The organism is Streptomyces camelliae (assembly GCF_027625935.1).
Classification (GTDB): Bacteria; Actinomycetota; Actinomycetes; order Streptomycetales; family Streptomycetaceae; genus Streptomyces; species Streptomyces camelliae.
In genome coordinates this window covers 2,405,557-2,462,402 of sequence record NZ_CP115300.1, presented here as the reverse complement: position 1 = coordinate 2,462,402, position 56,846 = coordinate 2,405,557, and the positions used below count along the sequence as shown (strand labels likewise).

Genomic DNA, 56,846 nt, shown 5'->3' with positions numbered 1-56,846 from the left:
TGGAGGCCGCGTTGACGGGGGTGCCGTCAGCCTTGGCGATCGTCACCGGGACGCCTGCGGCCGTGGCGGCTCGGACGAAGATGGAGGCGGGGCGGGCGTGGAGGCCCTCGGCCCAGCCGACGTTGACGCGGCGCTCAGCCATGTGTTGCTGCCCTTCGGTGTTCAGGGTTGTCTAGACCAGTTTCCCATATCGTGAAGCATGCCCGGAGCGGACGTCCGTCCGCCCCTGGCGTGTCGTCGGACCGCGGCCTCGGTCCGGGTTTTCGTCCTCCACAGACTGCCTCGCGCCGTTGTCGGACGCGAGCCGTACTCTGGGGCCCATGCAGACCTCGGCGGGCCGGCAGGACCGGCACGAGTACCCCGCCCACTGGGAGGCGGACGTGGTGCTGCGCGACGGGGGTACCGCGCGCATCCGGCCCATCACCGTTGATGACGCCGACCGCCTGGTCAGCTTCTACGAGCAGGTCTCGGACGAGTCGAAGTACTACCGCTTCTTCGCGCCGTACCCACGACTGTCCGCCAAGGACGTCCACCGCTTCACGCACCACGACTTTGTGGACCGGGTGGGACTCGCGGCCACCATCGGCGGCGAGTTCATCGCCACCGTACGCTATGACCGCATCGGCGCCGACGGTCTGCCCGCCTCCGCGCCGGCCGACGAGGCCGAGGTCGCCTTCCTGGTGCAGGACGCGCACCAGGGCCGCGGGGTCGCCTCCGCCCTGCTGGAGCACGTCGCGGCCGTCGCGCGTGAGCGCGGCATCCGCCGCTTCGCCGCCGAGGTGCTGCCCGCCAACACCAAGATGATCAAGGTGTTCACGGACGCCGGGTACACCCAGAAGCGCAGCTTCGAGGACGGCGTCGTCCGCCTGGAGTTCGACCTCGAACCCACCGACCGCTCGCTCGCCGTGCAGCGCGCGCGGGAGCAGCGCGCCGAGGCCCGCTCGGTACGGCGGCTGCTCGCGCCCGGTTCGGTGGCGGTCATCGGCGTCGGCCGAGCTCCCGGAGGAGTCGGCCGCAGCGTCCTCGACAACATCCGGGACGGCGGCTACAGCGGCCGGCTGCACGCCGTGAACCGGGCCTTCCCCGAGGACCTCAAGGAGGTCGACGGGGTGCCCGCGCACCGCTCGGTGCGGGAGATCGACGGCCCGGTCGACCTCGCCGTGATCGCCGTACCGGCCGATCACGTGCCCGCCGTGGTCGCCGAGTGCGGTGAGCACGGTGTGCAGGGGCTCGTCGTCCTGTCCGCCGGATATGCCGAGAGCGGGCCCGAAGGGCGGGAGCGGCAGCGGGCCCTCGTGCGGCACGCGCGCGCGTACGGCATGCGGCTCATCGGCCCCAACGCCTTCGGCATCATCAACACCGCCCCCGGCGTCCGGCTGAACGCCTCGCTCGCCCCCGAGATGCCCCGCCCCGGCCGCATCGGGTTGTTCGCCCAGTCCGGCGCCATCGGCATCGCCCTGCTGTCCCGGCTGCACCGGCGCGGGGGAGGGGTCACCGGGGTCACGGGCGTCTCCACGTTCGTCTCCGCCGGCAACCGCGCGGACGTCTCCGGCAACGACGTCCTGCAGTACTGGTACGACGACCCCGAGACCGACGTCGCCCTCATGTACCTGGAATCCATCGGCAACCCGCGCAAGTTCACCCGCCTCGCGCGGCGGACGGCGGCGGCGAAGCCGCTCGTCGTGGTGCAGGGGGTCGGCTCCGCGCCGCAGGGGCACGCGGTGCGCGCGACCCGGCTGCCGCACGCCACCGTCTCCGCGCTGCTGCGGCAGGCCGGGGTGCTCCGGGTCGACACGATCACGGAACTGGTCGACACCGGCCTGCTGCTCGCCCGCCAGCCGCTGCCGGCCGGGCCGAGGGTGGCGATCCTCGGCAACTCCGAGTCGCTGGGGGCGCTGGCGTACGACCGCTGCCTCGCGGAGGGCCTGCGGCCGGCCCGGCCGGTGGACCTGACGACCGGGGCGACGGCGGAGGACTTCCACCGGGCGCTGTCCGCCGCGCTGGCCGACGACACGGTCGACTCCGTCGTGGTGACGGCGATCCCGGCGATCGGGGAGGGCTCGCCGGGGGACGCGGAGCTGGCGGAGGCGCTCAGGTCCGCGGCGGCGGCCGTTCCGGGCAAGCCGGTGCTGGTGGTGCACGTGGAGCTCGGGGGGCTCGCACAGGCGTTGTCGGCTGCGGCCAGTACCGCACCCGCGGCCGCTGACAAGGCACCCGGAACGGCAGGCGGTGCCCACCGTTTCGAGCGGGGGGACCCCCATCGCCCTGCGGACCTGCCCACCGCGAGGGCGGGCGCCGGGGCGGTACCGCCGCCCCCCTGGGCGGCGCCCACGGCCCGTGCGAGCGGCAGTGAGCCCCACGCCATGGCGGACGCGGTCGGCAGGGAGCCCGCCGTCCGAGGCGATGCGACGGTGCCACCCCCCGACGGCACCCGCCTCATCCCCGCCTACCCCGCCGCCGAACGCGCGGTCCGGGCCCTCGCCGAAGCCGTGAAGTACGGGCAGTGGCGGCGGGAGGCGGCCGATCCCGGGAAGGTTCCGGAGTACGACGACATCGACGAGAAGGGGGCCGCCCGGCTGATCGGGGAGTTGCTCGCGCGCGGGGAAGGGCTCACGATCCCCGCCGCCGAGACCTGCGAGCTGCTCGGGAAGTACGGCATCCGTGTCCGCCGGGCCCTGCCCGCCCCCACCCCCGACGCCGCCGCCGAAGCCGCCCGCGCCCTCGGCTATCCGGTCGCCCTCAAGGCCACCGCCCCGCATCTGCGGCACCGCGCGGACCTGGGCGGCGTACGCCTCGATCTCGCGGACGAGGAGCAACTGCGCCGGGCGTATGCCGAGTTGACCGAGCTGTTCGGGACGCCGGAGGATCTGCGGCCGGTGGTCCAGGGCATGGCGCCCCGGGGTGTCGACACGGTCGTACGCGCGGTGATCGATCCCGCCGCGGGCGCCGTGCTGTCCTTCGGGCTCGCCGGGGCCGCCTCCCAGCTGCTCGGTGACATGGCGCACCGGCTGGTCCCGGTCACCGACCGCGAGGCGACGTCGCTCGTGCGGTCGATCCGCACGGCCCCGCTGCTGTTCGGCTGGCGCGGCTCCACGCCTGTCGACACCCCGGCGCTGGAGGAGCTGCTGCTGCGGGTGTCCCGGCTGGTCGACGATCACCCGGAGGTGGTCGCGGTCACCCTGGAGCCGGTCGTCGTCGCCCCGCACGGCGTCAGCGTGCTCGGCGCCACGGTCCGGCTCGCGCCGCCGCCCGCCCGCGACGACCTGGGTCCGCGCACGATGCCCGCCTACTGAAGCAGGAGCCCATGGAGATCGCCGGCCGGCACCTGCCCGAGGGCAGCTGGTGGGACTGGGAAGTGATCGTCTGGGACGGCGGGCACCTGCGGCTGGCCGCCGGCCACGACCTCACGTACCACCACGGCCTGGAGGTCGTCTTCACCGCCCCGGGCTTCGTCGCGTGCCCCTCCGCCTTCCAGGACCCCGTCTTCCGCGAGCCCACCGCCGAGGAGACGGCCCGGCTGCGGCGAGCGCTCGGCGAGACGCCGCCCGTCGTGGTGGCCTTCGAGGCGGACGCCGGCGGGCCCGCACCGGTCTCGTGCCTGGTGGCCGCGGAGGGGCTGGACATCCTGCCGGGGCTTGTCCACAGGCACCCACGCGCGCGTGAACGGCCCGCCCCCGGTCCTGCCGACTGGCCCGGAGCGCCCCTGCCCACGGATTAGGATGGACGCCATGGCCAAGACCAGTACGACGACCCAGGGGCTGCGCGCGGCGATCGAGCGCAGCGGCTACTACCCGGCCCTCGTGGCCGAGGCGGTGGAGGCCGCCGTGGGCGGCGAGCCGATCCGGTCGTACCTGGTCCACCAGGAGACCACGTTCGACCAGAACGAGGTGCGCCGGCATGTGACCGTCCTGGTCCTCACCGGCAACCGCTTCATCGTCAGCCACACCGACGAGCAGGCCGCCGACAGCACCTCCCCGACGCCGTACGCGACCACCTCCACCGAGTCCGTGAAGCTCGGCCGGATCTCCTCGGTCGTGGTCAGCCGGGTCGTGGCGAACCCCGAGCAGTACGCGCCGGGCACCCTGCCCCGCGAGGTCGTGCTGACCATCGGCTGGGGCGCGGTCAGCCGCATCGACCTGGAGCCCGCCGCCTGCGGCGACCCCAACTGCGACGCCGACCACGGCTACACGGGCAGCTCCACGGCGGACGACCTCAGCCTGCGCGTCAGCGAGGCCGGGGACGGCCCGGAGACGGTGCGCCAGGCGCTCGCCTTCGCGCAGTCCATCTCGGAGGCGACCGCGGACATCACGCGCTGATGACCCAACTCTCCTCCGCCTGGGACCACCCGGAGCCCCTCGCCCTCGGCACCGCCCCGCTGCCCGAGTACGGCACCGGCTCCCTCGCCGACCTGCTGCCCACCCTGGCCGCAGGGATGGGCGTACCCGGCCTGACCGCCACGATTCCGGAACTGACCGCGGCCGACCGGGTCTGTGTCTTCCTGGTCGACGGGCTCGGCTGGGAGCAGCTGAGGGCCCACCCCGACGAGGCCCCCTTCCTGACCTCGCTGCTCGGCAGCTCGCGCGGCGGCACCGGCCGTCCGCTCACCGCCGGCTACCCGGCGACCACAGCAACCTCCCTCGCCTCCGTCGGCACCGGCCTGCCGCCCGGCGCCCACGGCCTGCCCGGCTACACCGTGCGCAACCCGGACACCGGCGCGCTGATGAACCAGCTCCGCTTCCAGCCGTACACCGACCCGCGCCCCTGGCAGCCGTACCCCACCGTCTTCCAGCTGGCCCACGAGGCCGGGGTGCACTCCGCCCAGGTGTCCTCGCCGGCCTTCCAGCACACCCCGCTCACCAAGATCGCGCTCAGCGGCGGCACCTTCCACGGCCGGCTGACCGGCGAGGAGCGCATGGACGTCGCCGCCGAGCAACTGGCCGCCGGGGACCGCTCGCTGGTCTACACGTACTACTCCGAGCTGGACGGCTCCGGGCACCGCTACGGCGTCGCCTCCGACACCTGGCGCGGCCAGCTGATGTACGTCGACCGGCTCGCGCAGCGCCTCGCCGAGCAACTGCCCCCGCGCAGCGCGCTCTACGTCACCGCCGACCACGGCATGGTCGACGTGCCGTTCGACGACGAGCACCGCATCGACTTCGACACGGACTGGGAGCTGCGGGCCGGGGTCGCCCTGCTCGGCGGCGAGGGCCGTGCGCGGCACGTGTACGCGGTGCCGGGCGCCGAGAACGACGTACTGACCTGCTGGCGCGAGGTGCTCGGCGAGCAGTTCTGGGTGGCCTCGCGGGACGAGGCGATCGCGGCGGGCTGGTTCGGGCCGCACGTCGACGAGCGGGTGTACGCCAGGCTCGGGGACGTGATCGCGGCCGCGCACGACGACGTCCTGATCATCGCCACCGAGCGGGAGCCCAAGGAGTCGGCGCTCGTCGGCAACCACGGCTCGATGACTCCCGCCGAGCAGCTTGTCCCGCTGCTCGAAGTACGCTCCTGAAGCCCGCTGTCCCGACTCTTCGCCGAAAGGTGCTCAACTCCTCATGCCCGAGCTGGTGTTCTTCTCCGGAACGATGGACTGCGGGAAGTCGACGCTGGCTCTGCAGATCGAGCACAACCGCTCCGCGCGGGGCCTCGTCGGGATGATCTTCACCCGGAACGACCGCGCGGGCGAGGGCAAGCTGTCCTCGCGGCTCGGCCTGGTCACCGACGCCGTGGAGGTCGCGGACGACCAGGATCTGTACGCCTCCCTCGTGGAGCACCTCTCCCAGGGTCGCCGGGCCGACTATGTGATCGCGGACGAGGCGCAGTTCCTCGCGCCCGAGCAGATCGACCAGCTCGCGCGCGTGGTGGACGATCTCGGCCTGGACGTGTACGCCTTCGGGATCACCACGGACTTCCGCTCCAAGCTCTTCCCCGGCTCCCAGCGGCTGGTCGAGCTGGCCGACCGCATCGAGGTGCTCCAGGTGGAGGCGCTGTGCTGGTGCGGCGCCCGCGCCACGCACAACGCCCGCACGGTCGGCGGCGAGATGGTGGTCGAGGGCGCCCAGGTCGTCGTCGGCGACGTCGACCAGTCCACCGGAGAGGTCGGCTACGAGGTGCTGTGCCGCCGCCACCACCGGCGCCGGATGACCGCCGCGTCGGCCCGCGCGGCGGCCCTGTCCCCGGACGTCCTGCCGGTCTCGGCCGGCTGAAGCCCCAGAGTCGGCTGAAGCCCCGGAGCCGGCCGAATTTCCACGGCCAACTGAATCCCAGCGCTCAGTGCGGGTCCTGGAGCACCGAGAACTCCGCGCCCTCCGGGTCCGCCACCGTCGCCACGCGCCCGTGCGGGCTGTCGTGCGCCTGCCGGACGACCCGGCCGCCCAGCTCCGTCACCTGGCGCAGCGTCAGCTCGGCGTCGGCGACCTCGAAGTACGTCTGCCAGTGCGGCCCCCGGTCCCGGGGCAGGCCGTGGCCCACGCCGTGCAGCCCGGCGACCGGACGGCCGTCGAGGTGCAGGGTCACGTAGTCGAAGTCGGCGGACACCACCGGCTCCGCCTCGTAGCCGAACACGGTCGTGTAGAACTTGGCGACGCTCTCCGTCTCGAACGTCACCAGCTCGTTCCAGGCCGGCGTCCCGGGCACACCGGTGATCGCGGTGCCGAGGCGCGCCGAGCCCTGCCAGATCCCGAACACCGCCCCGGAGGGGTCGGCGGCGATGGCCATCCGCCCGGCCTCGGCGGCGTCCAGCGGGCCGACCGCCACCGTGCCGCCGCACTCCCGCACCGTGTCCGCCGTACCGTCCACATCGTCCGAGGCGAAGTACGGCGTCCAGGCGATCGGCAGCCGGCGGTCCGGCGGCAGCTGGCCCATACCGGCCACCTCGTGCCCGTCGAGCAGTGCCCGCACATACGGGCCGAGCTGCTGTGGGCCCGGCCGGAACTCCCAGCCGAACAGCTCGCCGTAGAACTCCTCGGTGGCGGTCAGCCCGTGCGCCATCAGACTCACCCAGCAGGGCGTGCCGGGCGCGCGCCGCGCGCGCGGACCGGCCGACTCCCGTGCCTCCGTCATCGATCACTCTCTCCCCGGCCCCCTCACGGTGGCCGTGTCGCTTCCGCTCCCCCGCCGGGGAGGGGTGTCCACGCCGGCGCGGCGGGTACGCCCGTGCCGGTGCCCGCATCCTCCACGCCACGGCGGGCCATACCGCGCCGCCGCTCGGCGACACCTCCGGGAGGATGCCCGTTCTGCCGACTTTCGGCGCTGCCTTGCGGTGGCCGGTGGGTGTCCGTCGGCGGTACAGCACGTGCTCGATCCCCTACGCTTGGTGATCGAGCGTGTCCGGCCGAGCAGAGTAGCCGGACCTGGACGCCGTGGCCACCCCTGGCGTATGCATGGACGCCATGAACGCCATCATCACCGCAACCGATCTCGCACACGAACTGACCGGCGACCGCCCGCCGGTGCTGCTGGACGTGCGCTGGCAGCTGAGCCTGGCGAAGGCGGCCGGCGCGCCGGCCTTCGACGGGCGGGCCGAGTACGCCGCCGGGCACATCCCCGGCGCGGTCTTCGTCGACCTGGACCGGGAGCTCGCCTCGGAGCCCGGGGAGAGCGGCCGTCATCCGCTGCCGGACATCGAGGAGTTCGGCGCCGCGATGCGCCGTGCGGGTGTGTCGGCGGGGCGGCCGGTCGTCGTGTACGACGGTGGCCAGGGCTGGGCCGCCGCGCGCGCGTGGTGGCTGCTGCGCTGGACGGGTCACCCGGACGTGCGGGTCCTCGACGGCGGGTTGCCGTCCTGGGAGGGCGAACTGTCCACGCAGACCCCGGATCCGGCGGAGGGCGACTTCCGGCCGGAGCCGGCCGCAGGCGGACTGCTGGACGCGGACGCGGCCGCCGTCCTGGCTCGTACGGGCGTGCTGCTGGACGCGCGCGCGGGGGAGCGGTACCGGGGCGAGGTGGAGCCGATCGACCGGGTCGGCGGGCACATTCCGGGCGCGGTGTCGGCGCCGACGACGGAGAACGTGGGCCCCGACGGCCGCTTCCTGCCCGCGGCCGAACTGCGTGACCGGTTCAAGGCCCTGGGTGTCGCGGCGGACGCCGAGGTGGGCGTGTACTGCGGCTCGGGCGTCTCCGCCGCCCACGAGGTCCTCGCGCTGGCCGTGGCGGGCATCCCGGCGGCCCTGTACGTCGGCTCCTGGTCCGAGTGGTCCGCCGACCCGGACCGCCCGGTGGCGGTGGGGGCGGACCCGCAGTAACGACAGCCGGAAGCGGGGGCACGCACGCGTGCCCCCGCTGTCCATTTCCGGACGGCTGGTTACTCCTGTTTCTTGCGGCGCGTGCCGAACACGATCTCGTCCCAGCTCGGGACGGCGGCGCGGCGGCCGGGACGGACGCCGTCGGCCTCGGCCTGGCGGTCGGTGGCACCGATGAGCCGGTCGCGGTGGCTGCCGACGGAACGGGGCATGAGGACGTCCGCGTAGGCCGAACCGGCCGAGGCGGCGGGTGCCGGCGGCTCCTCGGCCGCCGGTTCGTCGACGGGCTCTTCCACGGCCTCCGCCGGGCGCTCCGGGACCACCAGGTCGCCGCGGAAGCTCGGCACGGCCTCCAGGAGGCTGGTGAGCGAGTCGCGTTCGCTCGTCGTCTCCTCGGGCGGCTCGGACGGCTGTGCGGGCAGGCTCGGCCGCTCGCGCTCACCGCGGTCGAGGGCGCGGTCCATCGAACGCTCGCGCGGCAGCCGGGCGATGCGTGGGACGAACGGGAAGCTCGGCTCGGGCACGGCGAGATCGTCGGACTCGCCGATCAGCGAGCGTGCCTCGGCGTCCACGGCCTGCACGAGCCGCCGGGGCGGGTCGTACGTCCAGCTCGCCGAGTGCGGTTCGCCCGCGACCCGGTAGACGAGAAGCACCTCCCAGGTGCCGTCGTCGCGGCGCCAGGAGTCCCACTGCACGGTGTCCTTCTCGGCGCCGCGCAGCAACAGCCGCTCCTGGACGGCCTCGCCGAGCAGCGGGCCGGAGTTCTCGCCGGGGCGGCGGACCGGGGTCTTGCGGGCGCGCTCGGCCATGAAGGCGCGCTCGGCCAGCACGGGACCCTCGAAGCGGCGGACCCGGTCGACGGGGATGCCGGCGAGCTGCGCGACCTCTTCCGCAGTGGCACCCGCGCGTATCCGCGCCTGGATGTCACGCGGGCGCAGATGGCTCTCGACCTCGATCTCGATCTGGCCGAGGCGGGGCCGGTCGCCGCGCACGGCGGCGCGGAGCCGTTCGTCGATCGGAAGGGTGTACTCCGTCGCGTCGGCAGCTTTGAGCACCAGCCGTGTGCCGTCATTCGAGACGGCCACGACACGCAGTTCGGGCATGGGGACCTCCCGGGTGGTGCCTGCCGACGTCACGTGCGTCGCTGCTTCCGCTAGTCGAGTGTGGCCTGCCCGGGTGCAGCCTGCCACAACCTTGCCGAGTTGCCCGGCGTGTCGGGCACGGGCCCTGGGCCGCCGTTATGGCACGGTTACCTGTTCGCAACGCTAAGTGACCAACTCCGTCACCCTGTGCAACTAGCCCCCTCCCGGCGGTCCTGCAAGGCCCCGGACACCCTGGTAGGAGACCGGGCCCAGGGCTCGCAACAGTACTCCATTTGGACCATGTGCGTGGATGGGCGCGCCGCCCAACTTCTGGCAAGGGCCGCGACTTGGGGCCCGGCAAGCGGTTCTGCTGATCATGAACGTGGCGAACTTCACGCAATCCCCAGAAACGGAACTAATGGTTTCTGTTGTACGTCCCTTCTCGTGTGGTCGGCTGGTCAATGTCGATCAAGTACGGGAAAGGCAGGCAAGTTCCGGGTATGCGTGAGACGCCCGATGCAGGTCGCAAGCGGATCGACCTGAGCGTGCCCCAGGTCGCGGGCAGTGCCCTGGCGGCGGTCGTGGCGGCCAAACTGGCGTCGTACTTCGGGGTGTACGGCACGATCCTCGGCGCGGGAATCGTCAGCGTCGTCGCCACCTGTGGCGGTTCGCTGTTCCAGCACTTCTTCAAGCGGACCGGGGAGCAGTTGCGGGAGGCGACGGTCGCGGCCCGTCCCAGGGAGCAAGTGGCACCGGCTCCGGGGGAGTTCACCGCGGGGACCGTCTACCGCGCGCGTGTGAAAAAGAGTTGGCGGCGGCCGGTCGTCGCGGCCGCGCTGGTCTTCGGCGTCACGATGGCCGGCATCACGACGTACGAACTGGTCTCCGGCAGCAGCTTCAGCGGCGGTGCGGGTACGACGGTCAGCGACGCCGTTTCCGGACGGGGCGCGTCCTCCTCGACGTCCGGCACGCCTTCCCGGACCGACGAGGCACCGGCCCCCTCGGACACGCCGTCCCACGAGCACACACCGGGTTCCGGCGGTGCCGCGACGCACAGCACGGCGCCGGTGCCCGGCGACTCCCCGAGCGGGCGGCCGAGCCAGTCCCCGGCCACCCCGACCCCGACGCCCAGCGGGTCCGCCGCGACGCCTACGCCCCCAGAACCCTCCGCACGTAGTCGTTCTGGAACAGCCGATCCGGGTCAAGCCGGTCCCTCAGCGCAGTGAACTCGCCGAAACGCGGGTACACGCGCGCGAAGTACTCGGCGTCCCGGGTGTGCACCTTGCCCCAGTGCGGCCGGCCCTCGTGCGCGGTGAAGATGCGCTCGGCGGCGGTGAAGTACGCCTGGTACGGCGTGCCCCGGAACATGTGGACGGCGATGTAGGCGCTGTCCCGGCCGGAGGCGGTGGACAGGGCGATGTCGTCCGCCGGGGCCGTACGCACCTCGACGGGGAAGCTGACGCGCAGGCCCGAGCGGTCGACCATGGTCTTCAGCTCGCGCAACGTCTCCCCCAGGGCCGCGCGTGGCACGGCGTACTCCATCTCCACGAAGCGCACCCGGCGCGGTGAGGTGAAGACTTTGTAGGGGATGTCGGTGTACGTCCGCGCGGACAGGGCCTTGCTGGAGATCCGCGCGATCGTGGGAATGGTGGCGGGGGCGGCGCGGCCGACCCACTGGGCCACCTGGAACACGCCGTTGGAGAGGAACTCGTCCTCGAACCAGCCGGCCAGCTGTCCCACCGGCTGCTCCGGGCCCGCGCTGCGGTTGTTGCGCTTGGTGTTGGTGTTGCCGGTGTGCGGGAACCAGTAGAACTCGAAGTGCTCGTTCTCGGCCCACAGTTGATCGAACTCGGCGAGGACCCGCTCGAACGGCATCGGCTCCTCGCGCGCGGTGAGCAGGAAGAGGGGCTCCACGGCGAACGTGATCGCGGTGACGATGCCGAGGGCGCCGAGGCCTATTCGGGCGGCGGCGAAGACATCGGGGTTCTCCTTCTCGGAGCAGGCGAGCACCGAGCCGTCGGCCGTGACGAGTTCGAGCCCCGTGATCTGGGCGGCGATCGAGCCGGACTCGCGGCCCGTGCCGTGCGTGCCGGTGCTGGTGGCCCCGGAGACGGTCTGCTCCATGATGTCGCCCATGTTGGTGAGCGACAGGCCCTCGCGCGCGAGAGCGGCATTGAGCCTCTTGAGCGGGGTGCCCGCCTCGACCGTGACGGTCATGGCTTCCCGGTCAATGTTGCGGATACCGGTCAACAGTTGAGGGCGGATCAACACACCGTCGGTGGCCGCGATCGACGTGAACGAGTGGCCCGTACCGACCGCCTTGACCTTCAGGCCGTCCTCCCGGGCCCGGCGCACCGCCTCGGCCAGCTCCTCCACCGAGGCCGGCTCGACCTGCCGGGCGGGCCGGGCGGTGACGTTCCCGCCCCAGTTACGCCAGGTGCCGTTCTTCCCGCTCGCTGTGCTGCTCAACGGTGCCTCCCCGACCCGCGGCCGGCCTGCGCAGCCGGCGGTACCCGAGGAAACCGACCGCGACCGCGACGGCCCCGGACACCGCCGGAACCCCGTACCCGGCCCGCGCCCCGGCTGCGTCGATCACCGAGCCGGCCACGGACGAGCCGAGCGCGACACCGACCGCGAGGCCGGTGCTCACCCAGGTCATGCCCTCGGTGAGTTTCGCGCGAGGTACGTGCTCTTCGATGAGGGACATCGTGGTGATCATCGTCGGCGCGACGGCCATCCCCGCAACGAACAGCGCCACGGCCAGAAGCGGCAAGTTTCCGACCAGTAGGAGGGGGATCATACTCACGGCCATCGCCGCCACGCCCAGCAGCCAGCGGCGTTCCGGCGCCCCGGCGAACCGCAGCAGCCCGAAGACCACCCCGGCCGCACAGGAACCGGCCGCGTACACCGCCAGTACGACGCTGGCCGCGCCCTTGTGGCCGCGCTCGTCGGCGAAGGCGACGGTGACCACGTCCACAGCGCCGAAGATCGCGCCGGTCGCCACGAAGGTGGCCACCAGCACCTGGAGCCCCGGCGAGCGCAGGGCCGTGCCACCGCCGTGGTGCTCGCGCGGATGTGGCTCCGGCTCGGTGGCGCGCTGGGCCGTGAGCCAGAAGACGCCGGCCGCCAGGAAGCAGGCGGCCAGCAGCGGACCGGCCTCCGGGAACCAGGCCGTGGACAGCCCGATGGAGATGATCGGGCCGAAGATGAAGCACATCTCGTCCACGACCGACTCGAACGAGTACGCCGTGTGCAGCTTCGGGGTGCCCCGGTACAGCGCCGCCCAGCGGGCCCGGATCATCGCGCCCAGGCTCGGCACGGAGCCGATCCCGGCGGCGCACACGAACAGCACCCAGTCCGGCCATCCCAGGTGTGCGGTGAACAGCAGCCCGGCCGCCGCCGTGAGCGCGACCAGGGTCGCCGGGCGCAGCACCCGGCGCTGCCCGTGCCGGTCGACCAGCCGGGAGATCTGCGGGCCGATCGCCGCGGCGGACAGTGCGATGGTGGCCGAGAGCGCGCCGGCGAGGCCGTAACGGCCGGTCAGTTGGGAGATCATCGTGACCACGCCGATGCCCATCATCGACAGCGGCATCCGGCCGAGGAATCCAGCGGCGGAGAACGCCTTCGTGCCGGGCTTGGCGAACAGGGCTCTGTAGGGGCTGGGCACGTGGTCTCCGGGCGGCTCGGTAAGGCGCGAATGCGGCCGATACAGATTACGAGTTAGGGAACCCTAAGCGCACCTCGATTACCGACGGGAAAGACTGCGGGACAGGCAGCGGAGTAAAACGCCATAAACCCGCTGGAACCCGACTCGTCACCCGGCTGTTTCCCGACTGTCAGCGGCGGGTGGGAGGATCGGGTCATGCCAGACGCGCTCGATGCCACCCCGTACGACGCCCTGCTCCTGCTCTCCTTCGGCGGCCCCGAAGGCCCGGACGACGTGGTCCCGTTCCTGGAGAACGTCACGCGCGGGCGGGGCATCCCGAAGGAACGCCTGAAGGAAGTCGGGCAGCACTACTTCCTGTTCGGCGGGGTCAGCCCCATCAACGACCAGAACCGCGCCCTGCTGGACGCCCTGCGCAAGGACTTCGCCGAGCACGGCCTGGACCTGCCGGTCTACTGGGGCAACCGCAACTGGGCGCCGTACCTCACGGACACCCTGCGCGAGATGGTCGCCGACGGCCGCCGCCGCATCCTCGTGCTCGCCACCAGCGCCTACGCCTCCTACTCGGGCTGCCGGCAGTACCGCGAGAACCTCGCCGACGCGCTGGCCGCCCTCCAGGCCGAAGGCCTTGAGCTGCCGAAGATCGACAAGCTGCGGCACTACTTCAACCACCCCGGCTTCGTGGAGCCCATGATCGACGGCGTGTTGCGCTCCCTCGCCGACCTCCCCGAGGACGTCCGCGCGGGCGCTCACATCGCCTTCACCACGCACTCCATCCCGACCTCCGCCGCCGACGCCTCCGGTCCCGTCGAGGCCCACGGCGAGGGGGGTGCGTACGTCGAGCAGCACCTGGACGTGGCCCAGCTGATCGCCGACGCCGTCCGCGAACGCACCGGCGTGGACCACCCCTGGCGGCTCGTCTACCAGTCGCGTTCCGGCGCCCCGCACGTCCCGTGGCTGGAGCCGGACATCTGCGACCACCTGGAGGAGCAGCACGCGGCGGGCGTCCCGGCCGTCGTCATGGCGCCCATCGGCTTCGTCTCCGACCACATGGAGGTCCTCTACGACCTCGACACCGAGGCAAAGGCCAAGGCCGAGGAGCTGGGCCTGCCGGTGCGCCGCTCGGCCACGGTCGGCGCCGACCCGCGCTTCGCCGCCGCCGTCCGTGAGCTGATCACCGAGCGTGCCGCCGTGGAGCGCGGCCAGGAGATCACCCCCTGCGCCCTGGGCGCGCTGGGCGCGAGCCACAACCTCTGCCCGGTCGGCTGCTGCCCCGCCCGCGCACCTCACCCGGCCGCCGCCGGTGCCGACAGCCCCTACGCGTGAGGAGCCCCGTGACCGACCCCCTGCACCGGGACCTGCTGGAACTGGCCCTGAAGGCCGCCCGCCGCGCCGGAGAGCTGCTGCGGGACGGCCGCCCGGCCGACCTGGCCGTGGCGAAGACCAAGTCGAGCCCGATCGACGTCGTCACCGAGATGGACATCGCGGCGGAGAAACTGATCACCGACCTGATCTCCGGCCGGCGGCCCGGCGACGGCTTCCTCGGTGAGGAGGGTGCCTCCGCCGAGGGCACGAGCGGCGTCCGCTGGGTCATCGACCCGCTCGACGGCACCGTCAACTACCTGTACGGACTGCCGACCTGGGCGGTCTCCATCGCCGCACAGCAGGACGGCGAGACCGTCGTCGGGGTCGTGGCGGCGCCGATGCGCGGTGAGACGTACCACGCCGTGCGTGGTGGCGGCGCGTGGGCGACGGGTGCATGGGAGGGCGAGCGGGCGCTCGCCTGCCGCCCCGCGCCCCCGCTGGACCAGGCGCTGGTCTCCACCGGCTTCAACTACGTCGCCGAGGTCCGCACCCACCAGGCCGAGGTGGCCGCCCGGCTGATCCCGCTGCTGCGCGACATCCGGCGCGGCGGCTCGGCGGCGATCGACCTGTGCGACGTGGCCTGCGGCCGGCTGGACGGGTACTACGAGCGCGGGCTCAACGCGTGGGACTTCGCCGCGGGGGACCTCATCGCCCGGGAGGCGGGCGCGCTGGTGGGCGGGCGGCCCGGGGACGGCCCGTCGCGGGAGCTGACCATCGCCGGGTCACCGGGGGTCTTCGAGCCGCTCCAGGAGCTGCTGGAGGACTTCGGGGCGTGGCATGACTGAGCCGGCCTGAGGCCGCGGATGCGCACGTAGGACAGACGGGACCCCCGGCGCTGGATTCGCCGGGGGTCCCGTCCTTGCGCTCCGGGTCGATCAGACGCGTGACGCGCCGACCTCCACACCGTGTTCGGCGGCGAGGCGTCGCAGGTCGTCGAGCTCTGCCTGCTCCACCTCGACGAGGAAGTCGTCGCCCTCGTCACGAGCCCGCGACAGGTCGGACTCGGTCGCCTTTATGCGCTGCAGAAGTCCTGCGGTGAAAGCGTCCATGCTGCGCCCCCTCGTCCTGGGTCGTGGGTCGGTGGCACGGGGGTGTGCCGTCGGGAAAGGGGCGATCACGGCTCTCGCGGGTGCCCAGCGCTGCCCTGCCGGGCGGCGACGGTGCCGGACACCCACGCCCGCTCTGCGAGAAGCGGCGGCCGGGTACCGCATGGTGCTGCGGCACATGCAGAGCGTGATCGCGGGGTGTACCAGCCGTCCTCCCCCCGCTCCCTCACCCGGAAACCTCAACCGGAGGAGAAAATCTCGTATTCCCGCCCCGGAACGCCGGTCCCTGCGGTCCGCAACCCGCCTTACAGCCGACTTACGGCCGAAAAGGGCAGGATGGAGGTCACACCCCACGAACACTCCTGCCCGCACGCGCCCACGGCGCGCTACGCGGGTGGACCTGAGGAAGGACAAGCGACGTGCGCGTACTCGTCGTCGAGGACGAGCAGCTGCTCGCCGATGCGGTGGCCACCGGACTGCGCCGGGAGGCCATGGCCGTCGACGTCGTGTACGACGGTGCGGCCGCCCTGGAGCGCATCGGCGTCAACGACTACGACGTGGTCGTCCTCGACCGCGACCTCCCGCTGGTGCACGGCGACGACGTCTGCCGCAAGATCGTCGAACTGGGCATGCCCACGCGCGTGCTCATGCTCACCGCGTCCGGCGACGTCAGCGACCGTGTCGAGGGCCTGGAGATCGGCGCCGACGACTATCTGCCCAAGCCCTTCGCGTTCAGCGAGCTGATCGCGCGCGTGCGCGCCCTCGGCCGCCGTACGAGCGTGCCGCTGCCGCCCGTTCTGGAGCGCGCCGGCATCAAGCTCGACCCCAACCGCCGCGAGGTCTTCCGGGACGGCAAGGAGGTCCAGCTCGCGCCCAAGGAGTTCGCGGTCCTGGAGGTCCTGATGCGCAGCGAGGGCGCGGTCGTCTCGGCCGAGCAGCTGCTGGAGAAGGCCTGGGACGAGAACACCGACCCGTTCACCAACGTGGTGCGCGTGACGGTGATGACGCTGCGCCGCAAGCTGGGCGAGCCGCCGGTCATCGTCACCGTGCCCGGCTCCGGCTACCGGATCTGATCCCCGTGGCCGCGACACCCGCGCCGCCTCAGGCGCCACCGAAGCCCACCTGGGACCCCAGGAGACCGCAGCCCCCGTTCCCCTGGCTGCGCCCCACCATCCGCATACGGCTCACGCTGCTGTACGGCGGCATGTTCCTGATCGCAGGCATCCTGCTGCTGTCGATCATCTACCTGCTGGCCGCGCAGGCGATCAGCACCGGCAACCAGCCGCTGTTCAAGATCGTCAGCTTCGACAAGCTCCAGGTCTCCAGCGGCAAGTGCCCCGCGATCAACACGACCAGCCTGCCGCTCTCGGACTTCAACGACGCGATCGCCCACTGCGTGGACCAGCAGCGCCAGGCGGCCCTGGACGACCTGCTCAGCCGCTCGCTGCTGGCCCTGCTGGGCCTCGCGGTGATCGCCTTCGCGTTCGGCTACGCGATGGCCGGCCGCGTGCTGTCCCCGCTCGGCCGGATCACCCGTACCGCCCGTCAGGTGGCCGGTTCGGACCTGTCCCGCCGGATCGAGCTGGACGGCCCGGACGACGAGCTGAAGGAGCTGGCCGACACCTTCGACGACATGCTGGAGCGGCTGCAACGGGCCTTCACCGCCCAGCAGCGCTTCGTGGGCAACGCCTCCCACGAGCTGCGCACCCCGCTCGCGATCAACCGCACGCTCCTCGAAGTGCATCTGTCGGACCCGAACGCGCCGGTGGAGCTGCAACAGCTCGGCAAGACCCTGCTCGCCACCAACGAGCGCAGCGAACAGCTGGTCGAGGGCCTGCTGCTGCTCGCCCGCAGCGACAACCAGATCGTCGAGCGCAAGCCGGTCGACCTGGCCGAGGTGGCCACCCAGGCCATCGACCAGGTGCACGCGGAGGCCGAGGCCAAGGGCGTGAAGATCCGCGGCGAGCGCAAGCCGGCCGTGGTGCAGGGCAACGGCGTGCTGCTGGAGCGGATCGCGCTGAACCTGGTGCAGAACGCGGTGCGGTACAACGTCAGCGAGGACGGCTGGGTCGAGGTGAACACCGAGGTCCAGCACGGCCAGGCGGTGCTGACCGTCACGAACACCGGGCCGGTGGTGCCGGCGTACGAGATCGACAACCTCTTCGAGCCCTTCCGGCGGCTGCGAACGGAGCGCACGGGCAGCGACAGGGGCGTCGGCCTCGGCCTGTCCATCGTCCGGTCCGTGGCCCGCGCGCACGGCGGCCACATCGCGGCCCAGCCCCGCGAGGGCGGTGGCCTGGTGATGCGCGTCACGCTGCCGCTGTGACAGAGGACCGACACACGCGGAGGATGTTCGCTTTACGCGGAATTTTCAGGACCTCTCACGAGGTTCTTGCTGTGTGATCAATCACATGGGCGGATTTTCAGCCATGTACTCTCCGTGATCATGACACAAGGTGGAAAGCCGGGAAAGTCCTGGTTTTCAGGGGTCTTGATCACGGGAAGTACACGGTGAGGCGCCTTTGAGGTGCGACATTCGAACCGTGTACGGTCCTCACCGCCATCCAAGCCGATCACTCTTGAGGGGTCGGGTTGGGTGTCGATTGAGTAACAGACCTTGATGTGAGGCAAAATCTCCGCCTCAGGTCGGGCACAAGTCCGGCCTCTCACGCGTTACGTGCGCTGGAGACACCGCAGACACCCAGAGGGGGAGAGCGATATGGCAACCGATTACGACACTCCACGCAAGACCGACGACGACGTCGACTCGGACAGCCTGGAAGAGCTGAAGGCCAGGCGGAACGACAAGTCCACCTCGTCGGTCGACGTCGACGAGTTCGAGGCCGCCGAAGGCCTTGAGCTGCCCGGCGCCGACCTCTCGAACGAGGAGCTGGCCGTCCGGGTGCTGCCGAAGCAGCAGGACGAGTTCACCTGCATGAGCTGCTTCCTGGTGCACCACCGCAGCCAGCTGGCCCGCGAGAAGAACGGTCAGCCGATCTGCCGCGACTGCGACTGAGGACGGGTCGGCCATGACTGGCTCGACCCCTCCTCGGAAGCGCCGCTTCCGGGAGCGGAAAGCGGACTCAGGGCCGTCCGGCGGCCCGCACGGCACGCGTGAACAGGAGCGGGGCTCGTCCGGCAGGGGAGCCTCGCTCGCACCGGTGGACGACCGGGAGGACATCCCGGCACCGGACGTGCAGCCCGCGCCCGTCGCCCGGACGGGGATGCCCGCTGCCCACGCGGAGCCGGGAGCCCGGGGGAGAGTCGTGGTGATGCGCGACAAGGCCTGGGACATCGCCCGGGAAGGGGCCCGTAAGGGCGCCAGCCGCGCCCGCGAGGGGCTGGCGTACCTCGCGGACCGGATCATCGAGATCGCCCCGCGTGTCCCCGTACGCGACCTCACGGCCCTGCGCAGGCAGTTCCCGGGCCTCGGCCCCGAGGAACTCGCCGACAAACTCGTGGCGGGCGCAGCGGCCGGCACCTCGACGGTCGGGGCCGGGATCGGAGCGGCGGCGATGCTGCCCGTGCCGCCCGCCATGCCGACCGAGCTGGCCGCGGAGATCACCGGGGTCGCCGCGATCGAACTCAAGCTCGTCGCCGAACTCCACGAGGTCTACGGCGTCCGCCCGCCGGGAAACCTCGGAACCCGCAGCACCGCGTATCTGTCCTCCTGGGCGGGGGAGCGCGGGATCGACGTAATGAAGCCGTCGACGTACGACGCCGCCCTCGGCGTCCGCATGAAGCGCGAACTGCGCCAGCGGATCATGAAGCGCATGGTCCGGGACCTGCCCAACCTCATGCCGTTCATGGTGGGTGCGGCGGTCGGCGCGGTCATGAACCGCCGGGACACCAGAAGGCTCGCCGCCCGCATCCGCACCGACCTGCGCAAGATCCAGGTGCCCTGGGACGAGCTGCCCGAGCAGCCGCCCCTGGATCAGCCGGCGGAGCCCCTGGAGCTCCGCGACCTCCCCGACGAGCTCCGGGGAAGCAAGCCTTAGGCGTGCGCGGTGCGCGCCGCCTCGATCGCCGCCGCCAGCCGCTCCGGCTCACGCGTCGACAGGTACAGGTACGGCGTCGGGTCCTCGGGGTCGGTGACCTCCACCCGCAGCGCCGTGGGGATGTAGGCGCGCAGCAGCAGGAACGCGCGCGTGTCGGCCTTGTACGTACGCCAGGCGCGGGCCTCCTCCGGGTCCAGCACCTCCGACTCGCCGAGCGCCGCCACCGGGATCTTCGCCTCGCCCGCGATCAGCGCGTCGCCCACGACCCGGATGCGCGGCGAGCCGTACGCGCTCGCCACCACCGCTGCGGCCGCCGTACCGCCGACCAGACCGCCGAGCAGCGGCAGCGTGCCGAACGGAAGCAGGATCAGGGCGAAGGAAACGCCCACGAGGAAGCTGATGAACCACCACGAGCGGGGGGCGGTGAGGCGTTCTTCGTACGGGGTGGCGGAGAGCTGCATGAAGCCAAGCTTGGCACGGGATCCGTATTGCGCCGACGCGCGGGTAAGGTCTGCGCCTGTGAGTGGTAGTTCCGCAAGCCTTCAGCCTCCCGCCGACGCGGTGAAACCGGTACGGCACCCCGACGCGCCCGCGCCCGGGGAGCTCCTCGGTGCCCACTACGAACACTGTTTCGGCTGTGGCCCCGGGCAGTCGCACGGGCTGCACTTGGAGGCGCGGGCCGGCGAGGACGTCTCGCTGACCGCCGAGTTCACCGTCCAGCCCGCCCACCAGGGCGCACCGGGCCTCGCGCACGGCGGAGTGCTGGCCACGGCCCTGGACGAGACCCTCGGCTCGCTGAACTGGCTGCTGCGGACCATCGCCGTGACGGGACGCCTGGAGACCGACTTCGTGCGGCCCGTTCCGGTCGGCACCGTGCTCCACCTGCAGGCCGAGGTCACCGCCGTCGCCGGGCGGAAGATCTACTCCACGGCCACCGGACGCATCGGCGGCCCCGACGGGCCCGTCGCCGTCCGTGCCGACGCCCTCTTCATCGAGGTGAAGGTCGACCACTTCACCGACCACGGCCGCCGGGAGGAGATCCAGGCCGTCATGAGCGACCCGGACCAGATCCGGCGCACCCGCGCCTTCGAGGTGAACCCGTGAGCCGTAGCCCCCTCGACGTACTGATCCGCCGCGTCGACCCCGACGTACCGCTCCCGGCGTACGAGCACCCCGGGGACGCCGGAGCCGATCTGCGCACCACCGAGGCGTGCGAGCTGGCGCCCGGCGAGCGGGCCGTGCTGCCCACCGGGGTGTCGATCGCCCTCCCGGAGGGGTACGCGGCCTTCGTGCACCCACGTTCCGGTCTGGCCGCCCGCTGCGGTGTCGCCCTCGTGAATGCCCCGGGGACGGTTGATGCCGGGTACCGTGGGGAGATCAAGGTGATCGTGGTGAATCTCGACCCGCGCGAGTCCGTGCGGTTCGAGCGCTTCGACCGGATTGCCCAACTGGTCGTCCAGCAGGTCGAGAGGGTCCGCTTCCTTCCGGTGGCGGAGCTTCCCGACTCGGCGCGGGCCGAAGGGGGCTTCGGGTCCACCGGTGGCCATGCCGCGGTGGGCGGCGAGAGCGGCACAAGCGGTCAGGCCGCCGTAGGCGGTCCGACGGGTGGGAATCGATACGCTTCGGTCGTATCCGACCGGGAAGGACAGTGACGTGTTCGGACGTCGCAAGAAGAAGGGTGCCGCCGAGGACGCGGCCGGCGAGGCCGAGCAGGTCGTCGACAGCGTCGACACCGAGGCGGACGAGGAAGAAGAGGCCGAGCGCGAGCGCGTCCGGCTGGAGCCCGGGCCCCGCCCCGACGGGCCCTGGGACAGCACCGAGGTGCGCGAACCGGCCGAGGGCCGGGTGGACCTCGGCGGTCTGTTCGTCCCCGGCGTGGACGGCATGGAGCTGCGGGTCGAGGTCGCCGGCGACGCGATCGTCGCCGCCACGGTCGTGCTGCGCGACAGCGCCATCCAGCTCCAGGCCTTCGCCGCGCCCAAGCGCGAGGGCATCTGGGGCGAGGTCCGCGAGGAGATCGGGGCCGGCATCACCCAGCAGGGTGGCATCGTCGACGAGGTCGAGGGCCCGCTCGGCTGGGAGCTGCGCGCCCAGGTGCCGGTGCAGCTGCCCGACGGCACCGGCGGCTTCCAGGTCGTGCGGTTCGTCGGCGTGGACGGCCCGCGCTGGTTCCTGCGCGGTGTGATCTCCGGCCAGGGCGCCGTGCAGCCGCAGGCCGCCGGGCTGCTGGAGCAGATCTTCCGTGACACGGTCGTGGTCCGCGGCGAGGGGCCGATGGCGCCCCGCGACCCGATCGTCCTCAAGCTGCCCAACGACGCGCAGATGGTCCCCGAGGGCGTGCAGCAGGAGGAGTCCCGCTTCTCGGGTGGCATGGGGCAGCTGGAGCGAGGGCCCGAGATCACCGAGGTGCGGTAGGCGCCGTGGCCGACGAAGGGCCGTACCCCGGGGTGCGGCCCTTTCCCGCCTGTTGTCGCCCGTTGTTTTCGCCCGCGCGGACGGCGAGACGCTCATCAGAGTTACGTCAAAGTTGCCCGCTGCCGACCTTCCTGTCCTGTTTGCCGTGATTGTTGGCCGTAAGGTCGACGCTGCGTATGCGGCAGTCACCGGAAGACAATGGAGCCATGGCACGCGGCAAGCTTCGGATCTACCTCGGCGCGGCACCGGGTGTCGGCAAGACCTTCGCGATGCTGTCCGAGGCGCACCGCCGTGCGGAGCGGGGCACCGACTGTGTCGTGGCCTTCGTGGAGCACCACGGCCGGTCGCGCACCGAGGTGATGCTGCACGGCCTGGAGCAGATCCCGCACAAGCGCCTGCGGTACCGCGACGCCTTCTTCGGCGAGATGGACGTCGACGCCGTGCTGCGCCGGGCGCCCGCCGTCGCCCTGGTGGACGAACTCGCCCACACCAATGTCCCGGGCTCGCGCAACGCCAAGCGCTGGCAGGACGTGGAGGAGTTGCTGGCGGCCGGGATCGACGTGATCTCGACCGTCAACATCCAGCACCTGGAGTCACTCGGCGATGTCGTGGAGTCGATCACGGGGGTGCGGCAGCAGGAGACCGTCCCGGACGAGGTCGTACGGCGGGCCGACCAGATCGAGCTGGTCGACATGTCCCCGCAGGCCCTGCGCCGCCGGATGGCGCACGGCAATATCTACCAGCCGGACAAGGTCGACGCGGCCCTGTCCAACTACTTCCGCCCCGGAAACCTCACCGCGCTGCGGGAGTTGGCGCTGCTGTGGGTGGCCGACCGGGTCGACGAGTACCTCAACGCCTACCGCAGCGAGCACCGGGTCTCCAAGATCTGGGGTTCGCGGGAGCGGATCGTGGTCGGTCTGACCGGCGGCCCCGAGGGGCGCACGCTGATCCGGCGGGCGGCCCGGCTCGCCGAGAAGGGCGCCGGCGGCGAGGTGCTCGCCGTGTACATAGCCCGCAGCGACGGCCTGACCGCGGCCTCCCCGAAGGAGCTGGCCGTCCAGCGCACCCTCGTGGAGGACCTGGGCGGCACCTTCCACCATGTGATCGGCGACGACATACCGGCCGCTCTGCTGGACTTCGCGCGCGGTGTGAACGCCACCCAGATCGTCCTCGGCTCCTCGCGCCGCAAGGCCTGGCAGTACGTCTTCGGTCCCGGCGTCGGCGCCACGGTCGCCCGGGACTCCGGCCCCGACCTCGACGTCCACATCGTCACCCACGAGGAGGTCGCCAAGGGCCGGGGACTGCCCGTGGCCCGGGGCGCACGGCTCGGGCGGGCCCGGATCGTCTCGGGCTGGCTCGCCGGACTCGGCGGCCCGGCCGCGCTCGCGGCGCTGCTGAACACCGTCGACCTCGGCTTCGCCAACGACATGCTGGTCTTCCTGGCCGTCACGGTCGCGGCGGCCCTGCTCGGCGGCCTGCTGCCCGCGCTGGCCTCGGTGGCCTTCGGCTCGCTGCTGCTGAACTACTTCTACACACCGCCGCTGCACAGGTGGACCATCGCCGACCCCAAGAACATCGTCGCCATAGTGATCTTCCTGTGCGTCGCGGTGTCGGTGGCCTCGGTGGTGGACCTCGCCGCCCGGCGCACCCATCAGGCGGCCCGGCTGCGCGCCGAGTCGGAGATCCTGTCCTTCCTCGCCGGAAACGTGCTGCGCGGCGAGACCAGCCTGGAGGAGCTGCTGGAGCGGGTCCGGGAGACCTTCGCGATGGAGTCGGCCGCGCTGCTGGAGCGGGCGGGCGACGTCGAGCCGTGGACCTGCGCCGGCCGCGCCGGATTCGGGCGCCCGCTGGAGCGGCCCGAGGACGCCGACGTCGACATGCCCGTCGGCGACCACATGGCGCTCGCGCTCACCGGCCGCGTGCTGCCCGCCGAGGACCGCCGGGTCCTCGCCGCCTTCGCCGCGCAGGCCGCGGTCGCCCTGGACCGCCGGCGCCTGCTGGAGGAGGCCGACCAGGCCCGCGCGCTCGCCGAGGGCAACCGCATCCGCACTGCCCTGCTCGCCGCCGTCAGCCACGATCTGCGCACCCCGCTGGCCGGCATCAAGGCCGCCGTCTCCTCGCTGCGCTCCGACGACGTGGCCTGGTCCGAGGAGGACCGGGCGGAACTGCTGGAGGGCATCGAGGAGGGCGCCGACCGCCTCGACCACCTCGTGGGCAACCTGCTGGACATGTCCCGCCTCCAGACCGGCACGGTCACCCCGCTGATCCGTGAGATCGACGTGGACGAGGTGGCTCCGATGGCGCTGGTCGGTGTGCCCGAGGACAGCGTCGAGCTGGAGGTCCCCGAGACGCTGCCCATGGTCGCGGTCGACCCCGGGCTGCTGGAGCGGTGCATGGCGAACCTGGTGGAGAACGCCGTCAAGTACAGCCCGCGCGGACGGCGCGTGCTGGTCACCGCCAGCGGCATAGCCGACCGGGTCGAGGTGCGCGTGGTGGACCGCGGGCCGGGCGTGCCGGACGAGGCGAAGGACCGGATATTCGAGCCGTTCCAGCGGTACGGTGACGCCCCGCGCGGCGCCGGGGTCGGGCTCGGTCTCGCCGTCGCCCGCGGCTTCGCGGAGGCCATGGGCGGCACCCTCAACGCCGAGGACACGCCCGGCGGCGGACTGACCATGGTGCTCAGCCTCCGCGCGGCAGGATCACGTCCCGAGGCCCTCGACACGGGCCGGGACCTCGTAGAACCAGAAAGGCAGACGACCCTATGACCCGGGTGCTCGTGGTCGACGACGAGCCGCAGATCGTGCGCGCCCTCGTGATCAACCTCAAGGCACGCAAGTACGAGGTGGACGCGGCCCCCGACGGCCGTACCGCCCTCGAACTCGCCGCGTCCCGCCACCCCGATGCCGTCGTGCTCGACCTGGGCCTGCCCGACATGGACGGTGTCGAGGTGATCAGGGGCCTGCGCGGCTGGACCCGTGTGCCCATCCTGGTGCTGTCCGCCCGCCACTCCTCCGACGAGAAGGTCGAGGCGCTGGACGCGGGCGCCGACGACTACGTCACCAAGCCCTTCGGCATGGACGAGCTGCTGGCCCGGCTGCGCGCCGCCGTACGCCGGGCCGAGCCGGTCGGACCCGGCGAGGACGACCTGACCACCGTGGAGACCGAGGGCTTCACCGTCGACCTGGCCGCCAAGAAGGTCAACCGCGCGGGCAAGGACGTCCGGCTCACCCCGACCGAGTGGCACCTGCTGGAGGTCCTGGTCCGCAACACCGGCCGCCTGGTCGGCCAGAAGCAGCTGCTCCAGGAGGTGTGGGGGCCGTCGTACGGCACCGAGACCAACTATCTGCGCGTGTACATGGCCCAGCTGCGCCGCAAACTGGAGACGGATCCCTCGCACCCGAAGCACTTCATCACGGAGCCGGGGATGGGGTATCGGTTCGAGAAGTGAGCGGTAGGGCGGCCGGGGGTCCGGGGGTTGCCCCCCGGGGGATGGGGTATCACGGAGCCGGGGATGGGGTATCGGTTCGAGAAGTGAGCGGTCCTGCGGTTTCGAGGTGTGATCGGGGCTACGGCGGTGTCGGTGTGCCCCGGTACGCTTCAGGTATGAGTGCTGTTCCCCGTTCCGAGAAGCCGGCCGGCCGGTTCCGGCGCATGCTCGACCGGCTTTCCTCGTCGCAGGAGGACCTGGAGTCCGCGGAGCTGCGGGAAGACGCCGAGACCACGGGCTGCATCAGGATCGGCGACTGCCAGGACCGGCAGATCGTCACCGTAACTGGTACCTTGCGCACGGTCACCCTGCGTCCGCGCGCCGGAGTCCCGGCCCTGGAGGCCGAGCTGTTCGACGGCTCCGCGGCACTGGACGTGGTGTGGCTCGGCAGGCGTTCCATCGTGGGCATAGAACCGGGACGCAAGCTGATCGCATCGGGCCGGATCTCCATGAGCCGAGGCCGCCGGGTGCTGTTCAACCCCAAGTACGAACTGCGACCCCTCGGACGGGAGTAGCCGGTGACGTCCCTCGACAAGCCGACCGAAGACGCCGGTCAGGCGCAGACCGACGACGCCCGGGCGGTGACCGAGGCCGCCCTGTTCGAGGCGTTCGGCGGGGTCCGCGGCATGGTCGAGACGGTCGTGCCGGGCCTGCTCTTCGTCGCGATCTTCACGATCGACAAGAACCTGCACGTGTCGGCGATCGCCGCACTGATCGTCTCCCTGGTCCTGGTCGTGGTCCGCCTCGCGATGAAGGACACCGTCAAGCACGCCTTCAGCGGCGTCTTCGGCGTGGCCTTCGGCGTCGTCTTCGCGATGTTCACCGGAAACGCCAAGGACTTCTACCTCCCCGGCATGCTCTACACGCTGGGCCTCGCGGTGGCGTACATCGTCACGACCCTCGCCGGTGTACCCCTGATCGGCCTGATCCTGGGCCCGGTCTTCAAGGAGAACCTCTCCTGGCGCACCCGCAACCCCGGCCGCAAGAAGGCCTACGCGAAGGCGAGTTGGGCCTGGGGCCTGATCCTGCTGGCCAAGTGCGCGATCCTCTTCCCGCTCTACTGGTGGTCCGACACCACCAAGCTCGGCTGGGTCCTGGTCGCCCTGAAGATCCCGCCGTTCCTGCTGGCGGTCTGGCTCACCTGGGTCTTCCTGGCGAAGGCGCCCGCACCGATCGACGTCTTCGCGGAGATGGAGGCGGAGGAGAAGGCGGCCGAGGAGAGGAAGGCGGCGGCCACGGAGGCGGCCGGCCGGCACCGCCGGGACGCGTAGCGAGCCGTCGTACGACGCGAAAAGGGCGCCCTTGGCAGCAAGGGCGCCCTTCGTCGTGCACGTCAGCTTTCTTCGCGCCGCACCGACAGCAGCTCCTCCAGCTGCTCCTCCCGGGCCTGGGCGGCCACGAACAGCAGCTCGTCGCCAGGCTCCAGGGAGTCCTCCCTGGAGGGGGTGAGGACGCGGGTGCCGCGGATGATCGTGACCAGCGAGGTGTCCTCCGGCCACTGGACATCGCCGACCTGGGTGCCGGCCAGGGCCGACTCCTCGGGCAGGGTCAGCTCCACGAGGTTGGCGTCGCCGTGGCTGAAGCGGAGCAGCCGGACCAGGTCGCCGACGCTCACCGCCTCCTCCACCAGGGCGGACATCAGGCGCGGGGTGGAGACGGCCACGTCCACGCCCCAGGCCTCGTTGAACAGCCACTCGTTCTTCGGGTTGTTGACGCGGGCGACGACGCGCGGGACGCCGTACTCCGTCTTGGCGAGCAGCGAGACGACCAGGTTGACCTTGTCGTCGCCGGTCGCGGCGATGACGACGTTGCAGCGCTGCAGCGCCGCCTCGTCCAGGGACGTGATCTCACAGGCATCGGCCAGCAGCCATTCCGCCTGCGGCACCCGCTCCACCGAGATGGCGGTCGGGGCCTTGTCGACGAGCAGGACCTCGTGGCCGTTCTCCAGCAGCTCGGCCGCGATCGAGCGGCCGACGGCGCCGGCTCCGGCAATGGCGACCCTCATCAGTGACCGCCCTCCTCTTCCGGGCCCTGGGCGAACGACGCCTCGACCTTGTCCACGTCGTCCGTCCGCATCATCACGTGCACGAGGTCGCCCTCCTGCAGCACCGTCTGCGAGGTCGGCAGGATCGCCTCGCCCAGCCGGGTCAGGAACGCCACGCGGACGCCCGTCTCCTCCTGCAGCTTGCTGATCTTGTGGCCGACCCACTTCGGGGAGGCGTGCACCTCGGCGAGCTGCACCCCGCCGGTGGGGTCGCGCCACAGCGGTTCGGCGCCCGACGGCAGCAGCCGGCGCAGCATCTGGTCGGCGGTCCAGCGGACCGTCGCCACGGTGGGGATGCCCAGGCGCTGGTAGACCTCGGCGCGGCGGGGGTCGTAGATCCGGGCCGCCACGTTCTCCACGCCGAACATCTCGCGGGCCACGCGCGCGGAGATGATGTTGGAGTTGTCACCGCTGGAGACGGCGGCGAAGGCACCGGCCTCCTCGATGCCCGCCTCGCGCAGGGTGTCCTGGTCGAAGCCGACACCGGTGACCCGGCGGCCCCCGAAACCGGGGCCGAGCCGACGGAAGGCGGTGGGATCCTGGTCGATCACGGCGACTGTATGGCCCTGTTGCTCCAGGGTCTGGGCGAGAGCGGAACCCACTCTTCCGCAGCCCATGATGACGATGTGCACGACCGTCCTTCCGTGTCCAAAAGTTACTGCTCAGCATCAGGGTCTCAGACCGACGCCCAAAGCTACACAGCGGCGCCACGGGGTGGGCACCCCCGTGCGGGGGTTCGCCATGATCACCGTCCGCGATCATGCGCGTGAGCAGGGTCAGCGAACATGTGGATGCGCGGGGTGGTGATCAGGACAGTGCTCAGGGCGGTGGTCCGAGCGATGGTCAGGTCGGTGCTCAGGTGCGACGGTCGGTCGGTCGTGTGTACGCGCTTGTCGATGATCCCGCGTGCGGGTCGCGGATCACTCGCGTGCAGATCGGTGACCGCTCGCGGCCGGGGCGCGTGGATTCGCGTACCGGGCGCGCGGTCATGTGTGTACGGGTTGCCGTTCCGCCTCGGCGATCGCCGGGTGCGGGCGCCGGCGAGTGATGCTGCGCACGCTGCACAGGGTGAGGATTCCGACGCCGAGGAGGGCGAACGTCGCCCCGATCAGCTCCGCGGTCGCGGGCATGCAACCTCCGAGGTGCGATGACAGGCGGGGTCTGCCATCTAGGCACGGGGAGCGCGCGGACCACGGAATCCGCAGTTGTTCGCGCCTGTGATTTCACTCATGAGGCAGATCTGTGACACCGGGTGGGCGGCTGCCTGTTCGAAGGCCTACGATCCTCTGTCGTGTCCAAACTGACCGACGTGCCCAAACGGATCCTGATCGGGCGCGCACTGCGCAGTGACCGGCTGGGTGAAACCCTGCTGCCGAAGCGCATCGCACTCCCCGTCTTCGCCTCCGACCCGCTCTCCTCCGTCGCCTACGCGCCGGGCGAGGTCCTGCTGGTCCTGTCCATCGCGGGCGTGTCGGCGTACCACTTCAGCCCCTGGATCGCCGTCGCGGTCGTCGTGCTGATGTTCACGGTGGTCGCCTCGTACCGGCAGAACGTCCACGCGTATCCGAGCGGCGGCGGCGACTACGAGGTCGCCACCACCAACCTGGGTGCCAAGGCCGGCCTCACGGTCGCCAGCGCCCTGCTCGTCGACTACGTCCTCACCGTCGCCGTCTCCATCGCCTCCGGCATCGAGAATCTGGGCTCCGCGATCCCCTTCGTGGTCCAGCACAAGGTGCTGTGCGCGATCGCGGTGATCGTGCTGCTGACGCTGATGAACCTGCGCGGCGTGAAGGAGTCGGGCAAGCTCTTCGCGATCCCGACGTACGTCTTCGTCGGCGGCGTCTTCATCATGATCGCGTGGGGTGCCTTCCGCGGTCTGGCCCTCGGCGACACCATGCACGCCCCCACGGCCGACTATCACATCAAGGCCGAGCACCAGGGCCTGGCCGGCTTCGCGCTCGTCTTCCTGCTGCTGCGCGCCTTCTCCTCCGGCTGTGCCGCGCTCACCGGTGTCGAGGCCATCTCCAACGGCGTCCCGGCCTTCCGCAAGCCGAAGTCGAAGAACGCGGCGACGACGCTCGCGATGATGGGCCTGCTGGCCGTCACCATGTTCTGCGGCATCATCGCCCTCGCCATGACGACCAAGGTCCACATGGCCGAGAACCCGGCCACCGACCTGATCCACAACGGCGTCCCGCTCGGCTCCGGCTACGTCCAGAACCCGGTGATCTCCCAGGTCGCCGAGGCGGTCTTCGGCAAGGGCAGCTTCCTGTTCGTCGTCCTGGCGGCGGCCACGGCCCTGGTCCTCTTCCTCGCGGCGAACACGGCGTACAACGGCTTCCCGCTGCTCGGCTCGATCCTCGCCCAGGACCGCTACCTCCCGCGCCAGCTGCACACCCGCGGCGACCGTCTCGCCTTCTCCAACGGCATCGTGCTGCTCGCGGGCGCGGCGGCCATGCTCACGATCATCTACGGCGCGGACTCCACGCGGCTGATCCAGCTGTACATCGTCGGTGTGTTCGTGTCCTTCACGCTCAGCCAGACCGGCATGGTCCGGCACTGGAACCGCCACCTCGCGGTCGAGAAGGACCAGGCCAAGCGCCGTCACATGATCCGCTCCCGCGCGATCAACGCGTTCGGCGCCTTCTTCACCGGCCTGGTGCTCGTCGTCGTCCTGGTCACCAAGTTCACGCACGGCGCCTGGGTCGCCCTGCTGGGCATGTGCATCTTCTACGCGACGATGACCGCGATCCGGAAGCACTACGACGGCGTGGCCGAGGAGCTCGCGGCTCCCGAGGACCCGGCGGACGACGACATGACCCGGCCGTCGCGGGTGCACTCGGTGGTGCTGATCTCGAAGATCCACCGCCCGACGCTGCGCGCCCTGGCGTACGCCAAGTTGATGCGCTCGGACGGACTGGAGGCGCTCACGGTCAACGTCGACGCGGCCGAGACAAGGGCGCTGCGCGAGGAGTGGGAGCGGCGCGGCATCGACGTACCGCTGAAGGTGCTCGACTCGCCGTACCGCGAGGTCACCCGCCCGGTCATCGAGTACGTGAAGAGCCTGCGCGCGCAGTCGCCCAGGGACGCGGTGTCGGTGATCATCCCCGAGTACGTCGTCGGCCACTGGTACGAGCATCTGCTGCACAACCAGAGCGCCCTGCGCCTGAAGGGCCGCCTGCTCTTCACCCCCGGCGTGATGGTCACCTCCGTGCCCTACCAGCTGGCCTCCTCCGAGGCGGCCAAGCTGCGGGCCCGCAAGCGGCAGGAGTGGAACGCGCCCGGTGCGGTGCGGCGGGGGCCGACGGCGGATCGGGCCAAGGAGCCGTCGCCGGCGAAGGACTGAGCGCGGAGACCGGGCGCTCGGGGCCTGGGGCCTGGGCTTGGGGCCTGGGCTCGGGCCTGAGCTCGGGGACTGAGCCGGGGCTCGGCCTGTGGTGAACGGCCGGGTGGCAGCCACGTAGACTGGTGGGCTGTTGTCCGGCCGTTTCCCGTTCCCGATCTGGAGTCACCCCGCCATGCAGGCAGAACCGAAGAAGTCGCTGGTCGGGGAGGAGTACGAGGTCGAGATCGGCCCCGTCGCCCACGGCGGCCACTGCATCGCCCGTACGGCCGAGGGCCAGGTGCTGTTCGTCCGGCATGCGCTGCCCGGCGAGCGGGTGGTGGCGAGGGTGACCGAGGGCGAGGAGGGAGCCCGCTTCCTCCGCGCGGACGCCGTGCGGATCATGGAGCCCTCCAAGGACCGCGTCGAGGCCCCCTGCCCCTTCGCCGGCCCCGGCCGCTGCGGCGGCTGCGACTGGCAGCACGCCAAGCCCGGTGCCCAGCGCCGGCTGAAGGGCGAGGTGATCGCCGAGCAGCTGGAGCGGCTCGCGGGCCTCACGCCCGAAGAGGCCGGCTGGGACGGCACGGTGATGCCGGCGGAGGGCGACAAGCTGCCGGCGGGGCAGGTCCCGCAGTGGCGCACGCGCGTGCAGTACGCGGTGGACGCCGCGACCGGCAAGGCGGGCCTGCGCAGGCACCGCTCGCACGAGGTCGAGGAGATCGACCACTGCATGATCGCGGCGGCTGGGGTGTCCGAGCTCGGCATCGAGCGGCGGGACTGGACCGGCATGGAGTCGGTGGAGGCGATCGCGGCGACGGGTTCCCAGGACCGCCAGGTGATCCTGACCCCGCGCCCCGGCGCCCGCCTCCCCCTGGTCGAACTGGACAAGCCGGTCTCGGTCCTCCGGGTGGACGAGAAGTCGGGCGGCGTGCACCGCGTCCACGGCCGCCCCTTCGTCCGCGAGCGCGCGGACGGCCGTACCTACCGCGTCGGAAACGGCGGCTTCTGGCAGGTCCACCCGAAGGCGGCCGACACGCTGGTGACGGCCGTGATGCAGGGCCTGCTGCCCCGCAAGGGCGAGATGGCTCTCGACCTCTACTGCGGAGTGGGCTTGTTCGCGGGCGCGTTGGCCGACCGACTCGGTGAGAAGGGCGCGGTCCTCGGTATCGAGTCCGGCAAACGAGCGGTCGAGGACGCCCGCCACAATCTCGCCGACTTCCCCCGCGTCCGCATCGAACAGGGCAAGGTCGAGTCGGTCCTCCCGCGCACGGGCATCACCGAGGTCGACCTGATCGTCCTCGACCCGCCCCGCGCCGGCGCGGGCCGCACCACGGTCGCCCACCTCGCATCCCTGGGCGCCCGCAGGATCGCCTACGTCGCCTGCGATCCCGCCGCGCTGGCCCGGGACTTGGCGTACTTCCGGGAGGGCGGATACCGGGTGAGGACGCTTCGGGCGTTCGATCTGTTTCCGATGACGCATCATGTGGAGTGTGTGGCGATTTTGGAGCCTGCTGAGAAGGGCCGCTGACCTGCTGTTCCGTCGAGTGTGCATTGTGTGCGCTGTGGGCGTTACGGGCGATATCTTGACGCACATTCGACGCATGTGACGCACGTTTGACGCACATTCTGATGAAGCGTCATGTGGCCGTTCATGCAGGTGACGATGCGTCGGGTGCGGCCTGTCGGGGTTTCTTCTTTGTGGGCTCTTGGTGAAAATCCGTGGGTCGTGGCCCACTTTGAGCGGATGAGGTCTCGCGCCAACCCCTCACCGTCCTCGCCGAAGAAATGGTGGGTCTGTCCGAGGACCAGGTCGAGTTTGCCCACTTCGTCATCTCGCAGGGGAAGGGGGATGGTCGGGTCGGTGGGGCGTACCGAGGCTGGTGTGAAGATGGGGCGTCCGGACACAAAAATCGGGGCTTGCAGGGCCAGCCGTCAGGTGACGGCAGCCGGTTGAATTCGGCCGCACGCTTGGCCGCTTGGTCGATATCGGACTGTACCGCGGGGTTGACCAGCCGTGAGAGGAACCCCAGCAGGACCTCGTCCGGACCGTCGATGAGTTGAACCGCGGGTCTTCGAAGACCCAGTCGTCTTCCCAGTCGTAGTCGGCCACGCGGCGCTAGGTGGCGCTGACGTCGAGAGTGGGGCTTAGGACAGCGGGGGTGGCCTCGTCAGCGGCTCGCCAGCATGCGGCGCTGGGGTGCCGTAGGGCTCGGACTTGGAGACAGAGCACGGCTCCGCGGGCGTAGGCGGAAGTCGACGTCGTCTGTGGGACGGCCCCAGTGATGTGCCGTGCTCTTATTGGTCGCGCTTGATGGCACACGGCGAGAGAGATCAGTGGTACCGCCCGCGCCGATCTTCTCTTTAACACGGCTGCGGGCGGTAGGGGCCCCGTCAGCTTCGAGGGGGCCACTACCGTGTGGGCTGTGGTCTAGGGGTGGTGCGTCGCCGAGACCGATGCCGAGTGCGATGGCGTCACGCCGGACGGTGCCTTGTTGCCTGTTTCCGGTCCGCTGGCCAGGGCCAGCAGTAACAGGAACAGCAGGAGACCGCATCCGCCCGTGCCCGCCGCCACGGCGAGGGTGCGAGGGCTGATGGACCGGTGGTGCCCGCGTACACGGGTACCGTCCGAGCGGTAGTAGGGACGGACATAGGCTGTCGGTCCAGTGGAGATTGGGCGGGGCCGCGGCCCAGGAGTGGGACGTGGGGCTGTACGTCGGGACGCCGCATGGGGCTGCGCGGCGCGGGGCCGGCTGCGGCGGTTGTGGCCTTTGACGTAGGTGCCGTCGCGGCGGTAGTGGGGGCGTACGTAGGTCACGGGCAGTCCTTAACGGTGAAGGGGGTGGTCAGTGCCCTGCGGGCGAGGTCAGGTGTTCCTCGGTTCGGCATTCGACGATAGCGACCGGCGCTGACAATCCAGGACGGCCAACTCGACGACGCTGCACAGAGGTTGGATGGCAGCCAGCGATTTTCTGGCGAGCGAACGCGACGTTGGGCCGGTTGACAGGGCCGGTCCAGGGGCGAATCTGGAACAGTGGCCTCCGTCGTTGGCGCGAGGAACTGCCGGGCATCGCTGGCCAGACTTGCTCCGCCTACTCCTCGCGAGTTGCCTGCCGTACTTCAGGAAGTCGCGGCCGTCCTAGGCCAGGACGGCGACGTGCCCGTTGCCGCTCCGTGTCGCCTTGATCAAGCCAGACTGCTCCGGCGCCCAAGCCGTGTCGACGATTTTTGCAGAGAGCTATGCGTCAGCAGCCCCGCAGTCTCTCGCAGCAGGCAAGCGGTAATGGGGCCCGCATTGCCGACTTCACTTGCGATAGGCGCAGGTCGAGAGTCGCTCAGGCCGTCGGCCACGTCGACAAGCACTTCGGCGCGCCGACAGGCCAGTCGCGTGCGCCGTCGGAGGTGGCCAGTCTCGCCGCGAGCGTGGCAACGGCCAGGTGCTGGGGGAGGAGGATCGGTGAGAGCCTGAGGCCGCGCACCGCTCGGCGAGCTGGCGTACCAGGGGCATCCGGCCGCTGCTCCCACCACGCTGGAACGTGTACTCGTCGAAGCAAAGGGTCCATGGGGCAGCGGATGCACAGGGCGTAGTCGAAGATCGGGAAGCGCCTGCGGAGCGCCAGGATGGCGCGCGGGAGGAACGAGTGAACCTCGTCAGCGCTCCCATGCGTCCTCCGCTTCCATCGATTCGGCTGAAGAAGTACTGGTCGGGACAGTGGTTTTCCCGATACTCATGAAGACTTGTTTGGGGAACCGGGGGATCCGTTGCTGCTTGTCATCGCGTTACTGGTGATCGGTGGGTCCGTGCTGGTGTCGCGTTGCGGGGGGCCGACAGCGTTCCACCGGCCGTGTCGTCGCAGGCGCAGGGGGCTGTTCGCGCGTTGCCGAGACCATGCCTCCACTCTGGTCACGATTACCGACCTGGCGGGACTCGCGTTGTTCGGTCTCGCATTCGGTATGTGGGCGCTCTTCGGACCGGAGGTCTGATGCGGCGTCGGCGGAGCCAGGGAGGATGGGCTGCAGTTCCCTGGTGGGTGTGGGGCGTGGGTGCCCTGGCCGGGGTCAGTGGGCTGTGGCGGGCAGCCGAGCAATGGCCGGTGTGGACAGGCACCGCGCTGACCGCTGTGGCAGTGGGGCTGGGCCTGAAGCCGGGGCGGATGGCCGTACAGAGATGGGCCAGTCGCTCGGCGCTGCCCGCGGGGCCGGTGCGCTATTCGCTGGCTCATCTCGATGCCCTCGCCCCCCAGGAGTTCGAGCTGGCAGTCTGTTCCCTGCTGCGCAGGGACGGACTGACCGCGGAACATGTGGGTAAAGCGGGGGACAAAGGCGCCGACGTACTTGTCGTCGATCATTCGCAACGGCGGGTCGTCGTGCAGTGCAAGCGGCTGCGGGCGGACCGAAAGGTCGGGGACCAGGACGTCCAGCGGGTCAATGGAACGTACCGCCACGACCATGGTGCCCACTTCGCCGTGATCGTCACCACCGGTGGTTTTACGGCAGCTGCGCGAGCCAGCGGTCCCCGCTATGGGATTTACCTGGTGGACCGGGACGCCCTCCAGAGATGGGCGGACCTCGGTGAGCCGCTGTACGGGATCCTGCGAGTTCCGGACGAGGGCGCAAGGCGCAGGCGTTGGGCACCCGGATCACGGGGGACAGGAAGAATCGCTGGGGTGACGGCGAATCAGCAGCGCCCGTAACTCTTTCATTACATGCAAGTCAGCAGTGCGAGGGGAAAGATGTCCGACGAGATCGAGTCCGCGCGCATCCAGGTGTTCGGCGCCGACCCGCGACATGCGGAGCTCGAAGCGAAGGAGCTCCGTGAGGTGCTGAACCGGCTGGACGGCGCAGAAGTGCGCTTTGCCCCGCCTGAGGCGCCGCGAGGTACGGAGGGTGCGAAATGGCCGGCACTGCTGACCCCGGAGGTCGTGCTCATCCTCACCACAGGCACCCTCGCGCTGGCGAGGACCGCCATCAAGGCGTGGGTCGAGGTCCGGAAGAGCCGCAGCGTGCGCGTGGTGCATTCCGACGGAACGGTCACGGAGTTCAAGGGCGGAGTGTCCGGGCGCGAGGTGAAGGCACTGCGGGACGGCCAGGGCGACAGGCCGGAGACCGGTTCGGGAGACGACCGATGAGCCGCAAACATGCCTTACTCGTGGGCACCGCCGCCTATGCGGACGTAGCCTTCCCCGCTCTGCCCTCCGTGCGCGCAGACGTTCACTACCTGAGTCAGGTGCTGGAGATGCCGGCGGTCGGAGGGTACGAGGCGTGCGTTCGGGTCGAGGACTCGTCGAAGGCGGCGATCAAGCAGGCCGTCGAACGGTTTCTGAGGGAACGCGAGCCTGACGAACTGGTCGTGCTCTATCTCAGCGGTCACGGGGCGTACGACCGTGAAGACGGCCAGCTGTACTACGTCACCACGGACACCGAGGCCGATCGGATACAGCAGACCGCCCTCGACGCCTCTTTCGTGACCGACCAGTTGGAGAAATGTGCGGCTCGCCGTAAAGTCCTGTTGCTCGACTGCTGTTTCAGCGGCAGCGCAGGGCTTCCGCAGCAAGGGGGCTTCACAGTCGGCCACTGCACCGGTCGTCGAGGCCGGTGGAGTGCACGTCATCACCGCGTCACAGCACTGGGAGCAAGCATTCACCACTGATGCGGATCAACCCTCGCAGTTCACCAGGGCGATCGTCGAAGGTCTGCACTCCGGACAGGCGGACTTGGACGGCGACGGACAGGTCTCCGCGAACGATCTGTTTCGGCACATCAGCCGTGACCTGCAGAAAGCAGCCGACGGACGCCGGCAGACGCCGACCCAGTCCAGTCTTCACGTGACCGGCGACATCTATCTCGCCCGTGCCGCCGTCGGCCGTCAGATACCCGCCCTCAAGCCGCTGCCTGCCGGGCACACCGCAGTGGCCGACGGAGCCGGTGGGGTGACTCCGGCACCAGTCAAGGCCACCCAGGCGGTACACGACGACTCCGCCTTCACTGACGTCGAATGGGCACAGTTGCTGACGTACTACCAGCACTGTCTGGAGGCGGAGAACGCCACCGACGAACTGCTGCCACTGGTGGGAAGCGATCCTCCACGCGCGGTCTGGCCAGCCGGGGAGGAAGTCCTGCTCTCCGGCACGGAAACCACGGTTCAAGCGCCGGAACGTGTCGTGGACCTCGCCGAGCGTGCCCTCAAGGATGGCGCCGACCTCTGGTACGGATACCCCGTCGCCGTCCTCTACGACGGCAAGCGGCAGGTGTGCGCGCCGCTCGCCATGCGTCAGATCGAGATCGAACGCGGTCCGCAGGGACGCAGCATGGTCACACCCACAGGACCGATCGCCCTGCATCCCAAACTCGTCCTCGACCGGCTGGGCAAGGACGAGGGCAAAGAACTGCTCGCCGCCTACCAGCCCAACTGGCGGCCGGGATTTCGTGAGGACATGGTCCGTGACCTGCGCAGTCTGCTGCAGGAGCTGGGACTGCCCGACACGGAGCACCTCGATCCCGGATCGCTCGGTGACGGCAGCTCGCTGTACGCCGCGCATGAGGGCGTCCGCAATGTGGCGGTCGTCTTCGCCGCACGGCCGGACACCGCGGCCACCGCACAGCTGATGAAGGACTACAGAACGCTGCAAAAGAGCGTGGGGCAGTTCGCAGGCACCGCGCTCGGAGCATTTACTGCGCCGGCGGCATCAGGAGCGGACGAGAGCGCCGAGCAAGAGGTACAGGTTGTCGCTCCCCTGGAACTGAACGAAGGACAGCGAGCGGTCATCCGGGCTGCCATGGTCCGCAAGCTCACGGTTGCCACCGGGCCGCCTGGCACCGGGAAGAGCCAGCTCATCGTCAACGCGGTCGCCACGGCCAGAGCGGCCGGCCAGACCGTGCTCGTCGCCTCGACCAACAACAAGGCGGTGGACGAGGTCTGGGAGCGTTGTGAAGCCCTGGCTCCGGGACTTCTCGTACGGACGGGCAATCAGACGGCCGTCGAGCATGAGTTGCGGACGCTGGAGCAGCTCACCCGCAGCGTCCGGCCTCACCAGTCTTCCCAGATGTACCGCGGTGAACTGCGGAACCACCTTCGGGGGCAGGAGGCGCTACGTCGTCAACTCGCGCTGGTCGCCCGTCGGGAACGAGAGCTGGCCGCCCTCGGCCGGCTGCGCTTCTCCTACGCCGAACGACACCATGGCGACCCTCGGACGCTTGCCGCCGCTCTGGGCGACGATGTTTCCCTCGGCCGGTGGCTGCGCCGGGCTCGCACGGCGGTCCGCCTCGGGATCTTCGGAGGTTGGCTGCGGGGCCGATGCCTGCGCGCTCTCGCCCCGCTGCCCGTACAGGTTGCAGGGCGCCAAGACTTCGCCGACCTGCTGTCTTTCGCGGAAGCCGAAGCCGCCTGGCGACGGAAGAGCACCGAAGCCGATGCGGCACCGGACGACGCCGAACTTCTCATGATGCTCCGGGAGACCGATCGACAGGTTCGAGAGACGTCGGCAGCACTGCTGCAGGCTTCGGTGGCGGAGCAGGCAATGACCGCACGTGCGGCCATACACGACCGCATCGACGCCGTGAAGTCACGATCACCGCGGCAGTGGTCGTCCTTGGAGCGGATCCTGCCGCAAGTGTCCGGCTGGGCCGTCACCGCGAGGTCCCCACGACGGTTCCGGGACCGCGCCGCCCTCTTCGACCTGGTCATCGTCGATGAGGCGAGCCAGTGCTCCACGCCGGATGTGCTGCCTCTGCTCTTCCGCGCACGGCGGGCCCTCGTGATCGGGGATCCCATGCAGTTGCAGCACATCACGACACTTCAGCCCCGGCAGGAGGCGGAGGCACACCGTGGGGCGGGGCTGCGGGCGAGCTGGCTTGACGAGCACCGGTTCGAGCACCGCCGCTACTCCGCGTTCCACGCGGCTGCCCGCGCGGCAGGGGAAACCCTGCTGCTGGACGAGCACTTCCGCTGTCATCCGGACATCGTCGGCATTTCCAATCGGCATTGTTACGGTGACCGGCTGACCGTCCTCACCGAACCGTGGTCTTTGCGACGCCTCGACGGAGTCGAGGCGGTGCAGTGGCTCGATGTGGTGGGAACGGCGCGCAGAGGCAGCAACGGGTCGTGGATGAACGAGGAGGAGGCAGAGCGCGTTCATCTTTCCGTGGAGCGGTTGCTGATGCGGCTGCCTGAAGGTTCGACGGTGGGGGTGGTCACTCCTTTCCGTGCCCAGAAAGATCTGATCGCCGAGCGCTGGAAGCACGAGAAGCGCGTACGGGTCGGCACGGTGCACACGTTCCAGGGAGGACAGCAGGACGTGATCCTGTTGTCCTTGGTCGCGGGTGCGAGAATGCGCCCCAGCGCGGTCAACTGGCTCTGCCGCGAGGTCAATCTGTGGAACGTGGCCGTCACCCGCGCCCGTTCGCATCTCATCGTGTTCGGCGACCGCGACTTCTGGTCGGTTCGGGCGGGCATGCCGCATGCACTGCTGGACGCGGCTGAGGCCAAAGCTCCACTGCCTTCGCTCGCTACAAACTCCGGGCAGCAGGACGAACTTGTTGGCGACCGGCTTCAACTCATGCTGACGGACGCGATTTCCGGTGTCCTGCTCGACAGGAACGTCACGGTTGACGGCTACCCCTACGACTTCGACGTCCGCCGAGGCACGGGCGCTGCACAGGTCCGGCTGGACCACGGGGCGCCCTCAGACATGGAGGACGCACGCCACTTGAGGCTCGCCCTCAGCCACACGGCCCTGCTGCCGAACGGCGTGCGGCTGCCTGCCTGGCATGTGTGGGCCGATCGAGCGGAGCGAGTGACAGCGCGGCTCGATGACCGGTGAGGATGCCGAAGCACAGGATCTGGTCGAGGGCATTGAATGCGCCCCAAACGCCAAGGTCCTCGCATTACCATAAGTCCGGGGGGATCTCGGTGATTTGGCCTGCGTGCCGGTGACCGGCACGTCAGCAATGCCCCACGAGCTTCTCCGACGACCGACTTCTACACAGTCCGCCAGGAGCCCAACGTGCCGTATACGGCAGAGATCAGCCGCAGCAATCCGACGAGCATCATCTTCCTCGTCGATCAGTCAACCTCCATGAGCGATCCCATCGGTGGAGAGGTTCCCCAGCAGAAGGCTGATGTCGTTGCCGACGCCATCAACCGACTCCTCACTGAACTCTCGGTCAAGTGCGCAAAGGAAGAAGGCGTACGCGACTACTTCCACGTCGCGGTCGTCGGTTACGGCGCCACCGTCGGCTCGGCGTTCGCGGGTTCGCTCGCCGGCCGGGACATCGTCCCTCTCAGTGAGGTGGCGGACAATCCGGCCCGCGTCGACGAGCGAAGCAAGAAGGTGCCTGACGGTGCCGGCGGCCTGGTGGAGACCGTGGTCAACTTCCCGCTGTGGATGGACCCGGTCGCCCACGGCGGGACCCCGATGAACCGCGCGCTTCAGTACGCTGAGAGCCTCGTCGCGGCGTGGACCGAGCGCTACCCGGCCAGCTTCCCGCCCATCGTCATCAACCTCACGGACGGCGAGTCGACCGACGGCGACCCCACCACGGCCGCCGAGGCCATCACCGCGCACGCTACGGCCGACGGAGCGGCGCTGCTGTTCAATCTGCATGTGTCTGCCGCAGGCGGAACCCCCACCGCTTTCCCCGACACGGCCGACGGCCTCCCGGACAGCTACGCCCAGACACTGTTCGCCATGTCGAGTCCGCTGCCCAGCCACATGCGTTCGTACGCCGCCTCGCAGGGGCAGCGGGTCAGCGAGACCACCCGTGGCTTCGTATACAACGCGGACATCACCACGGTCGTGCAGTTCCTCGACATCGGCACCCGAGCCACCGAACTGCGGTGACGACTTCCACCTCATGTGTGTACGTCACGCACCTCGTAGCCCCTAAGCACGGAAGCACGGCGGCGGAATGCGAAGACGCCGTCGCTGTGCTTCCCGGCCGTCCACACGACTACATGTTGCAGGAGCCGCTCACCGCAGGCGTCTGCGACGGTGCGACGGAGAGCGCACTGGCCAAGGACTGGGCCCGCCTGCTGTCCCGCGCGGCGGCCGAACATGCCATGACGCTGCCGGACCTGCTGGCGGGCGGCACCGCCTTCGAGGAGTTCGCGGCGGCGGCGGTGGCCCAGTGGGATCCCTGGCTCGTGCAGTACACGCAGATGCGCCATGCGGAAGGGCGCCCGTTGAAGTGGTACGAGCACACCAAGCTCGCAGAGGGCGCCTACGCGACCCTGCTCACGGTGCGCGTCGACCCGGACTCCGATTCCCACCCCGACACAAGTGAACCGGCCTGGCGATGGCGCGCTGCCGCCCTGGGGGACAGTTGCCTGTTCCACCTGCACGACGACCGGCTGGTACAGGCGTTTCCGGTGGCGGCCGTCGAGGAGTTCGGCACAACTCCCGACCTCTTCGGCAGCCGCAATCGTGACGTGGCGTTGCTGGCTCGCCGCACGCGGTTCACCGAAGGCTGGTGCCAGCCTGGCGACCGGCTGCTCCTGATGACCGACGCCCTGGCCGCGTGGCTTTTGTCGGTCCCGGACCAGGACGACGCCGTAGGCCAATTGCTGGAGTTCGCCGGGCCCGACGACCTGGCCGGATTCAAGAACTGGCTGAACGGTCTGCGGGACCGCCGACAACTGCGCAACGACGACGTGGCGCTCGTGCGGATCGATTTCGAGGGGCGGTGAAAGTGGGATCGGCCACTGGTCCGCAGCGACAGTTTCCCAGCGGCGCCGATTACGCGGAGGCGCTGCAACACACGCAGCTGTGTTTCCAGCATCCCGAACTCAAAGGCGCACGGCCGGAACTGACCAAGCTCGGTCTGCCTCGCGCCATCTCCGGCGCCTTCGCGAGCGTCTTCTCGCTGACCTCGCCCTCCTCAGGCCAGCGGTACGCGATCAAATGCTTCACCCGTCACGTCCCGGACCAGGAACGCCGTTACCAGGCCATCAGCTCCCGACTCGCGCAGCTGGACCCGGCCGAACTCTCGCAACCGTGGAATATCGGATTCGAGTATCTGCCCGACGCCATCAGCGTCGGGAGGGATCGCTATCCGGTCCTGAAGATGGAATGGGTCGAGGCCGTCACCCTGTCCTCCTGGCTCGACGACAACCACACCCACCGGTTCGCCGTCGACCGTCTGGCTGACCGGTTCGAGGCACTGACCCGTGATCTGGCCACCCACGAGATAGCCCATGGTGACCTCCAGCACGGCAATCTGCTCGTCGCGAGCGATGACACGTTGCGTCTGGTCGACTACGACGGAATGTACGTCCCGGCTTTGGCCGGCATGGGCGGCACTGAGCGGGGACACCGCAACTACCAGTCACCCATGCGGGGGAATGATGACTTCGGGGCTACGCTGGACCGGTTCTCCGCTTGGGTCATCTTCTTGTCCCTCAAGGCAATTGCCTCCGACCCGACCCTGTGGCATCGGCTGCACGAGCCCAGCGGTGAGTTCCTGCTGCTCACCGAGGACGATTTCAAGACTTCGGGCGGCTCCACGAGACTGCAAACGCTACTGGCCCACCCTGACCGCACGGTGAGCGGCCTCGCCGACCATGTGCGGTCCTTGGCCTTCCAGCCGTTGGACGTGCTACCACCGCTTGCCATAGCCGTGCCCAGACAACGGGCCGCCGCGACGACTGCCTCAGCGGTATCGGGCGGTCGCACAGTGGCCGCCCCTGATACAGGTGCACTGCCCGGATGGATGGCTGGCCACGTTTCTCCGCAGGCTACTTCTACGCCGACCGCGCCCTCGGTCACTGCACCCGAAGGCTTCCATACGCGGACACTGCTGGATGTCGCCACAGCCGTGCTCTGGCCGCTCATGCTGGTCGCAACGGTCTTGATGTTCGTCGCGGGGTTCTCGGCGCCACCGATCGGGCCAGGTGTGCCCGTTCTCGTTGCCATCGCGCTCACTGCGTTCGCCAGAGGCCGTCGCGCGGAGCGGGCACAGTCACGGGCTGCCCTCGCAGAACTGACGAATGAACTGGCGCAGCTGGATGACCCGGTCAAGGCCGCCGAGAAGCTGCGCAAGGACCAGGCGAAGTTCGACGCAGCGGAGGCGAAGCGAGCCGCTGACTACCTGCGAGCCCAGGGCAAGCTCACAGCCCGGTACCACGCTGAGCTCAAAGAGGTCGAGAAGCGCAAGGTCCGCAAGCAGCGCGACATAGACAAGAAGATCGACGGACTCGCGGAAGAACTCCGCAGAGCTCTGGCCAAGGCACTTACCGACAAGCAGTCCGCGTACGTGCGGGATCAGCTCGGCCGACGGCTGATCGCTCAGGCCCCGCCGCACGGCATCGGACCGAAACTCGCCGCGCGGCTGGCAGCCAAGGGTATCCGTACGGCAGCTGACTTCACGGGCTACCGGTCCGTGCAGAACACCCAGTACAACAGCACCGGAGCCGTGCTCGTGCTGAGCAGCGGCCGTGTCGTCGACGTCCACGGCATCGGCGAGGCCAAGGCCATCGCCCTCGATGTGTGGCGCAGAGACTTGGTCGCTGCTGCTGAAGCCCGGCAGCCAAGAGCCCTCGATGCGTCAGAGCGACAGTCGATCGAGCAGGGAGTCGCCAACCGTCGGGTCCAGCTCACCGCTCAGCGTAAGGCTGTCGAGTCCGAGACTGATGCGTCGCGTGCGAAGGTACGGAAGCAAATGGAGGACGACCAGAAGCGCCTTACACGAGAGAACACCTTTGCGGGAGATCAGGCTCGACAGCAGCGACAGGAGTTCAGCCGGCGCGCCGTCGCACTCCAGCAGAACAGCGCGCTCCACGGGACGCTGAGCGCCTCCGTCGAGGCTGCCAAGCTCCGGCAGCGTGGATTGTCGTTCGCGTGCTACTTGCGATTCCTCTACATCGGTCGCTGACGGCACGTTCGGCTGCCGGGGACAGCAGCGTGAAAAGTCATGACGACGTTGACCAGCTCACCGCGCTTGTTTCATTGTGTCTGGCGCGGCCGGTCGACGCTCAATGGGCGGCAGTTGGGCGTGGGGGCGCTGATAGAGAGGGTGGCCGAGCGAGCAGTCGGCGAGAAGGCGCTGCACAGGGCGGTCCACCCCTCCAGATTCAGACCTTCTCGGTGGCGACCCGGGCATGATCTTTGGTGAGCATGGCGACGTCCTCGACGTCCGAGGTCAAGATCGTAATGCGGCCAGGGTGAGTGAGGGCTGTGGCGCAGAGCATGGCGTCGATGGCGTACTTGTGGCCGTGCAGCCCGGCCGTGCGTAGCAGGGTGGCAGCGGACTGGGCGATGGCCTGGGTGACCGGCTTGACCCGCAGCCGGGACAGAGTCCATTTCAGCGCGGCTTCGTTGATCTTCGGGTGGATCACCTCGACGAGCACGGCGGCGGAGGTGACGACGGGGAGGTCGGCGTCGCGGGCGGCGGTGAGCCACTCGTGGACCTCGCGGTCGCGTTGCACGGCCTTGGCCAGGCCCTCGCTGTCCAGGACGAGGGCGCCGCTCACGCAGCCGCCCCGGTCCCGGAGGATGCGGTGCCGGTGAGCTTGGCCCGCTTGGCGGCCACGGCCTCCGGATCGGCCGGGCCGTTGGCCTCGTCGAAGTCGGCGATCAGTTCGTCCAGGTTGTCGCGCTCGATCTGCCGTTGCGCGGCTTTCTCCAGGTAGGCGGATACGCCGCGCTTGCCGACCCGCTCACGAATGGCCTGCAGGGTGCCGGCGGTGAGCGAGATGGAGATCCCGCTGCTGGGGCCGTCGCCGGGGATGAAGTCGGTGTCGTCGTCAGCCACGACATCAGTATAGCATTTCTAATGCCATACTGCGGCCCGCAGGCTGGAGCGTGCGTCAAGAGATCGCACGTAGCGCCCATAGTGCACACGGTGCGCATCGGCCATGAGTCCGATTTGCGCCTGTCGCACCGCTGACCTGCGGTTTTCTTTCACATGTTTCTGGTCCACATGTTTCCGATGACGTCGCATGTGGAGTGCGTCGCCATTCTTGAGCCGGTCCGATAGGCCGTCTGACCTGCGGTTTCTCGGGAATGGGCATAGGTTCGACGTGTTTCCGGTGGATGCATCACATGGAGTGTGTCGCGATCCTTGAACCGGTCGGTAAGGGCTGCTGACATGCGGTTTCGTGTGTGCGTGTGATGCGGTGTGGGCGGTACGGGCGAACTCTTGTCGCTGAAATGACGCTCGTTTGACGCTCGTTCTGATGGGTCATCAGGTGCGTTGCGCAGTCCGCTGCTGTCCCCGATTCGATGCTCAGAACGTGAGCACCACTCGCCCTCGGATGCCGCCTGCCTCCAGCAGTCGGTGCGCTTCGGGGGCCTGCTCGGCAGGCAGAGTCCGCGCGACCCGAGGGGTGAGGCTGCCCTTCTCCGCCAGTTCGCGCAGGCGGTCGAGCTTGGCGTGTTCGCGTGCGTACTGCGGCACGAAGGTGTTCCGGGTTTCTATGCCGCGTTCAACGGGGATCTGGACGCCGCCGACCGACGTCGCCACTCGGCCTCCGTCGCGTACCGCGCGGATGGCGAGGGCGGCGATGCCCCCGGTGTCGACGAGTCCGTCGACACCGTCGGGTATCTCCTTGCGCACCAGCTCCGGGAAACCGGCACCTCGCAGCAGGACCACGTCGGCGCCGAGCTCCCTCACCAGCCGTTCGTCCTTCGGTGCCGCGTCGGCGATCACCCGGAACCCGTCTGCCTTGGCCAGCTGGACGGCGTAGCCGCCGACAGCGCCGGCCGCTCCCGTGACCGCCACGGTGGCGCCCGCCGGAAGGTGCAGCATGTCCAAAGCCATGCGTGCGGTCAGCCCGTTCATCGGGAGCGTGGCGGCCTCGACGGCGCTCACGCCCGTCGGCACTCGGACCACCGACTCGGCAGGCACGACGAGGTGCTCGGCGTAGGCCCCGTGCGTTCCTGACACGACCGCGACGGCCATGACATGGTCGCCGACGGTGAGATCGGTGTCGGTTCCCTCGCCGATCTGCTCGATGACGCCGGCCGCGTCCATCCCGGGGACGTAGGGCGGTTCGGCGTCGGAGATGAAGGCGATTCCTCGGCGCACCAGCGTGTCGACGGGGTTGACCGTCGCCGCGTGTACGCGGATCCGTATCTCGCCCGGCCCGGCCTGGGGGACCGGAAGGTCCAGGACCCGCAGTACCTCGGGCCCGCCGAATTCAGTCAGTCCTATGGCCTTCATGGAACGTCCTTCCTCAGGTATGTGGGTCATTCGACCGCCGCGCCTCCCGACAGGCGCACCTCTTCGCTGTCGAGGGCGGCCTGCAGACGGCGCAGTACGGTGTCGTCGATCCGGCGCTCGTCGCGGAGCCGGACGACGGTGGCGCGTTTGTGCGCGATGAGGGCGAGGCGCAGTTCGAGGTAGTCCTGGTGCTGAAGCACCGCGGGGTCGTCATGGGCGCCCACACTCCTCGCCCGGACGGACGCCAGGTGGGCCTCGTACTCCTGCCGAAGCCACTCGGCGATCTTCGGATCGCTCCGCAGGTCGGCGGCGAGCTGGGGCATTGCCTTGATCGCCTCTTCGATGGCGGTGGTCTCGGCGAGGTCGTGTTCCTCGTCGACCGAGGTGTCGGGTGGCAGCTGCGCCCAGCGCACTGCCACCGGCAGCAGAAGTCCCTGCACGACCAGGGTGACGAGGATGACGCCGGAGGTGACGAAGACGATGAAGCTGCGGTCGGGGAACGGCTCGCCGGAGTCGAGGGTCTGCGGCACCGAGAGCACCATGGCGAGCGAGACCGCGCCTCGGAAGCCGGCCAGCCCGTTGACGACACGGGTGCGGTGACCGACTCGGAGCGTGCGTTGCTGGGGGCGGCGGTCGAGGGCGCGGACCAGGTAGGTGGAGGCGTACAGGAACGCGAAGCGCACGGCGACGAGCACCACGCAGATGGCACCCACCGCGATCAGCGCGTCCCGGAGATCGGCGCGGCCCAGGTCGCGGACCGCGTACTGCAGTTCCACCCCCACCAGGACGAACAGCGCACCGTTGATGATGAAGGTGGCCAGCGGCCAGAACGCCAGTGCCTGCGTGCGGTGTTCGGCCTGGATGATGCGCGGGGCGACCTGGGACATGATCAGCCCGCTGACGACCACCGCGAGAACACCGGAAGCCTCGACCAGTTCGGCCAGTAGATACGCGGTGAAGGGCGCCAGGATCATGACCAGGTTGCCCAGCAGCGGATCGGTCAGGCGGCGTCGCAGGTTCATGTTGACCCACGCGACCACCACCCCGACCAGGGCCCCGCCGCCGTAGGCGAGCAGGAACAGCCCTCCGACGTGCGGGACGCTCAAGTGTTCCTCGCCGACCGTGATGCCGATGGCGAGACCGTAGACGACCAGGGCCGTACCGTCGTTGACCAGGCTCTCCGCGCGCAGGATGGTGACCTGACGGCGTGGCAGGGCGCGGGCGAGGACGCCGACCGCGGTCGCGTCGGTGGGTGCCATGGCCGCGCCGAGCACCCAGGCCGGCCCCCACGGCAGCCCGAGGGCGTGCCCGGTTGCGGCGACGGCCCAGGCGGTGAGGATGACGAGTACGGTGCTCAGCTGCAGGATGCCGCGCAGGTTGGTGCGGATCTCCCGCAGGGAGGTGGTCAGGCTCTCCCAGTACAGCAGCACCGGAAGGAAGAGCAACAGCACTACCTCCGGTGGCAGTTGCGCCTCCCGCACTGCCGGGATGAATCCCAGCAGCACACCCGTCAAGAGCAGGACGACGGGCGGGGCGATGCCGAGGCGCTGTCCCGCGACGTTGCCCACCAGCACGGCCACGCCCAGGACCACGACGAGTTCGAGACCGAGCACGGTGGTTCTTGTCTCCTGTAGGTCAGCGCGGTACGAGCTTCAGGGTCGTGTCCCGCGAGGCCACCATGGGATCGATGTAACTCGCGCCGTAGCGGCCGTACTTGGTGCGGTAGGCGGTGTCGATACGGTCGTTGACGCCGGGGTCGGTGACCTCGACGAGGGTGACGTCCTTGTCGACGCCGCCGGAGCGGATACGGCCCTCGTGGCTGGCCCGTGCCGCCCGGTACCAGGCGCCGGCGCTGCCGCGGAAGGAGCGGACGTAGAGGTCGTCGCCGTCGCGGACGACCCAGATCGGCACGGGTGTGCGCGGCGTTCCGTCGCTGCGCGAGGGGGTCATCCGAAGTTCCTCGGCGGACTCGATCCGGGTCAGTTCGTCGTTCGTCCAGGCCGTCATGGGCTTGCTCCTTTACGACCGTGCGGCGGGGTGTGCCCTCGTGGGCGTGAGCGCGGCCGGCGCAGCTCACGCCCACGAGGCGATCGGGTCAGGGCGTGAGGAGGGTCTTGATGGCGCGGCGTTCGTCCATCGCCTTGTAGCCCTCGGCGACCTGCTCCAGGGGCAGGGTGAGGTCGAAGACTTTGCCCGGGTTGATGTGGCCGGACAGCACGCGGTCGATCAGGTCGGGCAGGTAACGGCGCACCGGGGCCGGGCCGCCGCGCAGGCCGACCTGGGAGAAGAACAGTTCCTGGCCGTCGACGGCCACCTCGTGGGGGACGCCGACGAAGCCGACGTTGCCGCCGGGGCGGGCGGAGTGCAGGGCCTGGCTCATGGACTGGGCGGTGCCGACGCACTCCAGGACGGAGTCGGCGCCGATGCCGCCGGTCAGTTCCTTGATGCGGGCGATGCCCTCCTCGCCGCGTTCGCTGACGATGTCGGTGGCGCCGAACTCCAGGGCGAGCTTCTGCCGCGACTCGTGCCGGGACATGGCGATGATCCGCTCCGCGCCGAGTTCCTTCGCGGCGATGACACCGCACAGGCCGACGGCTCCGTCACCGACCACGACGGCCGTCGAGCCGGGCTTGACCTCGGCGGCGAGGGCCGCGTACCAGCCGGTGCCCATCACGTCGGACACGGCCAGCAGGCTCGGCACCAACTCGTCGGACGGGTGCGCGTCGGTGGCCACGAGGGTGCCGTGGGCGTTGGGGATGCGCACGTACTCGGCCTGGCAGGTGCTCATGAACTCGCGGTTCAGGCAGGAGGACTGCCAGCCCTTCCGGCAGTTGGCACAGGTGTTGTCGGAGGTGGCGAAGGAGCCGACCACGAACTGGCCGGGCTTGACGTTGGAGACCTCGCTGCCGACTTCCTCGACGATGCCGACGTACTCGTGACCCATCGGGTGCGGGTCGCCGACCGGCTCCAGGCCGCGGTACGGCCACAGGTCCGAGCCGCAGACACAGGTGGCGACGGTGCGTATGATCGCGTCGGTCGGGTTGACGATCTTGGGCTCGGGGGCGTCCTCCACCCGGATGTCACCGGGGGCGTGGATCACGGTTGCGCGCATGTCTTTTCTCCTGAAGCGTTTCTCGGGCAGCGGTGTCAGCCGGACGTGCCGGATTCGTCGACGATGGCCATAGGGGTGCACAGAAGCGCCGACGGCCTGTGAAAACAATTGCCGGTCTCTGACTCTGTCACCGCCCGCAGGACCCGTACAGAGGAGAATTCCACCCTGGGAGAGAGGTATCCAGGGATAAAACCTTCCTACCCAGCCGAGTGGCGGACAGCGCAGACTGGCCAGTATGAACAGCAGTGCGCACCGTAAGGAGCTGGGCCAATTCCTGAAGGCCCGCCGGGCCGAGCTCAGCCCCCGCACGGTCGGTCTGCCCGAAACCGACCGGCGCCGGCGCGTGGCCGGCCTGCGCCGGGACGAGGTGGCCATGCTGGCCGCCATCAGCACCAATTACTACACCCGCCTGGAGCAGGGTCGCCTGACCCCCTCGACGTCCGTGCTGTCCGAGCTCGTCCGGGTCCTGCACCTGAGTGACGCCCAGCGGGATCAGCTGTTCGAGCTGGCCGGAAGGGAGGCCGGTCGGGCGCGACGGCGGGCCCCGCAGAAGGCGCACCCCCGGCTGCGTACCGTGCTGAACGAGCTCAGCGTGGCCCCCGGGGTGATCCTGGGCCGGCACCTGGACATCCTGGCGTGGAACCCGATGGCCGCTGCCCTGTTCGGCACCGATTTCGCGAAGGTCTCCCAGCAGCAGCGCAACTACGTCCGGCAGCTCTTCACCGACCCGGCCATGAGAACGCTGTACGCCGACTGGGAGGACTCCGCCCGCAACGCCGTGGCCGTGCTGCGGCAGCAGGCCGCGGCCTGTCCCGACGACCGGAGACTGGCCGACCTCGTTGGCGAGCTGTCAGTGCTGGACGATCAGTTCTGCCAGTGGTGGGGAGGCCGCCCCGTGGTGCCCCGGACCGGCGGCACCAAGGTGTTCAACCACCCGGTCGCCGGTGAACTCTCCCTCGCTTGGGACGCCCTCACCTGCGTGGCCGACCCCGATCAGCAGCTGATCATCTGGAGCGCCGAACCCGAATCACGTACGTACGAGGGCCTGCGCTTCCTTTCCTCCTGGGCGGCGAACCCCGCCATGAATTCGTAAAACCAGCAGGTGATTCCCGGCGTAAAGCCAGGGACAAATCCTTCCTACCTTCGCTGTTGAATTCCGTGCCATGCTTCCAGAGCACGGTTCATGCAATCCCTTTCGAGATTCTTTTCGAGGAGCAATACCGCCATGTCCTCCACTCTCCGCCCCACGGTCGCCGTGGCTTTCCATTCCGGCTACGGCCACACCGCCGTCATAGCCGAGGCCGTGGCGCGCGGTGCCGCGGAAGCCGGTGCCGAGGTGATCTCCATTCCCGTGGACACGATCACCGACGAGCAGTGGGCGCAGCTGGACGCCGCCGACGCGATCATCTTCGGTGCCCCCACCTACATGGGCACCGCCTCCGCCGCCTTCCACACCTTCGCCGAGGCCAGCAGCAAGCGGTGGTACACCCAGACCTGGGCCGACAAGATCGCCGCCGGCTTCACCAACTCCGGTGCCAAGAGCGGCGACAAGTCCTCCACCCTCGGCTACTTCTTCACCATGGCCGCCCAGCACGGCATGCACTGGGTCAGCCTGGGTGTGCAGCCGGGCTGGGCCTCCACCGAGGGCAGCGAGGACGACATCAACCGTCTGGGCTACTTCGTCGGCGCCGGCGCCCAGACCCCGACCGATGCTGGTCCGGAGGCCGTCCACAAGTCGGACATCGCCACCGCCGAGGGCCTCGGCGCCCGCGTCGCGCAGCAGACCGCCTTCTTCCGCGCCGGCCGCGCCGCTCTCGCCGCCTGAACCCGAGAACCTCACCCGCAGCCTGACCCGTAAAGGAGCAGCCCCATGTCCGACTCCCCGAACCTCGCTCTCGTCCGCCGTCTCTACGACTCCGGCATGGCCCCGGACGTCGTCGCCGAGGTCATCGACCCCGACATCGTCTGGGACATCACCCCCGGCTTCCCCTACGGCGGCGTCTACAAGACCTGGGCCAGCGCCGGCGCCGACTTCTTCGGCCGGCTCGCGCCGCGCTTCACCTCCTTCGGCGCGGTGGCCGAGGAGTTCTACGACGCCGGTGAGCACGTCTTCGTCCGCGACCACTACCACGCCGTGTCCAAGTCCGGCGAGGAGTCGGACGCCCGCTTCATCCACCTGTGGACGGTCGGCGACGGCAAGCTCACCCACCTCGTACAGGCCGCCGACAGCCACGTCGTCCAGCAGGCCCTGATCGGCTGACCGCACTCACCCCCAGGGAGAAACCCATGGCGAAGATCCTCTTCCTCATCACCGCCGCCACCCACTGGACCCTGGCCGACGGCTTCGAGCAGCCGGCCGGCTTCTGGGCCGAGGAGGCCATCGGCCCGTACGGCGTCTTCAAGGAGGCCGGCTACGAGATCGCCGCGGCCACCCCGGGCGGCGTGCCGCCGACCCCCGACGCACTCAGCCTCACCCCGGACTTCAACGGTGGCGAGGAGGGCGCCGAGCGGATGAAGACCGCCCTGCGCGAGGCCACCGAACTGGCGAACCCCGTCCGTATCGAGGACGTGAACATCGACGACTACGACGCCGTGTTCGTCCCCGGTGGCTGGGGCCCGATGGAGGACCTGTCCGACGACCCCGCGGCCGGCAAGCTGCTGAGCGACTGGCTCGCCTCCGGCAAGCTTGTGACGCTGGTGTGCCACGGCCCGGCCGCGCTGCTGTCCACCGTGGACGCCGACGGCAAGTCCCCGTTCTCCGGCTACCGCCTGACCGGTCTGTCGAACTCCGAGGAGATCCAGAACGGCCTCGCGGACCGGGCGAAGTGGCTGCTTGAGGACCGTCTCGTCTCGGACGTCGGCGCGGACTACCACAAGGGTGAGGAGAACTTCGCCCCCCACCTTGAAGTGGACCGAAACCTCATCACCGGCCAGAACCCCGCCTCGGCCGTCCCGCTGGCCCAGGAAGTCGTCAAGACCCTCGGCTGACGACACCCCGCACCACCGCTCAAAGGCTCAAGGAAAGAGGTAGTACCGATGGACAGCAACGCGACTCTCCCCAGCGTGGGCCAGACCTGGCTGGCGGACCTCGGCCCGGACACCCCGCTCGGCCACTTCACGGTGGAGATCACCTTCGACTCGGCGACCCAGGTCAGCTTCGAGGTGACCGGTGGCGCCATCAAGGGCCGTAAGCAGACGATGGAGTACACCACCACCCAGCTCCGCGACGGCCTGTTCGTCGTCCGCTGGACCGAGCCCGACGCGGGTGACCACGTCACTCACATCGAGGACTACACCGAGGGCACCTGCATGGCCAGCTCGGTCATCGGTGGCGAGTTCGTCCAGCTCCACGGGAAGTGGACCCGCGTCCGCTGATCCCACAGGGCAGCGCGCTTCTCGACGGTGAGGACTTCCAGGGACAAATCTCTCCCCCTGACAACACCGCTTTCCGGTGTCAGGGTGATGGCATGAACCGCGATCCTCACCGCCACGATCTGGGGGAATTCCTCAAGGCGCGCCGTGCCGAGCTCGACCCGGCCGCCGTCGGCCTGCCCGACGGCGGCCCGCGGCGCGTCGCGGGTCTGCGCCGTGAGGAGGTCGCCGTACTGGCGGCCATCAGCACCGACTACTACGTCCGCCTCGAACAGGGCCGTATCCAGCCGTCGCCGTCGGTGCTGGAGTCCCTGGCCCGGGTGCTGCGCCTGGACGAGGATCAGCGCGCCTACCTGTACGAGCTCGCGGCCAAGGACGAATTCCGCCCGCCCCGCCGGCAGCCGCGCCTCAAGGCGCAGCCGCAGTTGCAGCGCATGCTCGACGACATGGCGCACACCCCCGCGTTCGTGATCGGTCCGCGCACCGAGATCGTCGCCTGGAACGCCATGGGCGCCGCCCTGATCACCGACTTCGGCAAGATCCCGGAGAAGCAGCGGTACTACATCAGGCTGCTCATCACGGACCCCGCGATGCGCGAGCTGTACGCGGACTGGGAGGGCGTCACCCGGCTGGCGATCGCCCAGATGCGGATGCACAACGCCAACAACCCCGGGGATACGCAGCTCGCCACCCTGGTGGGCGAGCTCTCGGTCCGGGACGAGCAGTTCCGCCAGTGGTGGGGCGCCCACCACGTCGCCGTCCGGGACACCGGGACCAAGCACCTGCGCCACCCCGTCGTCGGCGACCTGCACCTCGACTGGAACGCCGTCACCTGGGCCGCCGATCCCGACCTGGCGATCATCGTCTGGACCGCCGAAACCGGCACCCCGACCCACGACAGCCTGCGCATGCTGGCCTCCTGGGCGGCGGACCCGAGCCACTCGACCAGCGACAGCTCCGCCTGACCGTCGCCCCAGGTATTCCCTCCAAAGGGGGGAGACTTTCCTCCTACGCGCCCGGCGCCTAGGAAGAGGCTCTCCCTTTTTCGTGTACGGCTCTCCTGGCACGCTCGTCATGAGGCCCACCGCGCTGCGCGTCCCCGCCCCGGTTCGGCCTTCTTCCCACCGACAGAACCGGTTTCCTCAGCGCCGAGGCGTCCGACCTGCCTGCTCATCCGCCAGGAAAGAGATCCACCTCCCCATGTCCCTGACCCAGTCCCGCCCCGGGACGCTCTCCTCGGCCGTCCCCGAACCGCGCTGGACCCCCCGCCTCTGGGCCGTCCTCGCCGTGCTGTGCCTCGTGTTGTTCCTCGACGGCCTCGACGTCTCCATGGTCGGCGTCGCCCTGCCCTCCATCGGCCACGACCTCGGCATGGCCACCGGCTCACTGCAGTGGATCATCAACGGCTACGTCCTCGGCTACGGCGGCCTGATGCTGCTCGGCGGCCGCACCGCCGACCTGCTCGGACGCCGGCGGGTGTTCCTCGCCGCGCTGGCCGTCTTCGCCGCCGCCTCGCTGCTCGGCGGGCTGGTCGACAGCGGCTCGCTGCTGATCGCCACCCGCTTCGTCAAGGGCGTGGCCGCCGCCTTCACCGCCCCCGCCGGCCTGTCGATCCTCACCACGACGTTCCCGGAGGGCCCGCAGCGCAACCGGGCGCTGTCGGTCTTCAGCCTCTTCGGCGCCCTGGGCTACTCCTCGGGCCTGATCCTGGGCGGTCTGCTCACCGGGTTCGGCTGGCGTTGGACCTTCCTCATGCCGGTCCCGCTCGCCCTGCTCGCGCTGGTCGTCGGCCTGATCCTGATCCCGCGCGAGGGCCGCGCCGAGACCGGCGGCCAGGACCCGGCCGGCGCGGTTACCCTCACCGCGGGCATGCTGCTCGCCGTCTACGCCGTGGTCACCGCCCCACAGACGGGCTGGACCTCCGCGGCGACACTCGCCGCCTTCGGCGTCGCCGCCTTGCTGCTGCTCGCCTTCGTCCTGATCGAGCGGCGGGTCCGGCACCCGTTGGTCCGCTTCGGCATCCTGCGCAAGGCCACCACGGTCCGGGCCAACCTCAGCATCGTCGCGCTGATGGGCTCCTACCTCAGCTTCCAGTTCATGATGACGCTCTTCCTCCAGGACGGGCTCGGCTGGTCGCCCCTGCGCATGGCCTTCGCGCTGCTGCCGGTCGGCCTGATCGTCGCCGTCGGCTCGCCCCTCACCGGACGGCTCGTCAACCGCTTCGGCACCGCACCGCTCATCATCACCTCGATGACCTCGCTGACCCTCGGCTACGTCTGGTTCCTGGCCACGGCCGGCTCCTCACCCGACTACCTCACCGCCATGCTCCCGTCCCTGCTGCTCCTCGGCGGCGGCTTCGCATTCGGCTACAGCGCCATCATGGCCCAGGCCACCGAAGGCATCGACGACTCCGAACAGGGCCTCGCCTCCGGCCTGGTGCAGACCTCCGGCCAGGTCGGCGCCGCCCTCGTTCTCGCCGTACTCACCGCAGTGATCGCCCAAGCCGGCGACAGCGGCGGCGACTTCACCGCCTACCGGCCCGGCCTGAACCTGGTCACCGGCGTAGCCGCGATCGGGTTGCTCCTGAACCTGGTCCCCGCGCTGCGTCTGCGGCGGCGCTGAGCCCCGACAGACGGAAAGCCGACCCGAGGTCAGCCCCGGGTCGGCTTTCCGTGACCGGCGCTCACGCCAGGTTCTTGGCGAAGAACTCCTCCATGTCCCTGCCTCTCCTGCGGTTGTTCGTCAGCGGACGTGGGAGTCGAACCAGTCGACAGCGACCTCGGGGTGCTCGCTGAAGTAGTTGTAGCCGTCGAAGCGGCGGGTGCTGCCGTGGATCCAGTGCATCTGCTTGTCCTCGACGGGGATGGCGTCGTGGACGGCCTGCACGGCTTCAGGGGTGGTCATGACGTCGTCGTGCTCCTGCGCCACCAGCGTGGGCACGGTGATGGCGGAGGCGTACTTGGCAGGCGACTGCTCTGCAAGACGGAATCCGGTGCGCTCCAGCACGGCCTGGTCGAGCCGGTCGTAACCGCCTTTGAAACCAAGGGCCTTGGAGAACTGTTCGCCGATGGAACGGCCCTCCAACGGCTGGAGCATCACCAGTGCCTGGATCTCGGCGAATTCCTCGGGGTGCTTGGCCCAGGCCACGGCAGTGGAGTTGGCGCCCAGGCACACCGACAGCAGGGCCTTCTTCATGTTCTTGGTGTCGGGGCGTGCCGCGGCGTAGCGGAGGGCTCCGATGACGTCGCGGTACTCGGTGAGGCCGATCGTGCAGATGCCGCCGTTGCCGTACCCGCTCATGCCGTGGTTGCGCAGGTCGTAGGCGAGGACGTTGTAGCCGGCGTCGTGCAGTGCCTTGTAGGAGGGGAGGAAGTTGACCTCGAAGCCGCCGAAGCGGTCCCAGCCGGGCAGGTGTCCGGGATAGCCGTAGCGGTTGCCGGGGGAGAAGTGGTTGTGGGTGATCAGCCGGTCCGAGTCGGCCGGGATGAACCACCCCTCGAGAGGCACGCCGTCCATCGACGGGAACGTCACGTCCTCGTAGGCCAGGCCCAGTTCGGAGGGCCGGCGCAGCAGAGGCGCGCGCCGGCCGTCGGTGGTGCCTTCCGTCCACTGCCCGACGAATCCGTTGAATGCCAGCTCGGCCATGTCGAGTTCGGTCATGGTGCGCTCCTGATTTCCCGGCAAGGGTGGTGCGGATACGCCTGCGTTCCTCATGGCTGTGCCCTTGTCGGGCCGCAGTGCGGCGCCCCGACAAGGGCACAGGGAGTGTGGTGGAGAATCCGGGGTCAGATCGTCGCGGTGTCGATCACGAACCGGTACCGGACGTCGCTCGCCAGCACCCGCTCGTACGCCTCGTTGATCTCGGACGCGGCGATGACTTCGATCTCGGCGCCGAAGCCGTGCTCGGCACAGAAGTCCAGCATCTCCTGGGTCTCGGCGATGCCGCCGATGGCGGAGCCGGCGATCGACCTGCGGCCCATGATCAGGGGAAAGACGTTGACGGTGATCGGCTCCTCGGGGGCGCCGACGTTGACCAGGGCTCCGTCGATCTTCAGCAGGTTCACGTAGCCGCTGAAGTCCAGCGGAGCCGAGACCGTCGAGACGATCAGGTCGAAGGTGCCGGCCAGGTCCTCGAAGGTCTTAGGGTCGCTGGTGGCGTAGTAGTGGTCCGCGCCCAGGTTCAGGCCGTCGTCCTTCTTGCGCAGCGACTGCGAGAGGACGGTGACCTCGGCGCCCAGCGCGTGCGCGATCTTGACGCCCATGTGGCCGAGGCCGCCCAGACCGACGATCGCGACCTTCTTGCCGGGACCGGCGCCCCAGTGCTTGAGCGGGGAGTACAGGGTGATGCCCGCGCACAGCAGCGGGGCGGCCACGTCGAGGGCGAGGCCGTCGGGGATGCGGACGGCGTAATTCTCGTCGACCACGATCTTCTCGGAGTAGCCGCCGTAGGTGGGCCGGCCGTCCTTGTCGAGGTAGTTGTACGTCTGGATCATGCCGCTGCCGGTGCAGTACTGCTCCAGTCCGGCCTCGCAGTGCTCGCACTCGCGGC

Annotated in this window: 54 protein-coding genes (2 of these 54 only partly in view); 36 read left to right on the top strand and 18 right to left on the bottom strand. The window is 69.9% G+C overall.

All coding sequences use genetic code 11. From position 1 onward, the window contains the following. Positions 1-142 carry the 5' portion of an HPr family phosphocarrier protein gene (locus tag O1G22_RS11115; RefSeq protein ID WP_225100986.1) on the bottom strand. 140 nt of this gene lie to the left of the window's left edge, so the window shows 142 of its 282 coding nt (coding positions 1-142); it begins with the start codon at positions 140-142; the stop codon falls past the left edge of the window. A gap of 178 nt (positions 143-320) precedes the next feature. Here O1G22_RS11115 and O1G22_RS11110 point away from each other — a divergent pair, with 178 nt between their 5' ends. Genes O1G22_RS11110 through O1G22_RS11090 form a run of 5 tightly spaced genes read left to right on the top strand, consistent with a single transcriptional unit; the run spans position 321 to position 6,203 of the window. Beyond that, on the top strand, positions 321-3,293 hold the full coding sequence (locus tag O1G22_RS11110) for a bifunctional acetate--CoA ligase family protein/GNAT family N-acetyltransferase (protein WP_270081213.1): 2,973 nt from the start codon (positions 321-323) through the stop codon (positions 3,291-3,293). Positions 3,294-3,304: 11 nt separating this feature from the next. After that, positions 3,305-3,718 (top strand): hypothetical protein, encoded by a 414-nt coding sequence (locus O1G22_RS11105; RefSeq protein ID WP_270081212.1) that lies wholly within the window; start codon positions 3,305-3,307, stop codon positions 3,716-3,718. Positions 3,719-3,728: 10 nt separating this feature from the next. Continuing rightward, on the top strand, positions 3,729-4,316 hold the full coding sequence (locus tag O1G22_RS11100; protein ID WP_270081211.1) for a DUF5998 family protein: 588 nt from the start codon (positions 3,729-3,731) through the stop codon (positions 4,314-4,316). Next, a complete protein-coding gene (locus O1G22_RS11095) occupies positions 4,316-5,509 on the top strand; it encodes an alkaline phosphatase family protein (RefSeq protein ID WP_270081210.1) in 1,194 nt (397 codons plus the stop codon). Before O1G22_RS11100 ends, O1G22_RS11095 begins: the two co-directional genes overlap by 1 nt. A 43-nt stretch (positions 5,510-5,552) precedes the next feature. Continuing rightward, complete coding sequence (locus O1G22_RS11090) at positions 5,553-6,203, top strand: thymidine kinase (RefSeq protein ID WP_270081209.1); 651 nt, start codon at positions 5,553-5,555, stop codon at positions 6,201-6,203. 64 nt (positions 6,204-6,267) lie between these two features. Here O1G22_RS11090 and O1G22_RS11085 read toward each other — a convergent pair whose 3' ends face one another. Then, a complete protein-coding gene (locus O1G22_RS11085) occupies positions 6,268-7,059 on the bottom strand; it encodes a VOC family protein (RefSeq protein ID WP_270081208.1) in 792 nt (263 codons plus the stop codon). Between the two features lie 329 nt (positions 7,060-7,388). Between O1G22_RS11085 and O1G22_RS11080 the strand changes: the two genes are divergently transcribed. Next, positions 7,389-8,240 carry a sulfurtransferase gene (locus tag O1G22_RS11080; protein ID WP_270081207.1) on the top strand — a complete coding sequence of 284 codons (852 nt, stop codon included), beginning with the start codon at positions 7,389-7,391 and terminating at the stop codon, positions 8,238-8,240. Positions 8,241-8,299: 59 nt separating this feature from the next. Here the strand turns inward: O1G22_RS11080 and sepH are convergent, their stop codons facing one another. Further along, positions 8,300-9,340 carry a septation protein SepH gene (gene sepH / locus O1G22_RS11075; RefSeq protein ID WP_225102012.1) on the bottom strand — a complete coding sequence of 347 codons (1,041 nt, stop codon included), beginning with the start codon at positions 9,338-9,340 and terminating at the stop codon, positions 8,300-8,302. A 479-nt stretch (positions 9,341-9,819) separates the two neighbouring features. Between sepH and O1G22_RS11070 the strand changes: the two genes are divergently transcribed. Next, positions 9,820-10,545, top strand: a complete 726-nt coding sequence (locus tag O1G22_RS11070) for a RodZ family helix-turn-helix domain-containing protein (RefSeq protein WP_270081206.1) — start codon at positions 9,820-9,822, stop codon at positions 10,543-10,545. On the opposite strand, the gene O1G22_RS11065 is transcribed toward O1G22_RS11070, so the two are convergent. Next, the gene (locus tag O1G22_RS11065) at positions 10,469-11,788 is read right to left on the bottom strand and encodes a D-arabinono-1,4-lactone oxidase (protein ID WP_270081205.1); all 1,320 of its coding nucleotides are present in this window, start codon (positions 11,786-11,788) and stop codon (positions 10,469-10,471) included. The two genes, O1G22_RS11070 and O1G22_RS11065, sit on opposite strands and share 77 nt — an antisense overlap. Then, complete coding sequence (locus tag O1G22_RS11060; RefSeq protein ID WP_270081204.1) at positions 11,748-12,986, bottom strand: MFS transporter; 1,239 nt, start codon at positions 12,984-12,986, stop codon at positions 11,748-11,750. The genes O1G22_RS11065 and O1G22_RS11060 overlap by 41 nt, the downstream gene beginning before the upstream one ends. A 195-nt stretch (positions 12,987-13,181) precedes the next feature. Between O1G22_RS11060 and O1G22_RS11055 the strand changes: the two genes are divergently transcribed. Together O1G22_RS11055 and O1G22_RS11050 are read left to right on the top strand one after the other, a co-directional pair. Continuing rightward, positions 13,182-14,309: a ferrochelatase gene (locus tag O1G22_RS11055; protein ID WP_270081203.1), complete on the top strand. Its 1,128-nt coding sequence runs from the start codon at positions 13,182-13,184 to the stop codon at positions 14,307-14,309. A gap of 8 nt (positions 14,310-14,317) precedes the next feature. After that, complete coding sequence (locus tag O1G22_RS11050) at positions 14,318-15,133, top strand: inositol monophosphatase family protein (RefSeq protein ID WP_270081202.1); 816 nt, start codon at positions 14,318-14,320, stop codon at positions 15,131-15,133. Positions 15,134-15,223: 90 nt separating this feature from the next. Here O1G22_RS11050 and O1G22_RS11045 read toward each other — a convergent pair whose 3' ends face one another. Further along, positions 15,224-15,397 carry a hypothetical protein gene (locus tag O1G22_RS11045; RefSeq protein ID WP_167381439.1) on the bottom strand — a complete coding sequence of 58 codons (174 nt, stop codon included), beginning with the start codon at positions 15,395-15,397 and terminating at the stop codon, positions 15,224-15,226. A gap of 416 nt (positions 15,398-15,813) precedes the next feature. Here O1G22_RS11045 and O1G22_RS11040 point away from each other — a divergent pair, with 416 nt between their 5' ends. The 4 genes from O1G22_RS11040 (at position 15,814) to O1G22_RS11025 (ending at position 19,392) form a co-directional block, all read left to right on the top strand. Next, the gene (locus tag O1G22_RS11040; RefSeq protein WP_003993508.1) at positions 15,814-16,467 is read left to right on the top strand and encodes a response regulator transcription factor; all 654 of its coding nucleotides are present in this window, start codon (positions 15,814-15,816) and stop codon (positions 16,465-16,467) included. Between the two features lie 5 nt (positions 16,468-16,472). Beyond that, the gene (locus O1G22_RS11035; RefSeq protein WP_270081201.1) at positions 16,473-17,720 is read left to right on the top strand and encodes a sensor histidine kinase; all 1,248 of its coding nucleotides are present in this window, start codon (positions 16,473-16,475) and stop codon (positions 17,718-17,720) included. Positions 17,721-18,113: 393 nt separating this feature from the next. After that, on the top strand, positions 18,114-18,410 hold the full coding sequence (locus tag O1G22_RS11030; protein ID WP_003997302.1) for a DUF4193 domain-containing protein: 297 nt from the start codon (positions 18,114-18,116) through the stop codon (positions 18,408-18,410). Between the two features lie 13 nt (positions 18,411-18,423). Next, the gene (locus O1G22_RS11025) at positions 18,424-19,392 is read left to right on the top strand and encodes a hypothetical protein (protein ID WP_270081200.1); all 969 of its coding nucleotides are present in this window, start codon (positions 18,424-18,426) and stop codon (positions 19,390-19,392) included. On the opposite strand, the gene O1G22_RS11020 is transcribed toward O1G22_RS11025, so the two are convergent. After that, positions 19,389-19,853, bottom strand: a complete 465-nt coding sequence (locus O1G22_RS11020) for a DUF3093 domain-containing protein (protein WP_270081199.1) — start codon at positions 19,851-19,853, stop codon at positions 19,389-19,391. The genes O1G22_RS11025 and O1G22_RS11020 overlap by 4 nt on opposite strands. A 58-nt stretch (positions 19,854-19,911) precedes the next feature. Here O1G22_RS11020 and O1G22_RS11015 point away from each other — a divergent pair, with 58 nt between their 5' ends. From O1G22_RS11015 to O1G22_RS10985, 7 genes are all read left to right on the top strand, one after another. Next, positions 19,912-20,496, top strand: coding sequence for a PaaI family thioesterase (locus O1G22_RS11015; protein WP_270081198.1), 585 nt, complete (start codon positions 19,912-19,914; stop codon positions 20,494-20,496). Further along, entirely contained in the window at positions 20,493-21,044 is a 552-nt protein-coding gene (dut, locus tag O1G22_RS11010) for a dUTP diphosphatase (protein WP_270081197.1), read from the top strand. Before O1G22_RS11015 ends, dut begins: the two co-directional genes overlap by 4 nt. A 1-nt stretch (position 21,045) precedes the next feature. Then, complete coding sequence (locus O1G22_RS11005; RefSeq protein WP_225102023.1) at positions 21,046-21,807, top strand: DUF3710 domain-containing protein; 762 nt, start codon at positions 21,046-21,048, stop codon at positions 21,805-21,807. 206 nt (positions 21,808-22,013) lie between these two features. Continuing rightward, the gene (locus tag O1G22_RS11000) at positions 22,014-24,572 is read left to right on the top strand and encodes an ATP-binding protein (protein ID WP_270081196.1); all 2,559 of its coding nucleotides are present in this window, start codon (positions 22,014-22,016) and stop codon (positions 24,570-24,572) included. Then, the gene (locus O1G22_RS10995) at positions 24,569-25,255 is read left to right on the top strand and encodes a response regulator (RefSeq protein ID WP_225102025.1); all 687 of its coding nucleotides are present in this window, start codon (positions 24,569-24,571) and stop codon (positions 25,253-25,255) included. The genes O1G22_RS11000 and O1G22_RS10995 overlap by 4 nt, the downstream gene beginning before the upstream one ends. Positions 25,256-25,410: 155 nt before the next feature. Then, a complete protein-coding gene (locus tag O1G22_RS10990) occupies positions 25,411-25,809 on the top strand; it encodes an OB-fold nucleic acid binding domain-containing protein (protein ID WP_270081195.1) in 399 nt (132 codons plus the stop codon). Positions 25,810-25,812: 3 nt separating this feature from the next. Beyond that, a complete protein-coding gene (locus O1G22_RS10985) occupies positions 25,813-26,565 on the top strand; it encodes a DUF3159 domain-containing protein (RefSeq protein ID WP_270081194.1) in 753 nt (250 codons plus the stop codon). Positions 26,566-26,627: 62 nt separating this feature from the next. On the opposite strand, the gene O1G22_RS10980 is transcribed toward O1G22_RS10985, so the two are convergent. The 3 genes from O1G22_RS10980 to O1G22_RS10970 all read right to left on the bottom strand — a co-directional run bounded on the left by O1G22_RS10980 (position 26,628) and on the right by O1G22_RS10970 (position 28,468). After that, entirely contained in the window at positions 26,628-27,299 is a 672-nt protein-coding gene (locus O1G22_RS10980; RefSeq protein WP_225102028.1) for a potassium channel family protein, read from the bottom strand. Next, on the bottom strand, positions 27,299-27,970 hold the full coding sequence (locus O1G22_RS10975; protein ID WP_225102029.1) for a potassium channel family protein: 672 nt from the start codon (positions 27,968-27,970) through the stop codon (positions 27,299-27,301). The genes O1G22_RS10980 and O1G22_RS10975 overlap by 1 nt, the downstream gene beginning before the upstream one ends. Positions 27,971-28,324: 354 nt before the next feature. Beyond that, positions 28,325-28,468, bottom strand: a complete 144-nt coding sequence (locus tag O1G22_RS10970; protein WP_270086699.1) for a hypothetical protein — start codon at positions 28,466-28,468, stop codon at positions 28,325-28,327. Between the two features lie 161 nt (positions 28,469-28,629). Here O1G22_RS10970 and O1G22_RS10965 point away from each other — a divergent pair, with 161 nt between their 5' ends. From O1G22_RS10965 to O1G22_RS10925, 9 genes are all read left to right on the top strand, one after another. Further along, positions 28,630-30,684: an APC family permease gene (locus O1G22_RS10965; protein ID WP_270081193.1), complete on the top strand. Its 2,055-nt coding sequence runs from the start codon at positions 28,630-28,632 to the stop codon at positions 30,682-30,684. Positions 30,685-30,856: 172 nt separating this feature from the next. Then, a complete protein-coding gene (locus tag O1G22_RS10960) occupies positions 30,857-32,188 on the top strand; it encodes a class I SAM-dependent RNA methyltransferase (RefSeq protein WP_270081192.1) in 1,332 nt (443 codons plus the stop codon). Positions 32,189-34,697: 2,509 nt separating this feature from the next. After that, positions 34,698-35,351 carry a restriction endonuclease gene (locus O1G22_RS10955; protein ID WP_270081191.1) on the top strand — a complete coding sequence of 218 codons (654 nt, stop codon included), beginning with the start codon at positions 34,698-34,700 and terminating at the stop codon, positions 35,349-35,351. Between the two features lie 39 nt (positions 35,352-35,390). Then, on the top strand, positions 35,391-35,786 hold the full coding sequence (locus tag O1G22_RS10950) for a hypothetical protein (RefSeq protein WP_270081190.1): 396 nt from the start codon (positions 35,391-35,393) through the stop codon (positions 35,784-35,786). Beyond that, entirely contained in the window at positions 35,783-36,307 is a 525-nt protein-coding gene (locus O1G22_RS10945; protein WP_270081189.1) for a caspase family protein, read from the top strand. Before O1G22_RS10950 ends, O1G22_RS10945 begins: the two co-directional genes overlap by 4 nt. Beyond that, positions 36,258-39,476, top strand: coding sequence for an AAA domain-containing protein (locus O1G22_RS10940; RefSeq protein WP_270081188.1), 3,219 nt, complete (start codon positions 36,258-36,260; stop codon positions 39,474-39,476). Before O1G22_RS10945 ends, O1G22_RS10940 begins: the two co-directional genes overlap by 50 nt. Before the next feature lie 255 nt (positions 39,477-39,731). After that, positions 39,732-40,496 carry a vWA domain-containing protein gene (locus O1G22_RS10935; RefSeq protein ID WP_270081187.1) on the top strand — a complete coding sequence of 255 codons (765 nt, stop codon included), beginning with the start codon at positions 39,732-39,734 and terminating at the stop codon, positions 40,494-40,496. 113 nt (positions 40,497-40,609) lie between these two features. Further along, the gene (locus tag O1G22_RS10930) at positions 40,610-41,341 is read left to right on the top strand and encodes a hypothetical protein (protein ID WP_270081186.1); all 732 of its coding nucleotides are present in this window, start codon (positions 40,610-40,612) and stop codon (positions 41,339-41,341) included. A gap of 2 nt (positions 41,342-41,343) precedes the next feature. Next, the gene (locus tag O1G22_RS10925; RefSeq protein ID WP_270081185.1) at positions 41,344-43,524 is read left to right on the top strand and encodes an AarF/UbiB family protein; all 2,181 of its coding nucleotides are present in this window, start codon (positions 41,344-41,346) and stop codon (positions 43,522-43,524) included. A 199-nt stretch (positions 43,525-43,723) separates the two neighbouring features. Here the strand turns inward: O1G22_RS10925 and O1G22_RS10920 are convergent, their stop codons facing one another. From O1G22_RS10920 to O1G22_RS10895, 6 genes are all read right to left on the bottom strand, one after another. Then, positions 43,724-44,122, bottom strand: coding sequence for a type II toxin-antitoxin system VapC family toxin (locus O1G22_RS10920; protein ID WP_270081184.1), 399 nt, complete (start codon positions 44,120-44,122; stop codon positions 43,724-43,726). Next, a complete protein-coding gene (locus tag O1G22_RS10915) occupies positions 44,119-44,403 on the bottom strand; it encodes a hypothetical protein (RefSeq protein ID WP_270081183.1) in 285 nt (94 codons plus the stop codon). The genes O1G22_RS10920 and O1G22_RS10915 overlap by 4 nt, the downstream gene beginning before the upstream one ends. A 474-nt stretch (positions 44,404-44,877) precedes the next feature. After that, on the bottom strand, positions 44,878-45,813 hold the full coding sequence (locus O1G22_RS10910; protein ID WP_270081182.1) for an NADP-dependent oxidoreductase: 936 nt from the start codon (positions 45,811-45,813) through the stop codon (positions 44,878-44,880). Positions 45,814-45,839: 26 nt separating this feature from the next. Beyond that, positions 45,840-47,426: a Na+/H+ antiporter gene (locus O1G22_RS10905; RefSeq protein WP_270081181.1), complete on the bottom strand. Its 1,587-nt coding sequence runs from the start codon at positions 47,424-47,426 to the stop codon at positions 45,840-45,842. A 22-nt stretch (positions 47,427-47,448) separates the two neighbouring features. Beyond that, positions 47,449-47,820 carry a DUF2255 family protein gene (locus O1G22_RS10900; protein WP_270081180.1) on the bottom strand — a complete coding sequence of 124 codons (372 nt, stop codon included), beginning with the start codon at positions 47,818-47,820 and terminating at the stop codon, positions 47,449-47,451. Between the two features lie 88 nt (positions 47,821-47,908). Further along, positions 47,909-48,925 (bottom strand): zinc-dependent alcohol dehydrogenase family protein, encoded by a 1,017-nt coding sequence (locus O1G22_RS10895; RefSeq protein ID WP_270081179.1) that lies wholly within the window; start codon positions 48,923-48,925, stop codon positions 47,909-47,911. Between the two features lie 235 nt (positions 48,926-49,160). On the opposite strand from O1G22_RS10895, the gene O1G22_RS10890 reads away from it, so the two are divergent. The 7 genes from O1G22_RS10890 to O1G22_RS10860 all read left to right on the top strand — a co-directional run bounded on the left by O1G22_RS10890 (position 49,161) and on the right by O1G22_RS10860 (position 54,919). Continuing rightward, positions 49,161-50,018 (top strand): helix-turn-helix domain-containing protein, encoded by an 858-nt coding sequence (locus O1G22_RS10890; protein ID WP_270081178.1) that lies wholly within the window; start codon positions 49,161-49,163, stop codon positions 50,016-50,018. A gap of 132 nt (positions 50,019-50,150) precedes the next feature. Next, positions 50,151-50,750 (top strand): flavodoxin family protein, encoded by a 600-nt coding sequence (locus O1G22_RS10885; protein ID WP_270081177.1) that lies wholly within the window; start codon positions 50,151-50,153, stop codon positions 50,748-50,750. 45 nt (positions 50,751-50,795) lie between these two features. Then, complete coding sequence (locus O1G22_RS10880) at positions 50,796-51,185, top strand: nuclear transport factor 2 family protein (RefSeq protein WP_270081176.1); 390 nt, start codon at positions 50,796-50,798, stop codon at positions 51,183-51,185. Between the two features lie 26 nt (positions 51,186-51,211). After that, a complete protein-coding gene (locus tag O1G22_RS10875) occupies positions 51,212-51,913 on the top strand; it encodes a type 1 glutamine amidotransferase domain-containing protein (RefSeq protein WP_270081175.1) in 702 nt (233 codons plus the stop codon). Between the two features lie 48 nt (positions 51,914-51,961). Further along, the gene (locus tag O1G22_RS10870; RefSeq protein WP_266421262.1) at positions 51,962-52,300 is read left to right on the top strand and encodes a MoaF-related domain-containing protein; all 339 of its coding nucleotides are present in this window, start codon (positions 51,962-51,964) and stop codon (positions 52,298-52,300) included. Between the two features lie 92 nt (positions 52,301-52,392). Continuing rightward, a complete protein-coding gene (locus O1G22_RS10865; RefSeq protein ID WP_270081174.1) occupies positions 52,393-53,262 on the top strand; it encodes a helix-turn-helix transcriptional regulator in 870 nt (289 codons plus the stop codon). 235 nt (positions 53,263-53,497) lie between these two features. Next, positions 53,498-54,919, top strand: coding sequence for an MFS transporter (locus tag O1G22_RS10860; protein ID WP_270081173.1), 1,422 nt, complete (start codon positions 53,498-53,500; stop codon positions 54,917-54,919). A gap of 120 nt (positions 54,920-55,039) precedes the next feature. Here the strand turns inward: O1G22_RS10860 and O1G22_RS10855 are convergent, their stop codons facing one another. Next, complete coding sequence (locus O1G22_RS10855; RefSeq protein WP_270081172.1) at positions 55,040-55,957, bottom strand: alpha/beta hydrolase family protein; 918 nt, start codon at positions 55,955-55,957, stop codon at positions 55,040-55,042. Positions 55,958-56,082: 125 nt separating this feature from the next. Next, positions 56,083-56,846, bottom strand: the 3' portion of a protein-coding gene (locus O1G22_RS10850; protein WP_270081171.1) for an NAD(P)-dependent alcohol dehydrogenase. 280 nt of this gene lie beyond the right edge of the window; only the last 764 of its 1,044 coding nucleotides appear in the window; its start codon lies beyond the right edge, outside the window; the stop codon is at positions 56,083-56,085.

Excerpts from the sequence above, each read along its gene's own strand:
- O1G22_RS10870 (WP_266421262.1), top strand. The coding sequence starts at position 51,962 with ATGGACAGCAACGCGACTCTCCCCAGCGTGGGCCAGACCTGGCTGGCG.
- O1G22_RS10885 (WP_270081177.1), top strand. The coding sequence starts at position 50,151 with ATGTCCTCCACTCTCCGCCCCACGGTCGCCGTGGCTTTCCATTCCGGC.
- O1G22_RS11105 (WP_270081212.1), top strand. The coding sequence starts at position 3,305 with ATGGAGATCGCCGGCCGGCACCTGCCCGAGGGCAGCTGGTGGGACTGG.
- O1G22_RS10960 (WP_270081192.1), top strand. The coding sequence starts at position 30,857 with ATGCAGGCAGAACCGAAGAAGTCGCTGGTCGGGGAGGAGTACGAGGTC.
- O1G22_RS10935 (WP_270081187.1), top strand. The coding sequence starts at position 39,732 with ATGAGCGATCCCATCGGTGGAGAGGTTCCCCAGCAGAAGGCTGATGTC.
- O1G22_RS10970 (WP_270086699.1), bottom strand. The coding sequence starts at position 28,468 with ATGCCCGCGACCGCGGAGCTGATCGGGGCGACGTTCGCCCTCCTCGGC.
- O1G22_RS11100 (WP_270081211.1), top strand. The coding sequence starts at position 3,729 with ATGGCCAAGACCAGTACGACGACCCAGGGGCTGCGCGCGGCGATCGAG.
- O1G22_RS11030 (WP_003997302.1), top strand. The coding sequence starts at position 18,114 with ATGGCAACCGATTACGACACTCCACGCAAGACCGACGACGACGTCGAC.
- O1G22_RS11095 (WP_270081210.1), top strand. The coding sequence starts at position 4,316 with ATGACCCAACTCTCCTCCGCCTGGGACCACCCGGAGCCCCTCGCCCTC.
- O1G22_RS10990 (WP_270081195.1), top strand. The coding sequence starts at position 25,411 with ATGAGTGCTGTTCCCCGTTCCGAGAAGCCGGCCGGCCGGTTCCGGCGC.
- O1G22_RS10900 (WP_270081180.1), bottom strand. The coding sequence starts at position 47,820 with ATGACGGCCTGGACGAACGACGAACTGACCCGGATCGAGTCCGCCGAG.
- O1G22_RS11085 (WP_270081208.1), bottom strand. The coding sequence starts at position 7,059 with ATGACGGAGGCACGGGAGTCGGCCGGTCCGCGCGCGCGGCGCGCGCCC.
- O1G22_RS11025 (WP_270081200.1), top strand. The coding sequence starts at position 18,424 with ATGACTGGCTCGACCCCTCCTCGGAAGCGCCGCTTCCGGGAGCGGAAA.
- O1G22_RS10860 (WP_270081173.1), top strand. The coding sequence starts at position 53,498 with ATGTCCCTGACCCAGTCCCGCCCCGGGACGCTCTCCTCGGCCGTCCCC.
- O1G22_RS10855 (WP_270081172.1), bottom strand. The coding sequence starts at position 55,957 with ATGACCGAACTCGACATGGCCGAGCTGGCATTCAACGGATTCGTCGGG.
- O1G22_RS11070 (WP_270081206.1), top strand. The coding sequence starts at position 9,820 with ATGCGTGAGACGCCCGATGCAGGTCGCAAGCGGATCGACCTGAGCGTG.
- O1G22_RS10865 (WP_270081174.1), top strand. The coding sequence starts at position 52,393 with ATGAACCGCGATCCTCACCGCCACGATCTGGGGGAATTCCTCAAGGCG.
- O1G22_RS11000 (WP_270081196.1), top strand. The coding sequence starts at position 22,014 with ATGGCACGCGGCAAGCTTCGGATCTACCTCGGCGCGGCACCGGGTGTC.
- O1G22_RS10930 (WP_270081186.1), top strand. The coding sequence starts at position 40,610 with ATGTTGCAGGAGCCGCTCACCGCAGGCGTCTGCGACGGTGCGACGGAG.
- O1G22_RS10945 (WP_270081189.1), top strand. The coding sequence starts at position 35,783 with ATGAGCCGCAAACATGCCTTACTCGTGGGCACCGCCGCCTATGCGGAC.
- O1G22_RS11090 (WP_270081209.1), top strand. The coding sequence starts at position 5,553 with ATGCCCGAGCTGGTGTTCTTCTCCGGAACGATGGACTGCGGGAAGTCG.
- O1G22_RS10875 (WP_270081175.1), top strand. The coding sequence starts at position 51,212 with ATGGCGAAGATCCTCTTCCTCATCACCGCCGCCACCCACTGGACCCTG.
- O1G22_RS10980 (WP_225102028.1), bottom strand. The coding sequence starts at position 27,299 with ATGAGGGTCGCCATTGCCGGAGCCGGCGCCGTCGGCCGCTCGATCGCG.
- O1G22_RS10910 (WP_270081182.1), bottom strand. The coding sequence starts at position 45,813 with ATGAAGGCCATAGGACTGACTGAATTCGGCGGGCCCGAGGTACTGCGG.
- O1G22_RS11020 (WP_270081199.1), bottom strand. The coding sequence starts at position 19,853 with ATGCAGCTCTCCGCCACCCCGTACGAAGAACGCCTCACCGCCCCCCGC.
- O1G22_RS11045 (WP_167381439.1), bottom strand. The coding sequence starts at position 15,397 with ATGGACGCTTTCACCGCAGGACTTCTGCAGCGCATAAAGGCGACCGAG.
- O1G22_RS10895 (WP_270081179.1), bottom strand. The coding sequence starts at position 48,925 with ATGCGCGCAACCGTGATCCACGCCCCCGGTGACATCCGGGTGGAGGAC.
- O1G22_RS10995 (WP_225102025.1), top strand. The coding sequence starts at position 24,569 with ATGACCCGGGTGCTCGTGGTCGACGACGAGCCGCAGATCGTGCGCGCC.
- O1G22_RS10950 (WP_270081190.1), top strand. The coding sequence starts at position 35,391 with ATGTCCGACGAGATCGAGTCCGCGCGCATCCAGGTGTTCGGCGCCGAC.
- O1G22_RS11080 (WP_270081207.1), top strand. The coding sequence starts at position 7,389 with ATGAACGCCATCATCACCGCAACCGATCTCGCACACGAACTGACCGGC.
- O1G22_RS11055 (WP_270081203.1), top strand. The coding sequence starts at position 13,182 with ATGCCAGACGCGCTCGATGCCACCCCGTACGACGCCCTGCTCCTGCTC.
- sepH (WP_225102012.1), bottom strand. The coding sequence starts at position 9,340 with ATGCCCGAACTGCGTGTCGTGGCCGTCTCGAATGACGGCACACGGCTG.
- O1G22_RS10890 (WP_270081178.1), top strand. The coding sequence starts at position 49,161 with ATGAACAGCAGTGCGCACCGTAAGGAGCTGGGCCAATTCCTGAAGGCC.
- O1G22_RS11110 (WP_270081213.1), top strand. The coding sequence starts at position 321 with ATGCAGACCTCGGCGGGCCGGCAGGACCGGCACGAGTACCCCGCCCAC.
- O1G22_RS10880 (WP_270081176.1), top strand. The coding sequence starts at position 50,796 with ATGTCCGACTCCCCGAACCTCGCTCTCGTCCGCCGTCTCTACGACTCC.